The following is a 57,671-nucleotide window of genomic DNA, read 5'->3' as shown; positions in this document are numbered from 1 at the left end:
CTGATGCTGAGAAAGCGGCTCTGGCCGGGCGAGGAGGAGAGCGTATAGGCGCGCAGCGTCTCCTCGCTGTTGCGGATGCTGACCAGCGCAAACTGGCCCGCCTGATAAGGGTAGAAAACGTCGCATATCAGGTTCAGCGTCCAGACGTCGGCGGTTTCGCGCTGGATGGAATGTACCTGCATGCGGTTCGGGCAAAGCGGAGTGGGTTGAGTCATCGGGGCACCTCAAAAAGCAAAGGGGCCGGCGCAGGCGGCCCCATAACGTAATGGCATCAGGCGAGCAGCGCGTTGATATCCTGCTCGACGGTGGTGATCGGACGCAGGCCGAATTTCTCGTTGAGGATCGCCATCAGGTTGTCGGTCAGGAAGCCCGGCGCGGTCGGGCCGGTGACGATGTTTTTCACCCCCAGCGACAGCAGCGTCAGCAGAATGACGATCGCCTTCTGTTCAAACCACGACAGCACCAGGCTGAGCGGCAGTTCGTTGACGCTGCAGCCGAGCGTGTCCGCCAGCTTGACCGCCAGCATGATGGCGGAATAGGCGTCGTTGCACTGGCCGACGTCCAGCAGGCGCGGCAGCCCTTCCAGCGTGCCGAAGTCCAGCTTGTTGAAACGGTACTTGCCGCAGGCCAGCGTCATGATCAGGCAGTCTTGCGGCACGCTGCGGGCGAAGTCGGTGAAGTAGCTGCGCTCGTCGCGGCTGCCGTCGCAGCCGCCGACCAGGAAGACGTGGCGCAGTTTTTTCTGCGACACCAGATCGATCACCGTGTCGGCGGCGTTCAGCAGCGTCTGGCGGCCGAAGCCGACGGTGATCAGGTGCTCGATCTCGGTGTAAGGGAAGCCGTTCATGCCCTGCGCCTGGCTGATCACGGCGCCGAAGTCGTCGCCCTCCAGATGGTTGACGCCCGGCCAGCCGACGATGCTGCGGGTCCAGATGCGATCGCCGTAGTGGCCGACGTTCGGATCGATGATGCAGTTGGAGGTCATCACGATCGGGCCGGGGAATTTGGCGAACTCCGTCTGCTGGTTCTGCCAGCCGCTGCCGTAGTTGCCCACCAGATGCTTGAATTTTTTCAGTTCCGGATAGCCGTGCGCCGGCAGCATTTCACCGTGGGTGTAGACGTTGACGTTTTGCCCTTCGGTTTGTTCGAGCAGCATGCGCAGATCTTTCAGATCGTGGCCGGAGATCAGAATGGCTTTCCCGGCCACCGGGCGCACGTTGACCGCGCTGGGCTGCGGATCGCCGTAGGCCTGGGTTTCGCCGCGATCGAGGATCGCCATCACGTTGAAGTTCATCTTGCCGATGCCCATGGCGTTGTTCAGCAGGGTGTCGACGTCGCGCGGCCGGGTGCCGAGCCAGGCCATAAAGGCGTGGTAGTCGGCATAGAGCTGCTCGTCGAACTGGCCGAGCACGTGCGCGTGTTCCATATAGGCCGCGGCGCCTTTCAGGCCGTACAGGCACAGCATGCGCAAACCGTGGACGTCGTCGCCGACCTCGGCCTTGTCGCCGTTGAGGGCAAACTGCGCCGCCTGTTGCAGCAGCGCAGGCATATCGTCACCGGCCAGCTGCAGCGCCGCCATCGGGTGATCGACGCGCACGCCGGCATCCAGCAGCCGGCAACGGGCAGCCAGCGAATCGCGCAGCAGCAGAGTTTCACGCGCGTAGCCGATGATGCGCTGGGAGTCGAAGTTGACGTTGGTCAGGGTGGAGAAGAAGGCGCGCGGGGCGAAGCTGTCGATCTCGTGATCGACGATGCCCAGCGAACGCGCCTGCAGCGCCCAGGCGGAGAGGCCCTGTAGCGCCGCCACCAGCAGATCCTGCAGATCGGAGGTTTCCGCCGTCTTGCCGCACATGCCCTGAGCATACGCGCAGCCGTTGCCTGCCGGGGTACGGATGGTTTGTTCACATTGCACACAGAACATAGTCGCTTCCTTTTATTTTTAAAGTTGCATTTGTAATGCTTGTTTAAAAGCATAGATCGGCGATCGGGGTTGCAAAAGGCTTTTGTGCGACTACTGCGGGCAAGTTTGATTTAGCGCAATTTTGCCGTGCGGATGGGAATTATTACGCTTTGGGGGCCGGGCGGCCCCCAGGGGAGAGGATCAGGAGAACAGGGCGATCAGCACCGGCGCCAGCAGGCTCAGCAGGAAGCCGTGCACGATGGCGGGGGGCACCATGTCCAGCCCGCCGCTGCGCTGCAGCACCGGCAGGGTGAAGTCCATCGAGGTGGCGCCGCACAGGCCGAGGGCGGTGGAGCGGCTGCGGCGCACCAGCGTCGGGATCAGCATGATTGCCACCAGCTCGCGCGCCAGATCGTTGAAGAACGCGGCGCTGCCCATTACCGGGCCGTAGGCGTCGGTGATCAGAATGCCCGACAGCGAATACCAGCCGAAGCCGGAGGCCATCGCCAGCCCGGCCTTGACCGGCAGCCCCAGCAATTGCGCCGCCAGCGCGCCGCCGGCCAGAGACGCGACGGTCACCACCAACGCCACCAGCGTGCCGCGGCGGTTGAGCACAATCTGGCGCAGCGTCATGCCGCTGTTGCGCAGCTGAATACCGACCAGCAACAGCAGGAAGATCAGCGCATATTCGCTGCCTTTATGGGCGAACTGCAGCCATTGCCACTGCGTCAGGCCGAGCAGGAAGCCGCCGAGCACCACGCCGCACAGCTTGAGCGACTCCAGCGCCATGTGCACGCGCGAAGGCAGCTTTTCCTGTTTATGGCTGCTGCGCCACGGCATGCGCCGCTCCAGCAGCGCCAGCAACAGCAGATTGGCGCAGAGAATGCAGAAGAAGAACACCGCGCTGTATTGGAAGATCAGCACCAGGTTGCTGCTGAGATCTTCCATGAACGCCAGGCTGATACCCATGAAAAACAGGATCACGTACACCATCCAGCTCAGCAGCCGGTTGATCAGCACCAGCAGCGGGCGATGGCGTAAGGGAATGAGGTAACCGACAATCAGCGGTAACAGAATAATCAACAGTCCTGAGTACATGGTGCAGCTTGTGTCCTTGAGTTTTGGCGCGCGCCGAACGGCGGCGAGGAGCACACGCTAACCAAAAGCCCGGCCGGAGTAAAGCGGCAGATTTGACGTTGGCCGCTTGACCTGCAAGGGGTTTTTTGACCATGCTCTGTGAAGGTCTCCTCATTGAAGAGGCGACGGCGCGCACGGGAGGCGGCGGATGTTCTTGGAGCGTATCGAAATTGTAGGTTTTCGCGGCATTAATCGGCTGTCCCTGATGCTGGACGACAACACGCTGTTGCTCGGCGAAAACGCCTGGGGTAAATCCAGCCTGCTGGATGCGCTGACGCTGCTGCTGGCGCCGGAGCAGAAGCTGTATCGGTTTGAGGCGCACGACTTCCATTTCCCGCCCGGAGAAGAGGCGGCCAAAGAGCGCCACCTGCAGGTGGTGTTCACCTTCTGCGAAAAAGACATCGGCCATGCGCACCTGCCGCGCTATCGCCACCTGACGCCGCTGTGGGTCAAGGGCGAGGATGGCCTGAGCCGCATTCATTACCGCTGCGAAGGCGAGCTGGCCGACGACGGCACGGTGTGCACCTGGCGCGGTTTTCTCGACGCCGACGGCAACGCCTTTCAACTGCACCATATCGAACAGCTGGCCCACGCCATCATCCGCATTCATCCGGTATTGCGCCTGCGCGACGCGCGCTTTATTCGTCGCCTGCGCCCCAGCAGCCTCGGCGATGAACGCAAACCCGATACCCAGGCGCTGGCGCAGCAGTTGGATCAGCTGACGCGCGAGCTGGTGCGCAATCCGCAGAAGCTGACCAACGGCGAACTGCGTCAGGGGCTGGCGGCCATGCAGCAACTGCTGGAGCACTACTTCGCTGAGCAAAGTTCGCAGGTGACGCGGCCGCGCCGCCGCGGCGGCGAACCGGAGCAGGATGCCTGGCGTGCGTTGGACGGCATCAACCGCATGGTGGCCGAACCGAACAGCCGCAGCATGCGCCTGATCCTGCTGGGGATGTTTTCCACCCTGCTGCAGGCCAAGGGCGACGTTAAGCTGGATGCGCATGCACGGCCGCTGCTGCTGGTGGAAGACCCGGAAACTCGTCTGCACCCGATTATGCTGTCGGTGGCCTGGGGGCTGCTCAATCAGCTGCCGCTGCAGCGCATCACCACCACCAACTCCAGCGAACTGGTGTCGCTGGTGCCGGTGGAGCACGTCTGCCGGCTGGTGCGCGAGTCGGGGCGGGTCGCGACCTACCGTCTCGGGCCGCGCGGGCTGAGCGCCGAAGACGGGCGGCGCATCGCGTTTCACATCCGTTTCAACCGGCCGTCGTCGCTGTTCGCCCGCTGCTGGCTGCTGGTGGAGGGCGAGACCGAAGTGTGGCTGCTGAACGAGCTGGCGCGGCAGTGCGGCTACCATTTCGAGGCGGAAGGGGTGCGGGTCATCGAGTTCGCCCAGTGCGGCCTGAAGCCGCTGCTGCGCTTCGCCCGCCGCATGGGCATCGAGTGGCATGCGCTGGTGGACGGCGATGAGGCGGGCAAAAAGTACGCCAATACCGTGCGCAGCCTGCTGGACAATCATGAAGACAACGAACGCGATCGGCTGACCGCGCTGCCGGCGCCGGATATGGAACACTTCATGTTCCGCGAAGGGTTCGGCCCGGTCTATCACCGGATGGCGTCGGTGCCGATCAACGCGCAAATGCCGGTGCGTAAGGTGATCCTGAAAGCGGTCCACCACTCGTCGAAGCCGGATCTGGCGATCGAGGTCGCGATGCAGGCCGGCGAATGGGGCACGGACTCGGTGCCGCCGCTGCTGAAGAAAATGTTCTCACGGGTGATCTGGCTGGCGCGCGGCCGGGCGGACTGACGACGGCCCACCGGGCGTTATCGGGCGCAGAAATGCGCCGCCAATCCCTGTTCCAGCTCGTCCAGCAGCTGATAGCGGCGGCGATACTCGGCGCGCTTCTTGCTGGCAACCTCTTCGAGCGGCTTGCGGGCGATGCGCTCGGGCAGCAGGAAATAGCCGCTGTCGAGCGGTTTGGCGCCCATCGACAGCCAGAACTGATCGTAATCGGCGTGCAGTTGGTCCTTCTTCTTACTCTGGTAACGCCAGTTTTGATAGATATGGGTGGCGTTGCCGACCGCCACGATCTGGCGGATGCCGAGGTGCCGCGCCAGCGTGCAGATGCCTTCCAGCACCAGCCGTTTGGGGAACAGGCCGTGGCACTCTTTGGTGGTGTGCTGGATCTCGGCGTGCGGCACCTCATGGTTTGCGCCCTGCAGGCCGCCGATGAACAGCGTCGGCTGCTGCTGATAATGCATCAGCGCAAAGGTGATCTCCGCCAGCATCACGCCGTTGGCGTTGCGCAGCAGCAGCGTGGCTTCCCCTTCCTTATTCAGCTTGTCGATCGCCGCCAGTTCCAGCGCGATCGGCGCTCCGTTTTTGCCCATCGCGCGGGCCAGCACGAAAGGCTGCGGGCCGAGGTGGCCGAGGCGCATCTTCAGCGGCATGCGCTGTGCGATAAGATCGTAATGATCGCGCAGGGCGAACAGGCATTCGATCTTGCTCATGTTGGCCGCCAGGTACGGGCGATGCAGTTTGCACGGCAGGTTCGGCTGCGCGCTCAGGATCTCCTCCAGCAGCGGGTTGCTGGCCAGGGTGCTGAGCAGGCCGCTGGTGGTGCGCCAGTTGAGCAGCGAACGGCCGAGAAACTTCAGGCGAAACGCGGGCTTTTTCCAGGCGTTGCTTGGCGCCTTTTCGCCATTGATCAGCGCCGTCATCAGTTGCCAGCCGTTAAGCGGCCGGGCGGAGGCGAGTGGGTAGCTGAGCTGTGACATGATGAAATCCTTGGCTGTATTGAATGGCGCTATTTCATCAAGGCTTCACTAAACGGGAGTTCAATGCTGAACTGTAACCAGGCGTGTCTCCACATTGTGTTGAGCTAAGGTTTAGTTATTCCCTACGGTGCGTGCTAATTTAGCTCCGCCGCCGCAATGGGCGGTTGATATTCACAAGCACAGGCAGGTCAATTTTGACAGGGTTTACAGGACATAAACGCCGCTGGATACTCGTTCTGGCGGTCATTGCGGCGCTTGCCGCGGCGGCCGTTTGGCACTTTCGCCATCCGGCGCCAACCGATTTCAAAACGGTGAAAGCCAGCAAACGCGATCTGCAGCAGAACGTGTTGGCGACCGGCCAGCTGGACGCGGTGCGCAAGGTTGACGTCGGCGCGCAGGTCAGCGGGCAGTTGGAAAAGCTGTATGTCGAGATCGGCGACAAGGTGAAGAAAGGCCAGTTGCTGGGCGTTATCGATCCGCAACAGGCGCAGAACAGCATCCGCGAAGGCGAGGCGACGCTGCGTGAACTGCATGCGCAACTGCTGCAGGCGCAGGCCGAACAGCAGCTGGCGGCGGTCACGCTGCAGCGCAACCAGGCGTTGGCCAAGCTGCAGGCGGTGTCGCGCCAGGATCTGGATCAGGCGGCGACGCAGCTGGCGGTGAAGAAAGCGCAGGTGGGCACCATCAATGCGCAGATCGCGCGGAACCAGGCCAGCCTGGATACCGCCAAGATCAACCTGGCCTATACCCGCATCGAGGCGCCGATGGATGGCGACGTGGTGCAGATCACCACGCTGCAGGGCCAGACGGTGATCGCGGCGCAGCAGGCGCCGAACATTCTGACGCTGGCGGATCTCGGCACCATGCTGGTGAAGGCGCAGGTGTCGGAGGCCGACGTCATCAACCTTAAGCCGGGTCAGAAGGCCTGGTTCACGGTGCTGGGCGATCCGACCCGGCGCTTCGACGGCGTGCTGAAAGACATTCAGCCGACGCCGGAAAAGGTCAACAACGCCATCTTCTATTATGCGCGTTTCGAAGTGCCCAACCCGGAAAGGCTGCTGCGCTTGCAAATGACGGCGCAGGTGCATATTCAGTTGGCCGGCGTCGAGCAGGCGCTGGTGATCCCGCTGGCGGCGCTGGGCGATCAGATCGCCGACAATCGCTACCACGTCTCGGTGCTGAAGCAGGGCAAGGAAGAGAAGCGCGAGGTGGCCATCGGCCTGCGCAACAATATCGACGTGCAGATCCTCAGCGGCCTCGAGGCGGGCGATGAGGTGATCGTCAGCCGCGGCGGCGTGGAGGCCGGCTGATGGCGGCGCTGTTGCAGCTGAGCGGCATCCGCCGCAGCTACCGTTCCGGCGAGCAGACGGTGGAGGTGATGAAGGGGATCAGCCTGAGCATCGACGCCGGTGAAATGGTGGCGATCATGGGGGCCTCCGGCTCCGGCAAATCGACGCTGATGAACATTCTCGGCTGTCTGGACAAGCCGAGCGCCGGCGTGTATCGGGTGGCAGGGCAGGATGTGGCGACGCTGAGCGACGATGCGCTGGCGCAGCTGCGGCGCGAGCATTTCGGCTTTATCTTTCAGCGCTATCATCTGCTGCCGCACCTGAGCGCGGCGCACAACGTCGAAGTGCCGGCGGTGTACGCGGGGCTGGGCAAAGCGGCGCGGCGCGAGCGGGCGGAGGCGCTGTTGCGGCGTCTGGGGCTGGGGGAGCGCGTCAACTACCGGCCGAGCCAGCTTTCCGGCGGCCAGCAGCAGCGCGTCAGCATCGCCCGCGCGCTGATGAACGGCGGGCAGGTGATCCTGGCGGATGAACCGACCGGCGCGCTCGACAGCCACTCCGGCGAAGAGGTGATGGCGATCCTCAAACAGCTGTGCGCCCAGGGCCACACGGTGATCCTGGTGACCCACGATCCGGCGGTAGCGCGCCAGGCGGAGCGGATCATCGAGATCCGCGACGGCGAGATTATCGCCGATTCGCGTCCGGCACCGCAGGAGAATGCGCAGGCCAAGCCGTTGGCGCTGGCCGCGGCGGCGGCTTCCTGGCGGCAGGTGGGCGGCCGTTTCCGCGAGGCGCTGGTGATGGCCTGGCGTGCGATGGCGGCCAACAAGATGCGCACCGCGCTGACCATGCTCGGCATCATTATCGGCATCGCCTCGGTGGTGTCGATCCTGGTGATCGGCGACGCCGCCAAGCAGATGGTGCTGGCGGACATTAAATCTATCGGCACCAACACCGTCGATATCTATCCCGGCAAGGACTTCGGCGATGACGATCCGACCTACCGGCAATCGTTGAAATACGGCGATCTCGATGCGCTGCGCGAACAGCCGTACATCAGCGCGCTGTCGCCGAGCATCAGCAGCAGCATGCGGCTGCGCTTGGGCAACGTCGACGCGGCGGCCAACGTCAACGGCGTCAGCGAGCAGTTCTTCCGCGTGTACGGCATGAGCTTTACCCAGGGCGTCGGCATCGACTCGATGCAGGTGCAGTCGCAGGCGCAGACGGTGGTGATCGACGCCAATACCCAGCGGCGGCTGTTCCCGCACCAGAAGAACGTGGTGGGCGAGGTGATCCTGGTAGGCAACATGCCGGCGACGGTGGTCGGCGTGGCCAAGGAGAAGCAGTCGATGTTCGGCAGCAGCAAGACGCTGAACGTGTGGGTGCCTTACAGCACCATGGCCAACCGATTGATGGGCAACAATTATTTTGACTCGATCACCGTGCGCATCCGCGACGGCTACGACAGCAAGGAAGCGGAACAGCAGCTGTCGCGCCTGTTGACGCTGCGCCACGGCAAGAAGGACTTCTTCACCTATAACATGGACAGCCTGGTGCAAACCGCCGAGAAAACCACCCGCACGCTGCAGCTGTTCCTGACGCTGGTGGCGGTGATTTCGCTGGTGGTCGGCGGCATCGGCGTGATGAACATCATGCTGGTGTCGGTGACCGAACGCACGCGCGAGATCGGCATCCGCATGGCGGTGGGTGCCCGTTCCGGCGACGTGTTGCAGCAGTTCCTGATCGAGGCGGTTCTGGTCTGCCTGGTGGGGGGCGCGCTGGGGATTACGCTGTCGTTCGCCATCGGCCTGGCGGTGCAGCTGGTATTGCCGGGCTGGCAGATCAGCTTCCCGCCGGCGGCGTTGCTGAGTGCGTTCCTCTGTTCCACCGGCATCGGCGTGGTGTTCGGCTATCTGCCGGCGCGCAATGCCGCGCGGCTGAATCCGATCGATGCGCTGGCGCGCGAGTAGGTAACAGGCATAAAAAATGCCAGTCACACGGCGGCTGGCATTTTTATCGCAGTCACGCTCAGTGCAGCGCGACTTTGCCGGAAGCGTTTAGGACAGCGCCTCGCTTTCCACCGGCACAATAAGACTGGCATGGTTCCCTTTCGGCCCTTGATGCACGTCGAAGCTGACCTGCTGGCCCGCCTTCAACGTTCTGTAACCATCCATCTTGATGGTGGAATAATGCGCGAAAATATCTTCGCCGCCGCCGGCTGGGCAGATGAAGCCAAAACCTTTGGCGTTGTTAAACCATTTAACAGTACCCGTCTCCATGCTTTTACATCCCTCGCAACGCTATTTTAAGTGAGATGAATAACTGATTTCGCACCCGCCGTGGGCGGGTAGCAGGGTGGACAAGGGGTGGTTAAAAGACCACCAGCCACGAATTTACACTCTAGAGCAAATGATCGGGGCGTCAAGGGATCGGCTTTTGTCGGCGGGGAGCAGTTCACCAAAGTTTGAAGCAGGTAACGCTATTGCCACGATTCAGTCACAATTGGCCCGTTTTTTTGCGCACGTTACAGTGCGGCGGGACGAAGCCGAAGATGATAAAATAGTAACTATCCCCACTTTGAATAACCGAAACCTGCCCCCATATCTGAGGGCAGAGCAGAGAAGATGAGCAGCGATGGGCAATAACAACGACTGGCTAAACTTTGAACACTTGGCCGAAGAAAAACAAATCGATGCGGTAAAACCGCCGTCTATGTATAAAGTTATACTTAACAACGACGATTACACACCGATGGAATTTGTGATTGACGTTCTGCAAAAGTTCTTTTCTTATGATATTGAACGCGCAACGCAACTGATGCTCACGGTCCACTATCAAGGCAAGGCGATCTGTGGTGTTTTTACCGCCGAGGTGGCGGAAACCAAAGTCGTCCATGTGAACCGGTACGCAAGGGAGAACGAGCATCCGTTGCTTTGTACGCTGGAAAAAGCCTGAATAAGGCAATCTATTGGGGAGGTGCTTATGCTCAATCAAGAACTGGAACTCAGTCTCAACATGGCTTTCGCCAGGGCGCGTGAGCACAGACACGAGTTTATGACCGTGGAGCACCTGTTGCTGGCGTTGCTGAGCAACCCTGCCGCGCGAGAAGCGCTTGAGGCATGTACGGTGGATCTGGCCGCGTTGCGCCAGGAGCTGGAAGCCTTCATCGAACAAACCACACCGACGCTGCCCGCCGGCGAAGAAGAGCGCGACACTCAGCCGACGCTCAGCTTCCAGCGCGTGCTGCAGCGCGCGGTCTTCCATGTGCAATCTTCCGGCCGCAGCGAAGTGTCCGGCGCCAACGTGTTGGTGGCCATCTTCAGCGAGCAGGAGTCGCAGGCGGCCTATCTGCTGCGCAAACACGACGTCAGCCGTCTCGACGTGGTGAACTTCATTTCACATGGCACGCGTAAAGACGAGCCGGGCCAAGCGCCGAATGCGGAAAACCCGGTGAACGAAGAGCAGTCCGGAGGGGAAGACCGTATGGAAAACTTCACCACCAACCTCAATCAGTTGGCCCGTGTGGGCGGCATCGATCCGTTGATCGGCCGCGATCGTGAGCTGGAGCGCGCGATTCAGGTGCTGTGCCGCCGTCGTAAAAACAACCCGCTGCTGGTCGGCGAATCCGGCGTCGGCAAGACCGCCATCGCCGAGGGCCTGGCCTGGCGTATCGTGCAGGGCGACGTGCCGGAAGTGATGGCGGAGTGCACGCTGTATTCGCTGGACATCGGTTCACTGCTGGCCGGCACCAAATACCGCGGCGACTTCGAGAAGCGCTTCAAGGCGCTGCTCAAGCAGCTGGAGCAGGATCAGAACAGCATTCTGTTCATCGATGAAATTCACACCATCATCGGCGCCGGCGCGGCTTCCGGTGGGCAGGTGGATGCCGCCAACCTGATCAAACCGCTGCTGTCGAGCGGCAAGATCCGGGTGATCGGCTCGACCACCTACCAGGAGTTCAGCAACATCTTCGAAAAGGATCGTGCCCTGGCGCGCCGTTTCCAGAAGATTGACATCACCGAACCGACGGCGGAAGAGACCGTTCAGATCATCAACGGCCTGAAGACCAAGTATGAAGCGCACCACGACGTGCGTTATACCGCCAAGGCGATCCGCGCCGCGGTGGAGCTGTCGGTGAAATACATCAACGATCGTCATCTGCCGGACAAGGCGATCGACGTGATCGACGAGGCGGGCGCCCGCAGCCGGTTGATGCCGGCCAGCAAGCGCAAGAAAACCGTCAACGTGGCCGATATCGAATCCGTGGTGGCGCGCATCGCTCGCATCCCGGAGAAAACCGTGTCGGCCAGCGATCGCGACGTGCTGAGAAACCTGGGCGATCGCCTGAAGATGCTGGTGTTCGGCCAGGATCAGGCGATCGAAGCGCTGACCGAAGCGATCAAGATGAGCCGCGCCGGCCTGGGCCACGAGCGCAAGCCGGTCGGTTCCTTCCTGTTCGCCGGGCCGACCGGGGTCGGGAAAACCGAGGTCACCGTACAGTTGGCCAAGGCGATGGATATCGAGCTGCTGCGTTTCGACATGTCCGAGTACATGGAGCGGCATACCGTCAGCCGTCTGATTGGCGCGCCTCCGGGCTATGTTGGTTACGATCAGGGCGGGCTGCTGACCGATGCGGTGATCAAGCATCCGCATGCGGTGGTGCTGCTCGATGAGATCGAGAAGGCGCACCCGGACGTGTTCAACCTGCTGCTGCAGGTGATGGACAACGGCACGCTGACCGACAACAACGGCCGCAAGGCGGACTTCCGCAACGTGATCCTGGTGATGACCACCAACGCCGGGGTGCGGGAAACCGAACGCAAATCGATCGGCCTGGTGCAGCAGGACAACAGCACCGACGCGATGGAAGAGATCAAGAAGGTGTTTACGCCGGAGTTCCGCAACCGTCTGGACAACATCATCTGGTTCAACCATCTGTCTACCGAGGTGATCCAGCAGGTGGTCGACAAGTTTATCGTCGAACTGCAGGCGCAGCTGGATGCGAAGGGCGTCTCGCTGGAAGTGAGCGACGAAGCGCGCGACTGGCTGTCGGTGAAGGGCTACGACCGCGCGATGGGCGCTCGTCCGATGGCGCGCGTCATGCAGGAAAATCTGAAGAAACCGTTGGCCAACGAACTGCTGTTCGGCTCGCTGGTGGACGGCGGCTCCGTGAAGGTCGAGCTGGACAAGGACAAGAAACAGCTGACCTACCACTTCCTCAGCGCCGCCAAGCGCAAGGCGGACGAGGGCGCGGTGCACTAAGGCCGCCTTCAGGCAAAGAAAAAGCGATGCTTCGGCATCGCTTTTTTTATGGGTGAGATTCACCGTACAACAGAAACGAGTGAGCCCTCTCAGTTTACCTGCGCACCTGCAACCCGTTGTGTAACGTCGCTGCGGGGGTAAACGGAAAGGGCTCCCGAGGGATTACATCCTCGATGCCGCCAACGTGTGGCGCGCGGTGAGCCGATTAACGGCTACGGAAGACAATGCGGCCTTTGCTCAGGTCGTACGGGGTCAGCTCTACAGTGACTTTGTCGCCCGTCAGGATGCGGATATAGTTTTTACGCATTTTACCGGAGATGTGTGCGGTTACCACGTGCCCGTTTTCCAATTCAACGCGGAACATGGTGTTCGGCAGCGTATCAAGAACGGTGCCCTGCATTTCAATATTGTCTTCTTTGGCCATCGAATCCTCTAGGTCTAACTACCTTAGTTTTTAACCGGCAAGATAATGCCGAAAAACCCCCATTATGTAAAGATGTGTCGGTGAACATTGCACCGTTTCCACCAATTAGTTTACTGGAGAGGGCGGTTCAGCCGGCTGTGGGGATATGACTTGCGGCTCCCAGCACGCCGGCACCAAAGGCCGCCGTTGAAGGGTGCTGAGCTGCTGCAAAAATTGACGGCGCGGAATTTCACGCGCGCCAAGGCGGGCAGTGTGAGCGTTCAGCACCTGGCAGTCAATCAATTCCCCGCCATAAGCGGCAAAATGGCGGCAAAAGGCCATCAATGCGCATTTTGAGGCGTTGGTGACGCGGCTGAACATCGATTCGCCGCAGAACAACGCGCCCTGCGCCACGCCATACATGCCGCCGACCAGTTGATTATCCTGCCATACCTCCACCGAGTGCGCGTAGCCGAGGCGGTGCAGATGCTGATAGGCGCGCTGCACCTCCGGGCCGATCCAGGTGCCTTCATCCGGCCGGTGGGCGCAGGCGGCGATCACCGCGGCGAAGTCGTGATTGAGCGTGATGCGAAACGGATCGTGGCGCAAAAAGCGTTTCAGGCTGCGGTTGAGATGAAACTCTGTCGGGAACAGCACCGCACGCGGATCGGGCGACCACCACAGGATGGCTTCCCCCGGCGAATACCAGGGGAAGATGCCGCGCTCGTAGGCCGCCAGCAGCCGCGGCGCCGTCAGGTCGCCGCCGATAGCCAGCAGGCCGTTAGGGTCGCGCAGGGCGCTTTCAGGCGAGGGGAACGCCAGCGACTGTGGGGAAAGCTTCACGATGCGCATACGGGGTCTCTGCGTCCTCTACGGGCCGATTACGGCGCCAGGTTGCTGATACGGTTGCGAAAGCGGGCATAGCGGCCCTGCCGGCGCATCAGGGTGGCGTGATCGCCCTGTTCGACAATCCGGCCGTCGTCCATTACGCAAATGCGGTCGAGATGCTCCAGGCCGTACAGACGGTGCGTCACCAGGATCAGCGTCTTACCCTGACAATGCCGGCGCAGCAGCGCCAGGATCTGCTGCTCGGTTTCGGCGTCCAGCCCTTCGGTCGGTTCGTCGAGCAGCAGCAGCGGGGCCGGGTGCAGCAGCGCGCGGGCGATGCCCAGGCGGCGCTGTTCGCCGCCGGACAGCTGCCGGCCGCCTTCGCCCAGCCAGGCGTTCAGCCCGCCGTCGCTGTCCAGCAATTTATCCAGCCCCACCTGTCGCAGCACCTCGCTCAGGCGAGCGTCGTCGGCATCCGGCGCGGCCAGCCGCAGGTTTTCCCGCAGCGTATCGCTGAAGATATGCACCCGCTGGCTGACGACCGTGCTCATCCGACGCAGCGTGGCTTCATCATAATCCTCCAGCGGTTCGCCGTTGAGCAGAATTTTTCCGCCGTCGGTGCGCCAGGCGCGGGTCAGCAACTGCAGCAGGGTGGACTTGCCGCAGCCGGTGCGGCCGAGCAAAGCGATGTGTTCGCCGGCCGCGACCTCGAGCGTGACGTCGCGCAGCACCGGCTGCGGTTGGTCGGGGTAGGTGAAGCTCAGCTGTTGCAGGCTAAGCTGAGCCCGATCGGCGGCGGCCGGGCCGGCGGCCGGGAAGGTGACCTCCGGCTGACGATCGATGATCTGCTTGACCCGCGTGGCGGAGGCAATGACCTGGCCGAGGTGCTGGAAGGCGCCGGCGACCGGCATCAGCGCTTCGAACGACGCCAGCGCGGCGAAGACAAACAGCGCGATCAGCGCGCCGGGCTGGGTATCGCCGCCGATGCCGGCGGCGGTCAGCCACAGCAGCAGCGTTACCGTCAGCCCGCTGGCGAGGATCATCAGCGCCTGCGCCTTGCCGCTCAGCGAGGCCTGCTGCCACTGGCGGCGTTGCCACCGCTGTTCGGTGGCGTTCAGCGTCTGGCGGAAGTCGTTGACGGCGCCGAACACCACCAGCTCCGCCTGCCCCTGCAGCCAGGCGGTCATGTCGGTGCGGTATTGGCCGCGCAGCGCGGTAAGCTGGCCGCCGATCGGCTTGCCGGCGCAATAAAACACCGGCGGCACCAGCAGCAACAACAGCAACAGGATGCCGCCCAGCGTCAGGGCGAGCGCAGGATCCAGCCAGCTCAGGCCGTAGGTGACCACCAGGATCACCACCGCTGCGCTGATCAGCGGCGAGATCACCCGCAGATAAAGATGATCCAGCGTGTCCACGTCCGCCACCAGGCGGTTGAGCAGCTCGGCCTGGCGGAAACGGGCGATGCCGCCCGGCGTCAGCGGCAGGATCTTGCTGAAGGTGAACACCCGCAGATGCGACAGCACGCGGAAGGTGGCGTCGTGGCTGACCACGCGCTCGGCATAGCGCCCGGCGGTGCGGAAGATCGCCGCGCCGCGCACGCCGGCGGCCGGCAGCATGTAGTTAAAGGTCAGCAGGCCCGCCAGTCCGGCCAGCGACGAGGCGGCCAGGAACCAGCCGGAGAGCGCCAGCAGGCCGATGCTGGCCAGCAGAGTGACGATCGCCAAGAGGATGCCGAGGCTAATCAGCAGGCTATGGCGGCGGTACAACGCCAAAAACGGCAGCAAAACGCGCATGATTAAAGCTCCCCGCGGCGATGGGCGATCAGAGTGGCGAACAGGCCCGGCTGGGCGCTGAGGGTGGCGTAATCGCCCTGTTGCACGATGCGCCCGTTATCCATCACCCAAATCTGATCGTAGTCTTCGGTGTCTTCCAACTGGTGCGTCACCAGCAGGGTGGTTTGCTGATGCGAAGCGGCGTTCAACGCCTGCATCACCCGCTGCTCGCTGTGGGCATCGAGGCTGGCGGCCGGTTCATCCAGCAGCAGCAGGCGGCGCGGGCCGATCAGTGCCCGGGCGACCGCCACGCGCTGCGCCTGGCCGACCGACAGGCGGGCGGCGTTGTCGCCCACTTCGGTGTCGAGCCCCTGCGGCAGATAAGGGAGCAATTCGCTGACGTAGGCGTGTTCCACCGCCTGCTGCAGCTGCGCTTCGTCGGCCAGCGGGCAGCCCAGCAGGATATTGGCGCGCAGGGTTTGCGCCGGCAGGTGCGGGTTCTGACCGACCCAGCTCAGCTGCTGGCGCCAGTTTTCTGCGGACAGGTCACGCAGCTCGACGCCGTTGACGGTCAGCGATCCGCGATAGGGCAGGAAGCCGAGCAGCAGATTGAGCAGTGAACTTTTGCCGGCGCCGCTCAGCCCGACCAGCGCCACGCGCTGCTGTGGTTGCAGGGTGAAGTTCAGCGGCCCGGCCAGCAGCACGCCGTTCGGCGACAGGATTTCCAACGCGTTCGCCTGCAGCGTCAGCGGTTGATCGGCGGGCAGTTGCCGCGTGCCGTTGCCCATCTGCTCGCCTTCGGCGCTGAGGAAGGTTTCCAGCGCTTCCGCCGCGCCGACCGCCTGCGCCTTGGCATGGTAGAAGGTGCCGAGATCGCGCAGCGGTTGGAAAAACTCCGGCGCCAGAATCAACACCAGAAAACCGGAAAACAGCGTTACGCCGAGGCCGTAGCTGCCGAAGTTGAGTTCGCCGAGGTAGGAAAAGCCGAAGTACACCGCCACCACGGCGATGGAGATCGAAGCGAAGAACTCCAGCACGCCGGAAGAGAGGAAGGCCATGCGCAGCACTTCCATGGTGCGGCTGCGGAAGTCTTCGGAAGATTTGGCGATCTGCGCGGTTTCGGCCTGCGCGCGGCCGAACAGCCGCAGGGTGTCCAGGCCGCGCAGGCGGTCGAGGAAGTTGCCGCTCAATCGCGCCAGCGCCACGAAGTTGCGGCGGTTGGCGTCGGCGGCCCCCATGCCGACCAGCACCATGAACAGCGGGATCAGCGGCGCGGTCGCCAGCAGAATGATGCCTGCGGCCCAATTGATCGGGAAGACGGCGATCAGGATCAGCAGCGGGATGAAGACCGCCAGATACATCTGCGGCAGATAGCGCGAGTAATAGTCCTGCATATCCTCGATCTGCTCGACGATGATGCTGGCCCAACTGCCCGCCGGTTTGCCCTGGATCCAGGCCGGCCCGAGCTGCTGCAGCTTATCCAGCACCTGTTGGCGCATGCGCTGGCGGATCACCTGGCCACACCGGAAACCGACCCGTTCCCGCAGCCAGCTTAACAGCGCCCGCAGCGCGAACGCGGCGGCCAGCCAGATAAACGAAGGGATCAGCTGTTCGCGTGGGGTATGCTCGATGATCAGGGCGTGCAGCAGGCTGGCCAACAGCCACGCCTGCGCCACGATCAGCAGGCCGCTGAACAGCCCCAACAACATAGAAAGGCGCAACCAACGCTGCGCTAACGAACTCTGGGTTTTAAGCCAACGGGTTAACTGTTGCTGTCTGGTTTTTTTCATCAGATATGCGTCTGCGTCGCCGGCGCCCGTTTGTTACGGGCTGGGTTAACGTACTGTTAAATAATAGTGTTTGGCGCAATCGGCGACAAACAAGCGAGGCCCCATGTTACCTCGTCACCCGGCAGACTGAAAATAATAAAGCGGCCAAATGTGGCTATAACAGACGCGAGAAGGGGAGTGCGGAGGGGGGAAACAAAAAAAGCGGCTCGAGAGCCGCTTTTTGCTTATGAAGAGAACGTTTTAGCAGACTTCTGCGCCGGCGATGCCGTCCAGGTAACGCTCCGCGTCCAGCGCCGCCATACAGCCGGTGCCGGCGGAGGTGATCGCCTGGCGGTAGATGTGATCCATCACGTCGCCCGCGGCGAACACGCCGGGGATAGTGGTTTGGGTCGCATTGCCGTGAATGCCGGACTGCACCTTGATGTAGCCGTTTTCCAGCTCCAGCTGGCCGCCGAAGATGCCGGTGTTCGGGCTGTGGCCGATGGCGATGAACACGCCGGCCAGTTCCAGCTCGCGGGTTTCGTTTTCCGCTTTGGTGCTGCGGATACGCACGCCGGTCACGCCCATTTCATCGCCCAGCACTTCGTCCAGCGTATGGTCGGTGTGCAGCACGATGTTGCCGCTTTTCACTTTTTCCATCAGCCGGTCGATCAGGATCTTCTCCGAGCGGAAGCTGTCGCGGCGGTGGATCAGGTGAACCTCGGCGGCGATGTTGGACAGGTACAGCGCTTCTTCAACGGCGGTGTTGCCGCCGCCGACCACTGCGACTTTCTGGTTGCGGTAGAAGAAGCCGTCGCAGGTCGCACAGGCGGAAACGCCTTTGCCCTTGAAGGCCTCTTCGGAAGGCAGGCCAAGATAGCGGGCGGAGGCGCCGGTCGCGATGATCAGCGCGTCGCAGCTGTATTCGCCGCTGTCGCCGAACAGGCGGAACGGACGCTGCTGCAGATCGACGCTGTTGATGTGATCGAAGACGATTTCGGTCTGGAACTTCTCCGCATGCTCGCGCATGCGCTCCATCAGCGCCGGACCGGTCAGGCCTTCGGCGTCGCCCGGCCAGTTTTCCACTTCAGTGGTGGTGGTCAGCTGGCCGCCTTGTTCCATACCGGTGATCAGCACCGGGCTCAGGTTGGCGCGCGCCGCGTAAACGGCGGCAGTGTAACCGGCCGGGCCGGAGCCCAGAATCAGTAATTTGCTATGTTTAGCCGTGCCCATGAATAACCTCTTTATTCCACAATGGCGGACAATGAAGCCGATTGTAGGGAAAATGACGCAGTAAAAAAAGCGCCGGGCGACGTTGTTAACGATTTGTATGATAGTTGTCGCCTATTAATGCACCCGCTGTCGGCAAATCGTACGCCGAACGCAGAAATTTACCTTATCAAAGTCGCATTAGGCCGCTGAATCGCCAAGCGCGCAAAAACGGCGCATTCTGCGACTTAGGCCGCTCCCTGCCGGGGTTTATCTGCCAGCGATTCATAACCAAAAATGGGATGCAGACTTTTCGTGACGGTACGTTGTTCTGATTTTGCTTCTTTTACTTTGACAATCCGCTGCGCATTTGCGAAAACATCATAGGAAGAAGAAATTATCCCCGTAACACCAGCAAATCGTACGTATTTGCGCCGCGAGGCGGCAATGCGCGGTGGATGTGCGGAGCAGGGCGCGCAAGCGTTTGCTGATTTTTTCTCGACCTTAACGTCGTTACCGGCGCCGCGCGGGGTTGGACAGACAGGCTGCGCGGCGTGGAATGATGGTAGTGAAGAAGCATATGACAGGCATCGGGTCTTCGCTTGGAACGAACCCTTACACATTGACGTTGGCTAGGGTGTGGCAAGTGCACGGAAGAAAATAAGAGAGACAATAATAATGGCAGACAACAAGAAACGCCCGGGTAAAGATCTTGACCGTATCGACCGCAACATCCTGAATGAGCTGCAGAAGGATGGGCGTATTTCGAACGTCGAGCTTTCGAAGCGCGTGGGGTTATCCCCGACACCATGTTTAGAACGCGTGCGCCGTCTCGAGCGCCAGGGTTTCATTCATGGCTATACCGCATTGCTTAACCCGCATTATCTGGATGCGTCCCTGCTGGTTTTCGTGGAGATCACGCTGAACCGCGGCGCGCCGGATGTGTTTGAGCAATTCAACTCGGCAGTGCAGAAGCTTGAAGAGATTCAGGAGTGTCATCTGGTTTCCGGTGATTTCGACTACCTGTTGAAAACCCGCGTACCGGACATGTCGGCTTACCGTAAACTGCTGGGCGAAACCTTGCTGCGTTTGCCGGGGGTCAACGACACCCGTACCTACGTAGTGATGGAAGAAGTGAAACAGAGTAACCGTCTGGTTATCAAAACACGGTAAGGTGCAGGTGCAAAACCTGATTAAATTGGTTACACTCCTGTTTATTCATACAGTTTCGGCGCCGGGGAAGCTTCTCGGCGCTGTTGCTATGTCAGCTAACAGGAACCTGGAGAGCCTTTCTTGAGCCAGGAATATACAGAAGATAAAGAAGTTACCCTGAAAAGACTCAGCAGTGGCCGGCGTTTGCTGGAGGCTGTGCTTATCGTGGTAGCGATTTTTGCCGTTTACCTCATGGCTGCGCTGGTCAGTTTCAACCCGTCTGACCCAAGCTGGTCGCAGACCGCGTGGCATGAGCCGATTCACAACTTGGGCGGCGGTGTTGGGGCCTGGTTGGCCGACACGCTGTTCTTCACCTTCGGGGTGCTCGCCTACGCGATACCGCCGATCATGCTGGTTCTGTGCTGGGCGGCCTATCGCCAACGGGCCAACAGAGACTACGTCGACTATTTCGCGCTCTCCCTGCGCCTGATCGGCACCCTGGCGTTAGTGCTCACCTCCTGTGGGCTGGCGGCGCTGAACGTTGACGATCTCTATTACTTCGCTTCCGGCGGCGTGATCGGCAGCCTGCTGAGCAACGCCATGTTGCCATGGTTCAACGGCATCGGCGCCACGCTGGCGCTGCTGTGCGTGTGGGCGGCGGGGCTGACGCTGTTTACCGGCTGGTCCTGGCTGGTGATCGCCGAGAAGATCGGCGGGGCGGTGCTGGGCGTCGCGACCTTCATGACCAACCGTTCGCGTCGCGAAGCGCGTTATTTCGAGGATGACGAGCGTTACGTTGACGACGAGCCTGAGCAGGCAGGGAAGGGCGCCGCCGCAGCGGTTGCCGCGACCGCCGCCGGAGCCGCGGCCGCCGATGACGACGTGTTGTTCTCTGCGCCTTCGGTCACTGAAAGCGCCAAAGAGGCGGCGGAAGACGCCGCCGATCCGTTGCTCAGCGGCCTGCGAGCCGATGATGGTGAGGTTGAAGCCGACGCCGCGCCAATCGCGCCGGTGGTTTCGCCTGCACCGGCGGTGAAGGCAGCGATCCACGAGCCCGTTGCAGCGCCGATCGCCGCTCAGGCGCCGTCGGTAACGGTGGCGCCGGCCGCGCCGGCCTCGGTCAATCAGCACCCGGTGAGCGCCCCGGCGCAAGACGCCACGCCGCCGCTGTACTCCTTCGAAATTCCGGAAGAAACGCCTGCACCGAAGGCGACGCGTCCTGTCGATCCTTATCAGGATGACGATGAGCCGCGTCTCGGCAATTGGCAAGAGCCGGCTGCGCCGCAGCCGCCGGCGCGTTCTCCCTTTGATTTTACCGCCGCGCAGCGCGACAGCGCCGACGTCAGCGGAGCGGGTGGTTTCAGCGCTACCGGTGCCAAGCCACACCTGGATACGGCAGCCGCTGCCGCAGCGGGCGCCGCAGCGGCGACCTTTATGCCGGCCTTCACGGCCACCAGCGACGGCAATCCGCAGGTTAAGCAGGGCATCGGCCCTGAGCTGCCGCGGCCGAACCCGGTGCGCATCCCGACCCGTCGCGAGCTGGCTTCTTACGGCATCAAGCTGCCTTCGCAGCGTGCGGCCGAGCAGGAACAGCGCCAGGCGGATCCTCAGCAGCCGACGGCGGTGAGCCCGCAGGAAGAAGAGGCGCTGCAGGAAGCCGCGCTGCGTCAGGCGTTTGCCGAGCAGCAAAGCCAACGCTACGGCGAAAGCTACGCGCCGGAGCAACAAGATGACGAGAGCGCCCTGCAGGAAGCCGAGCTGAGCAAGGCGTTTGCCGAGCAGCAGAACCAACGCTACGGCGAAGGCTATCAACAGGACGACGAAGAGGCGCTGCAAGAGGCCGCGCTGCGCCAGGCGTTCGCCGAGCAGCAGCAGGAGCGCTACGGCCAGCAAGCGCCTGCTCCGCAAGCGCCGGCCGCCAGCCCGGTGGATACCCGCAATGCTTTCAGCTTCTCGCCGATGGCGGATCTGGTGGATGATGGCCCGAGCGAGCCGATGTTCACGCTGTCTCCGCAGCTTGAAGAGCGCATTGAACAGCAAAGCGAGCAACAGGACGACGTGCCGTTCGGCCAGTTTGAGCCTGCGGCGCCGGTTGCCCAACCTCAGCAACCGCACTCGCAGCCTCAGCAATACCAGCAGCCGCAGCAACAACAGTATCAACAGCCGTCGCAGCAGCAGTATCAACAGCCGTCGCAGCCATATCAGCAGCCACAGCAACCGGTGCAGCAGCAGCCTCAGCAAACTCAGGCCGAGCAGCATCCGGCGATGGACAGCTTGATTCACCCGTTCCTGATGCGCAACGATCAGCCGCTGCAGAAGCCGACCACGCCGCTGCCGACGCTGGATCTGCTGACCGAGGCCCCGAAAGAGGTAGAACCGGTCGACTCCTTCGCGCTGGAACAGAAGGCGCGTCTGGTGGAGGCCAGCCTGGCCGATTACCGCGTGAAAGCCGACGTGGTAGACATCCTGCCGGGGCCGGTCATCACCCGCTTCGAGCTGGATCTGGCGCCGGGCGTTAAAGCGGCGCGCATTTCCAACCTGTCGCGCGATCTGGCACGCTCGCTGTCGACGTCGGCGGTGCGCGTGGTAGAAGTGATCCCCGGCAAGCCTTACGTCGGTCTGGAGCTGCCGAACGCCAAGCGGCAAACGGTGTACCTGCGCGAAGTGCTGGATTGCCCGGCCTTCCGTGACAACCCGTCGCCGCTGTCCATCGTATTGGGTAAGGACATCTCCGGCGAACCGGTGGTGGCCGATCTGGGCAAAATGCCGCACTTGCTGGTCGCCGGTACCACCGGTTCCGGTAAGTCGGTCGGGGTCAACGCCATGATCCTGAGCATCCTGTATAAAGCCACGCCGAAAGAAGTGCGCTTTATCATGATCGACCCGAAAATGCTGGAGCTGTCGGTTTACGAAGGCATTCCTCACCTGTTGACCGATGTGGTCACCGACATGAAAGACGCTGCCAACGCGCTGCGCTGGTGCGTGGGGGAAATGGAACGCCGCTACAAGCTGATGTCTGCCCTGGGCGTGCGTAACCTGGCGGGCTACAACGAGCGCGTCGATCAGGCCGAGGCGATGGGGCGTCCGATCCCGGATCCGTTCTGGAAGCCGACCGACAGCATGGACATCACGCCGCCGGTGTTGGAGAAAGAGCCGTACATCGTGGTGATGGTCGACGAATTCGCCGATCTGATCATGACGGTCGGCAAGAAGGTCGAAGAGTTGATCGCTCGCCTGGCGCAGAAAGCGCGTGCGGCGGGTATCCATCTGGTGCTGGCGACCCAGCGTCCGTCGGTGGATGTGATCACGGGTCTTATCAAGGCCAACATCCCGACGCGTATCGCCTTTACCGTGTCGAGCAAAATCGACTCCCGCACCATCCTCGATCAGGGGGGCGCCGAGTCCTTGCTGGGTATGGGCGATATGCTCTATCTGGCACCGAACTCCTCGATTCCGGTGCGCGTGCATGGCGCATTCGTGCGCGATCAGGAAGTGCACGCGGTGGTCAAGGATTGGAAAGCGCGCGAGCGGCCCCAATATAAAGAGGGCATTCTCAGCGGCGGCGAAGACGGCGAGGGCGGTGCCGGCGGCGGTATGGACGGCGACGAAGAGCTGGATCCGCTGTTTGACCAGGCGGTGGATTTCGTGGTGGACAAACGCCGCGCCTCCATCTCCGGCGTGCAGCGCCAGTTCCGTATCGGCTATAACCGCGCGGCGCGCATCATCGAACAGATGGAAGCGCAGGGCATCGTCAGCGAGCAGGGGCACAACGGCAACCGCGAGGTGCTGGCGCCGCCGCGGCACGATTGATGGTCGTTTAGCCATTGCAATTCAATAAGAAAGGGCCGCTTAAGCGGCCCTTGTGCAAAGAAGCGTAAACCCGTTTCTTCTCGGAACATTGGCCTACCGGCCGATCGCCGGCTTCGGGTAAAGTAACCGGGTAAAGGGTTGATTTGACCCGCACGGCGTCGCCCTGCGGTTAACGCATTTCATAAGGTATCTGGAATAATGAAAAAACTGTTAGTTGCCTGCTGTCTGCTTTCGGGATTCGCTTCTACCTCCGTGCTGGCCGACGCCGCACAGGATCTGCAAAGTCGCCTGGCGAAGGTGAACAGTTTCCACGCCAGCTTCTCGCAAACCGTGACCAGCGCCGACGGTGCCGCGGTGCAACAGGGGGAAGGCGAGCTGTGGGTGAAGCGGCCGAACCTGTTCAACTGGCACATGACGTCACCCGATGAGAGCGTGCTGGTCTCCGATGGCCAAACCCTGTGGTTCTATAACCCATTCGTCGAGCAGGTGACGGCGACCTGGCTGAAGAACGCCACCGGCAATACGCCGTTTATGCTGATCACCCGCAATAATGCCAGCGACTGGAAACAGTACAACGTGAAGCAAAAGGGCGATGATTTCGAGCTGACGCCGAAGTCCGCCAGCGGCAACCTGAAGCAGTTCGCCATCAGCGTGACCAACAGCGGCACCATCCGCAGCTTCGCCGCGGTGGAGCAGGACGGTCAGCGCAGTTCCTACACGCTGAAAAGCCAGCAGAACGTCGCCGCCGATCCGGCCAAATTCAAATTTACCCCGCCGAAGGGGGTGACGCTGGACGACCAGCGCCAGTGAGGTGCAAGTGAGTAATAATCTGTCGCTCGATTTTTCCCAGAACGAGTTCCAGCCGTTGGCCGCGCGTATGCGGCCGACCACGCTGGCGCAGTATATCGGCCAGCAGCACCTGCTGGCCGCCGGCAAGCCGCTGCCGCGCGCCATTGAGGCCGGGCAACTGCACTCGATGATTTTATGGGGGCCGCCGGGCACCGGGAAGACGACGCTGGCAGAACTGATCGGCCGTTACGGCCAGGCGGATGTCGAACGGATCTCTGCCGTGACCTCCGGTATCAAGGAGATCCGCGAGGCGATCGAGCGGGCGCGGCAAAATCGCGACGCCGGCCGCCGCACCATCCTGTTCGTCGACGAAGTGCACCGCTTCAATAAGAGCCAGCAGGACGCTTTCCTGCCGCACATCGAAGACGGCACCATCACCTTTATCGGCGCCACCACCGAAAACCCGTCGTTCGAGCTGAACTCGGCGCTGTTGTCCCGCGCCCGCGTTTACCTGCTGAAGGCGCTGACCGCCGAAGATATCGGCCAGGTGCTGGATCAGGCGATGGGCGACAAGGCGCGCGGCTTTGGCGGCCAGAATATCGAGCTGCCGGCGGAAACGCGCCGCCTGCTGTCGGAGCTGGTGGGCGGCGACGCGCGCCGGGCGCTGAACAGCCTGGAAATGATGGCCGACATGGCGGAGTTGGACGCCAAAGGCGTGCGGGTGCTGACGCCGGAGCTGCTGAAAGAGGTGTCGGGCGAGCGCAGCGCGCGCTTCGACAATAAGGGCGACCGTTATTACGATCTGATTTCCGCGCTGCATAAATCGGTGCGCGGCTCGGCGCCGGACGCCGCGCTGTATTGGTATGCGCGCATCATTACCGCCGGCGGCGATCCGCTCTACGTGGCGCGCCGTCTGTTGGCGATTGCCTCTGAAGACGTGGGCAACGCCGATCCGCGCGGCATGCAGGTGGCGATCGCCGCCTGGGATTGCTTCACCCGCGTGGGGCCGGCGGAGGGCGAGCGCGCCATCGCGCAGGCGATCGTCTACCTGGCCTGCGCGCCGAAGAGCAATGCGGTCTACACCGCGTTCAAGGCCGCCATGCGCGACGCCAAAGAGCAGGCCGATTATGACGTGCCGGAGCACCTGCGCAACGCGCCGACCAAGCTGATGAAGGAAATGGGGCTGGGGGCGGAGTACCGCTACGCCCACGACGAACCCAACGCCTACGCCGCCGGCGAGAACTATTTCCCGCCCGAAATGGCCCATACGCGCTACTATCAACCGACCTCGCGCGGGCTGGAAGGAAAAATCGGCGAAAAGTTGGCATGGCTGGCTGAGCAGGATCAAAATAGCCCGACAAAACGCTACCGCTAGCGAGGCCGTTGCGGTAAGGTTAGCGGGTATCACTCTTCTTTTATGCGGCTATAAATCAGCCGCATAGAACAACAACACTTCTTTCAATAACAACAAGCACAGGATTAGCATGCTCGATCCCAATCTGCTGCGTAATGAGCTAGACGCAGTCGCCGTCAAACTGGCTCGCCGAGGCTTTAAACTCGATCTGGATCTGCTGCGTTCGCAGGAAGAACGTCGCAAAGTTCTGCAGGTAGAAACTGAAACGCTGCAAGCGGAACGCAACTCCCGATCGAAATCCATCGGCGCGGCCAAAGCGCGTGGGGAAGACATCGAGCCGCTGCGTCGCGAAGTGAACGAGCTGGGTGACAAGCTGGATGCTGCCAAGGCGGCGCTGGATGCGTTGCAGAGCGAGATCCGCGATTACGCCCTGACGCTGCCTAACCTGCCGGACGACGCCGTGCCGGATGGTAAAGACGACAGCGAAAACCTGGAAGTTGCCCGCTGGGGCGAACCGCGCCAGTACGACTTCGCGGTGCGCGATCACGTCGATCTGGGCGAAATGGCCGGCGGGCTGGATTTTGCCGCCGCGGTTAAGCTGACCGGTTCGCGCTTCGTGGTGATGAAAGGGCAAATCGCCCGCATGCACCGCGCGCTGTCCCAGTTCATGCTGGATCTGCACACCGAGCAGCACGGCTACCTGGAGGCCTACGTGCCTTACCTGGTTAACCACGCCACGCTGTACGGTACCGGCCAGCTGCCGAAGTTCGGCGAAGACCTGTTCCATACCCGTCCGCTGGAAGAAGAAGCCGACAGCAGCAACTACGCGCTGATCCCAACGGCGGAAGTGCCGCTGACCAACTTGGTGCGCGACGAGATCGTGGAAGAGGAAACTCTGCCGCTGAAGATGACCGCACACACGCCATGCTTCCGCGCGGAAGCCGGTTCTTACGGCCGCGACACCCGCGGTTTGATCCGCATGCACCAGTTCGACAAGGTCGAGATGGTGCAGATCGTTCGTCCGGAAGATTCGATGGATGCCCTGGAAGAGCTGACCGGCCACGCGGAAAAAGTGCTGCAGCTGCTGAACCTGCCTTACCGCAAGGTGCTGCTGTGCACCGGCGACATGGGCTTCGGCGCGTGCAAAACTTACGATCTGGAAGTGTGGCTGCCGGCGCAGGATACCTATCGCGAGATCTCGTCCTGCTCCAACATGTGGGACTTCCAGGCGCGTCGCATGCAGGCGCGCTGCCGCAGCAAAGCCGACAAGAAACCGCGTCTGGTTCACACCCTGAACGGCTCCGGCCTGGCGGTTGGCCGTACGCTGGTGGCGGTGCTGGAAAACTACCAGCAGGCCGACGGCCGCATTCAGGTGCCTGAAGTGCTGCGTCCTTATATGGGCGGCCTGGAATATATCGGCTAAACGGCAAACCACGAAAAAAGCGCCTGCGGGCGCTTTTTTTATGTCGAGAATTCAGCCCGTCGCCAGCGTATAAGCCTGTTGAAGGTAGTCCGCCAGATGTTTGCTTTTCACCTCGGCGGGCGAGTGGAGTTTGATGTGTCGCCGATACTGGCCGCTGCCTTCGAGCTGGTTATGGCTGTCTGCCAGCCGGTAGCCGTGGCCGAATTCCACCGTGACGTGGTGGCGGTAGGCGAAAACGCCGCAGAAAAATTGGCTATGCGCAAACATGATGCCGCCGTATTTTACCGATTCGGTGACGCCGTTGCCGCACGCTGCAGCTATCCGGCGCACCTGTTGTACGATCTCCAGCAGTTCGCCGTGCGTGCTGCCGATGTCCGCCAGCAGGGCCTCTACCGCCGCATCATTTGCCTGACTCATTTTGCCTCTTTGTCGTTAAATTCGCTCTGCGCTGAGCATAGCGCTTTTTCAGCCAGTTAGCCGGAAACAAATCGTGCGGTGGAACGATAAGAGGCGATTGACTTTTTTATCGCCAGTGGCATCATGCGCGCACTCTCATTGCGCGTTCGGTCACAATTTCACTATGTCCGCATACTCCCGCCCAGTGCTCTTATTGCTCTGCGGCCTCTTGCTGCTCACGGTATCCATTGCCGTTTTGAATACGTTAGTGCCCCTTTGGTTAACCCATGCTCAGCTGTCGACCTGGCAGGTGGGAATGGTCAGCTCTTCTTACTTCAGCGGCAACCTGTTGGGCACGCTGGTGGCGGGCAAACTGATCCAGCGCGTCGGTTTTACCCGCAGCTATCATCTCTCTTGTCTGGTGTTCGCCGCCGCGACTGCCGGCATGGTGCTGTCGATCGATTTTTGGAGCTGGCTGGGCTGGCGCTTCTTCGCCGGCGTCGGTTGCGCCTGGATCTGGGTGATCGTGGAGAGCGCGCTGTTGCGCAGCGGCAACCTGAGCAACCGCGGCCAGCTGCTGGCGGCCTATATGATCGTTTATTACCTTGGTACGGTGACCGGCCAATTGCTGTTGAGCATGACCTCGACCGAATTGTTGCACGTGGTGCCGTGGGTGACCGCCATTGTGATCAGCGCCATGCTGCCGATGCTGTTCGCGCGGGTCAACCGCCATGAAGACGAGCCGCAGCAGGCGGCGGTGTGGACCATGCTGAGACGCCGCAGCGCGCGCCTTGGCATCAACGGTTGCATCATTTCCGGCATTGTGCTCGGTTCGCTATACGGCCTGATGCCGTTGTACCTCTCCCATCAGGGCATGAGCGACGCCAACGTCGGTTACTGGATGGCGCTGCTGGTCAGCTCCGGCATCGTCGGCCAATGGCCGGTCGGGCGCCTGGCCGATCGTTACGGTCGCCTGCTGGTGCTGCGCATTCAGGTGTTCGTGGTGATCCTCGCCAGCGTGGCGATGCTCGGCAACTACGCCATGGCGCCTTCGCTGTTCATCCTCGGCTGCGCCGGCTTTACCCTGTACCCGGTGGCGATGTCCTGGGCCTGCGAGAAGGCGCTGCCGCACGAGTTGGTGGCGATGAACCAGGCGCTGTTGATGAGTTACACCATCGGCAGCCTGCTGGGGCCGTCGATGACGGCGTTGCTGATGCAAAACTATTCCGACCGCGTGCTGTTCGTGATGATCGCCGCCGTGGCGCTGGTTTACCTGCTGATGCTGCTGAAGAAACAGAAGCCGGATCACCATCACACGCCGTTCGCCGCCGCCTGAGCATGAAAAAACCGGCCATGAGCCGGTTTTTTCTTTTGGCGTGCGCCAATCAGTAAATCACTTTATGGCCGTAGCTTTCCAGGATGCCTTTGACGCGATCCATAGTCTCGGCTTTCGGCGGGTGCACGCCGTCCAGCTTGTACTCTTCCCCCATCGCTATCCATTTGTGCTTGCCCAGCTCGTGGTAGGGCAGCAGCTCGATTTTCTCGATGTTGGTCATGTCTTTAGTGAACTCGCCCAGCAGGTGCGCCGACTTATCGTCGTCTGACCAGCCCGGCACCACCACGTAGCGGATCCAGGTGCGCTGGTTGCGTTTCGCCAGGTAGCGGGCGAATTCCAGCGTGCGGTGATTGGAGACGCCGACCAGGTTCTGGTGGATCTCGTCGTTCATCTGTTTCAGATCCAGCATCACCAGATCGGTGGTGTCCAGCAGCTCGTCGATCACCGGATCGTAGCGGCGCACAAAGCCATTGGTGTCCAGGCAGGTATTGATGCTTTCGGCGTGGCAGGCGCGGAACCAGTCGCGCACGAATTCAGCCTGCAGGATCGCCTCGCCGCCGGACGCGGTCACGCCGCCGCCGGAGGCGTTCATGAAGTGGCGGTAGGCCACCGCGTCTTTCATCAGCTCTTCGACGGTCACTTCCTTGCCGCCGTGGGTGTCCCAGGTGTCGCGGTTATGGCAATAGAGGCAGCGCATCAGGCAGCCCTGGAAGAAGACGATAAAGCGGATCCCGGGCCCATCGACGGTGCCACAGGATTCGAAGGAGTGGATGCGACCAATTGCTGACATTGCGGGGTTTTCTCCAATATTGACTGTCAAACGCAGTCTAAAAATAGGCGCGTGGCCGCCGGCCAGGTATCTGCGATGCAGCAGCGGGTGGAACCGCCACCGGGGTAATGATGCCTGTCGACCGGTCAGTTGCCGGATAACTGTTTTGCCGGCTATCCATTCAGTATAGATGTCCGGCAAAACAGACTCGTACAGAGTCAGGGGAGAGCGGTGGGAGAAAAGGGCCGGCAAAACCGGCCCCTGCGTTGGTGCCGGGCGGTTTCCCGCCCGGCCGGCGTATTACATCGTTTGAGTGAAGGTACGAGTAATCACGTCCTGCTGTTGCTCTTTGGTCAGCGAGTTGAAGCGCACGGCGTAACCGGAAACGCGGATGGTCAGCTGAGGGTATTTCTCAGGGTTTTCCATCGCGTCCAGCAGCATTTCGCGGTTCATCACGTTGACGTTCAGGTGCTGGCCGCCTTCGATGGAGGCTTCATGGTGGAAGTAACCATCCATCAGGCCCGCCAGGTTGGCTTTACGCACGTCGTCGTCTTTACCCAGCGCGTTAGGCACGATGGAGAAGGTGTAGGAGATCCCGTCTTTCGCGTAGGCAAACGGCAGTTTGGCTACCGAGGTCAGGGAGGCTACTGCGCCTTTCTGGTCGCGGCCATGCATTGGGTTGGCGCCAGGGCCGAACGGTGCGCCTGCGCGGCGGCCATCCGGGGTGTTACCGGTTTTCTTACCGTACACCACGTTGGAGGTGATGGTCAGTACGGACTGGGTCGGTACCGCATTGCGGTAGGTGCGCAGTTTCTGAATTTTCTTCATGAAACGTTCCACCAGGTCGCAGGCGATATCATCGACGCGGGCGTCGTTGTTACCGAACTGCGGATACTCGCCTTCCACTTTGAAGTCGATGGCCAGGCCGTCTTCGTCGCGAATGGTGGTGACTTTCGCGTACTTGATGGCAGACAGGGAGTCGGCTGCAACGGACAGGCCGGCGATGCCGCAAGCCATGGTGCGATAAACGTCACGGTCATGCAGTGCCATCAGCGCAGCTTCGTAGCTGTACTTGTCGTGCATGTAGTGAATGATGTTCAGCGCGGTCACGTACTGCTTGGCTAGCCAATCCATAAAGTGGTCCATGCGGGCCATGACTTTGTCATAGTCCAGCACTTCGTCCATCATCGGCGCTTCTTTAGGGCCGACCTGCATTTTCAGTTTTTCGTCAACGCCGCCGTTGATGGCGTACAGCATGGTTTTCGCCAGGTTGGCGCGGGCGCCGAAGAACTGCATTTGTTTGCCGACGATCATCGGGCTGACGCAGCAAGCGATGGCGTAGTCATCGTTGTTGAAGTCAGGGCGCATCAGGTCGTCGTTTTCGTACTGAACGGAAGAGGTGTCGATGGACACTTTCGCCGCGAATTTCTTGAAGTTCAGCGGCAGCTTCTCAGACCACAGGATGGTCATGTTCGGCTCCGGAGACGGCCCCATGGTGTACAGGGTGTTCAGGAAGCGGAAGCTGTTTTTGGTGACCAGAGTACGGCCGTCGACGCCCATACCGGCCAGGGATTCCGTTGCCCAGATTGGGTCGCCGGAGAACAGCTCATCGTACTCAGGGGTACGCAGGAAGCGCACCATACGCAGTTTCATCACCAGGTGGTCGATCAGTTCCTGCGCTTGTTCTTCGGTCAGTTTGCCCGCCTTGATGTCGCGCTCGATGAACACGTCGAGGAAGGTGGACACGCGGCCGAAGGACATGGCGGCGCCGTTCTGGGATTTCACCGCGGCCAGGTAGCCGAAGTAGGTCCACTGCACCGCTTCTTGCGCGCTGGTGGCCGGGCCGGAGATGTCGTAGCCGTATTTGGCGGCCATCTCTTTGATCTGAGCCAGAGCGCGGTGCTGTTCAGCGATCTCTTCGCGCAGCTGGATGGTCATTTCCAGATCTTCGCCGTTTTCCAGTTTTTCCTGCAGCGATTTGAACTGGTTCAGCTTGTCGGCCATCAGGAAGTCGATACCGTACAGCGCCACGCGGCGGTAGTCGCCGATGATGCGGCCGCGGCCGTAGGCGTCCGGCAGGCCGGTCAGCACGCCGGATTTACGGCAGTTCAGGATGTCTTTGGTGTAAACGTCGAATACGCCCTGGTTGTGGGTTTTACGGTATTCGGTGAACACTTTTTTCAGCTGCGGATCCAGCTCGCGGCCGTACACTTTGCACGAACCTTCGACCATTTTGATGCCGCCGAACGGGATCAGCGCGCGTTTCAGAGGGGCGTCGGTCTGCAGACCCACGATGGTTTCCAGCTCTTTGGCGATGTAACCCGCGTCGTGAGAAACGATGGTTGAAGCAACGTTGGTGTCGAAATCAACCGGCGCGTGAGTGCGGTTTTCCAGTTTGATCCCTTCCATAACCTTGTCCCACAAGGTGGTGGTGGCCTGAGTTGCGCCAGCCAGGAAGGATTCGTCACCCTCATAAGGCGTGTAGTTTTTCTGGATGAAGTCACGAACGTTGACTTCATTCTGCCAGTCACCCTTGCTGAAACCTGCCCAAGCGTTGGCTAATTTCTCGTTAAGTTCGGTCATTGTACACCTACCTTTGATTGTGGATTTCTAACTCTGCGCGCGGTAACTCACAGCTTAGTGCTGTTCGCGGCCCCCGCGCAGATAAATTACCCAGTAAGTCAACCCAACCAGCAGGCCGCCGCCGATGATGTTGCCGATGGTGACCGGAATCAGGTTGTCGATGATGAAATTGCTTACTGTCAGATGAGCGAATTGCTCAGGTACCGCCCCTACGGCTTGCCAGAATTCCGGCGTGGCGAAGTGTTTGACCACGATGCCCATAGGGATCATAAACATGTTGGCGATGCTGTGCTCGAAGCCGCTGGCGACAAACATCCCGACCGGCAGCACCATGGCAAACATCTTGTCGGTCAGGGTGCGGCCGGAGTAGCTCATCCAGACCGCCAGGCAGACCATCAGGTTAGCCAGAATGCCGAGGCACACGGCTTCGATAAAGGTGTGATGCAGCTTGTGGTCTGCGGTTTGCAGGACATTCAGGCCCCACTGGCCGTTGGCGACCATATACTCGCCGGAGAACCAGATCAGCGCCACGAAGAACAGCGCGCCGACCAGGTTGCCGAGATAAACGTTCAGCCAGTTGGCGCCCAGTTGGCCCCAGCTGATGCGGCCGCTGGCCTTGGCGATGACGATAAGTACGGTAGAGGTGAACAGGTCGGCACCCGACACCACCACCAGCATTAACCCGAGAGAGAAGCAGATGCCGCCGACCAGTTTCGCCAGCCCGAAAGGCACGCCGGCGGTGCCGGTGGTCGCCGTGATGTAGAAGACGAAGGCGATGGAAATGAAGACACCGGCGGTGATCGCCAAATAAAACGTTTTCAGCGGATGTTTGGTGGCTTTATACACGCCGGCATCTTCAGCGATTTTCGCCGTTGCCGCAGGTAAAATCAGATCGAAGGGGCTGTCAGTTTTCAAACTAACTCTCGCTCTTAAGGGTTAAAACAACGCAATGAGATACTAGCAAAGCAGTATAGGGGAAAATTTGATTTGGATCATAAGGCGGGGAAGTAGAGCGGCAAAATGGCGTGTTTTTTGTGTGGTTTTTATTGTTAATTTATTGATTTTTAAGTGAAAACAATTTTTTAATGTTTGCAAATTTTTTTGAATGAGCAGGGTGGGCCGCAGGCGCTAAAGTTAAATTTTTAGGCGTTTTGTCGCCGCGCAGCGCTGAAAGTTTAATTATCGGTTAATTATTATTTCACCGTCCGGCAACAATTGACGGTTTATTTATTTTTATGGTCGTTTAACCGCCTATTTTCCGGCGAAAAAAATAAAACCGAATGCGTTGAAATAAACCGCAAAAATGAAAACGCCGCAACGGCGTGCGGCGTTTGGCAACAGGGGGTACTCCCAAAGTGGCAGTACCCCTGATGACGCTTAGGCTTTGGCCCAGTGGCGGCGTTTGGCCGCCTGCAGCTTCTCGTAGGCCGCCAGCAGCGCCTGATGGGCCGGCAGCGCCTTCAGATCGGCATCGACGGCGAACAGCCCGTTGAAGCGTTCTTCACCGCTGATGGCGGCGGAGGCGGCGTCGACCGCTTCCTGACCATACATCTTCACGAACGCAGTATAGTATTGCGCCGCTTCGCGTTCAGGCTCCTGCGCCAGCAGCAGCAGCGTTTGCAGGCAGCGGTAGTAGTTGCTGCGCGCCGGGCTCAGTACCGAGGCGTTGAAGTCCTGCGTCCATTCGGTCCAGATCAGCGCCTGATCCAGATCGCCGCCCGCCAGCGCCAGCATCGCCTTCAGCTCGCCCACGCGCAGGGTATGCCAGGCGTTGTCTTTGCCGCTGGCAATGCCCAACAGTTCGCGTACGCGGGTGAAATCGTCCAACCCTTCGTCGTCCAACTGCTCGATCAGCGCCAGGTATTCTTCCGGCTCCCACTCGCTGCCCGGCAGCGCCAGCAGCGTGTCGCGCAGGTGCGCGCCCATGCTGTTGTTGGCCAGCAGCAGGTCTTCCGCCGGATAAATGTCGGACATGCCCGGCACGATGATGCGGCAAGCGTAGACGCCCAGGTGCTCGTAGTCGGCGATGTACACTTCCGCGTCTTCCTTGTCGAAGATGCTCATCAGGGTGGCGAACTCTTCCTGCGTGCTGCCGCTGAAGTTCCAGTCAACGAACGGGTAATCCGCGTCCTGTTTGAACAGATCCCAGGAGATCAGGCCGCTGGAGTCGATGAAGTGCGTTTCCAGGTTGGTGTGTTCCGCCACTTCTTCGTCATCGAAGGTCGGCGCGGTGAACACGTCGAGATCTTTCAGGCTGCGGCCCTGCAGCAGTTCGGTCACCGTGCGCTCCAGCGCCACGCCGAAGTCCGGGTGCGCGCCGAACGAGGCGAAGCAGGTGCCGTTGGTCGGGTTGAACAGCACCACGCAGATCACCGGGTAGTTGCCGCCCAGCGAGGCATCATAGGAGAGGATCGGGAAACCTTCCTCTTCCAGTTTGGCGATGGCTTCCACCACGCCCGGGTAGCGGTTCAGCACGTCGTCCGGGATCGCCGGCAGGCTGATGGATTCGGCGATGATGCGGTTTTTCACATAGCGCTCGAACACTTCCGACAGGCCCTGCACGCGCGCTTCGTTGGCGGTGTTGCCGGCGGACATGCCGTTGGAAACATACAGGTTGCCGATGATGTTCATCGGGATGTACACGGTTTGCTGGTCGGACTGGCGGGTAAACGGCAGCGCGCACACGCCGCGATCGGCGTTGCCGGATTGCAGATCGACAAGATCGCTGGCGCTCAGCTCTTGCTGCGGATCGTAGAAGGCGTGCAGGCGTTCGTCGAGAATGCCGGCCGGCAGCGCGTCGTCTTCAGGGATCGGGAACCATTTCTCATTCGGGTAGTGCACGAAGTCGCCTTCGGCGATCTGCCGGCCCAGATAGAAATCGGCGAAGAAGTAGTTGGTGGACAGGCGCTCGAAATATTCACCCAGCGCGGAGGCCAGCGCGGCTTTTTTGCTGGCGCCTTTGCCGTTGGTGAAGCACAGCGGGCAATCGCGATCGCGAATGTGTACTGACCACACGTGAGGCACCGGGTTCAGCCAGGAGGCTTCTTCGATGTTGAAACCGAGATCGCTCAGTTTCTGCTGGAAACGGGCGATGGAGTCTTCCAGGGCGGCATCTTTACCGGGGATAAAAGTTTGCGTCATTGTCTTCATTTCATGTTTTCATGTTGACAGGTGTTTTTGTTTTACCTTTAATTTTCAAAATGTTGATTGAAAATTAGGCTGTATATTGTTCCGGTGTTTTTTGACGTTTTCTCATTCTTGCAGCAAAACGCGGGGTACGTGGTGGGGCCGAACTGAACACCAAAACAGCCTGCCATGAAGATGGCGTTACCCTGAGGGTTACCTCAACCTTGAGGGATATCTTCTCACACGTGAGAGAAAAAAGGGTAGGTTCAGTCGGTTCAGTCGGTTCAATATTTATATATAAATGATTTATATGGCTATCCTTCTGTTTTTTGAACCGACCTCACAGCAACGAGATGCAGAAACATCAAGCGAGAGGCTGCGCATCGTCTTGGTGGCGTGACACCATGAATCCATAGGTTAAAAGCTCTTGACATTCACCGGAAAAATGAGAATGATAATCAAACTCATTTGCCTAGGTTGTAAAACTGCCGCTCCCTCAGAACCATAAATATAGCTTTAGTCATGGGCGAATGGGAAATACAGATTAAATGATTTGCATTTTTAGTTTTCTCATTAATTATCATGGTTAGGGGAGATGACAGTTATAGAGGTATAAAATGAAATTTTCATTAGATAGTGCTTTTTATAAACGATGGTTAAGAAATTCGTTATATATTTTTTCAATATTCAGTGTTGTAAATTATATTAGTGAAGGTGTTCATGATGGAAGTTATTTCTTTATCGTGATTTTTGGCATTTGTTTTGTTGTGGGCTTTGTTTTTTCATTGTTTAACTTAAATTTACAGGAACGTAAAGATGAAAGAACTTAATTTGAGTGAAATTAATCGAGTTACAGGTGCGGGCGGTGAACAAATAGCTCAACTGGCCGGCACTGTCGCCGGTACTTGGCTCGGTGGCGGTAATCCCTATGCTGGGGCCCTCGGCGGGTATGCGGCCGGAGAAATTTACAATGGAATTCAGAACGGCTATCAAACGGCTCCAAATATAGATGTAGGTATCGGGTCTTACAATGCTAACTTTAATTCTGACTTAGGCGCTAGCGGTAGTTTTTCTGTTGCAGATGTGCAAGCCATGGGATGGTGTAATTTTAATATGACTTATTTCTCTAGCTCTAGCGGTTGTTAAATGTCAATCGTTAAGCAGGCATTTTTCAATGCCTGCAATTCGATTTTTCGATTGATAATATTTTTGTGTGTTCTGGTTGACTAACGTATAGCAATTAAATCAATCCACTCTACAATTTCTCATTCAGCGATTGAGGGTATAACTCAGTGTATACCTGCCAAAGCAGATTCAAGTTGCGATGGCCGGTGGCCTGGGCGACACCTTCTCAATGCTAAACCCCACCTCAAATAGCCTGCTGCCCGCATCACGGCGCAGATACGGGGTTTTGCGTCATTCCTAAAGCGGCGGCAAAGTCACAGTTTTTTTAAGGATAGGCGCCATAATTCAGCGAGTTATCTGTCACGGAGAAATCTAATGAAATCAGTGAAACTCAGCGCGTTAACCCTCTTGTTGACCGGCGTCAGCGCCTCGGCGCTGGCGCTGCCCAACATCACCCTGCTGGCGACCGGCGGCACTATCGCCGGCGGCGGTGAGTCGGCGACGAAATCCAACTATACCGCAGGCAAGCTGGGCGTCGAGGCGTTGGTCGATGCGGTGCCGGAGCTGAAGAACGTCGCCAACGTGCAGGGGGAGCAGGTGGTGAACATCGGTTCGCAGGACATGAACGATCAGGTCTGGCTGACGCTGGCGAAGAAAATTGACGCCGACTGCGGCAAGACCGACGGCTTCGTCATCACCCACGGCACCGATACGCTGGAGGAGACGGCCTATTTCCTCGATTTGACGGTGAAATGCGACAAGCCGGTGGTGCTGGTAGGGGCGATGCGGCCGGCGACGGCGATGAGCGCCGACGGCCCGTTCAATCTGTACAACGCGGTGGTGACGGCGGCGGATCCGCAATCGGCCAACCGCGGGGTGCTGGTGGCGATGAACGACACCGTGCTGGACGCGCGCGACGTCACCAAGATCAACACCACCGCCGTGCAGACCTTCCAGTCGCCGAACTACGGCCCGCTGGGGTATATCCACAACGGCAAGATCGATTACCAGCGCTCGCCGCAGCGTAAGCATACCCGGGATACGCCGTTCGACGTCAGCAAGCTGAACGAATTGCCGAAGGTCGGCATCATCTACAACTATGCCAACGCCTCCGATGCGCCGGCCAAGGCGCTGATCGCCGAAGGCTACCAGGGCATCGTCAGCGCCGGGGTCGGCAACGGCAACCTGTATAAAACCGTGTTCGACACCCTGGCGACGGCGGCGCACAATGGTGTGGCGGTGGTGCGCTCATCGCGCGTGCCGACCGGCGCCACCACCGAAGATGCGGAAGTGGACGACGCCAAGTACGGCTTTGTGGCCGCCGGCACGCTGAATCCGCAAAAAGCGCGCATACTGCTGCAGCTGGCGCTGACGCAAGCCAAAGACGCGAAGCAGATCCAGCAGATGTTCAATCAGTACTGATCGTTTTCTCTCCTGCGGGGGCCGGCCGGGCTCTCGCAGCCATCTTGGCTGAATACAGCATAAAACACCGCGTTAACCCGCTGAATTTCCCCATGTCACAGGGTTTTATCGTCCAAACAATCGCGACGGCCGCAGAGCCTGTCATCACCCGGCGCGGCCGTTTGCCGCCGACGGGCGAATAAGCGTTGCAGCCATGGGGCGTGAGTGATAAAACCGATGGGTTGGTTAACGCGAGCGTTAACTTCGGGCGTCTTTTCGACAGGTCGCTTTTCTGCGGCGAACAGTGAATGTGGTGAGGGGAAATGACTCAGGTTTATAATTTTAGCTCTGGCCCGGCGATGCTGCCGGTGGAAGTGTTGCGTCGTGCGGAACAGGAACTGTGCAACTGGCATGGGCTGGGCACGTCAGTGATGGAGATCAGTCACCGCAGCAAAGAATTCATCGCCGTTGCCGAGCAGGCGGAACAGGATCTGCGCGATCTGCTGAAAGTCCCCTCCAACTATAAAGTGCTGTTTTGCCACGGCGGCGCCCGCGCGCAGTTCGCGGCGCTGCCGCTGAACCTGCTGGGCGACAAGGCCACCGCCGACTATATCGACGGCGGCTATTGGGCGCACAGCGCCATCAAGGAAGCGGAAAAGTATTGCGCCCCGAACGTCATCGACGTGAAAACCCGCATCGACGGCCTGAGCGGCATCAAGCCGATGAAAGAGTGGCAGCTCAGCGACGACGCGGCTTACGTGCACTATTGCCCGAATGAGACCATCGACGGCGTGGCCATCGATGAAACGCCGGACTTCGGCGACAAGGTGGTGATCGGCGATTACTCCTCGACCATCCTGTCCCGCCCGCTCGACGTCAGCCGCTTCGGCGTGATTTACGCCGGCGCGCAGAAAAACATCGGCCCGGCTGGCCTGACGCTGGTGATCGTGCGCGACGATCTTTTGGGCAAGGCGCGCAAAGAAGTGCCGTCGATCCTCGATTACACCGTGCTGGCCGAGAACGACTCGATGTTCAACACCCCGCCGACCTTCGCCTGGTACCTCTCCGGGCTGGTGTTCAAATGGCTGAAAGAGCAGGGCGGCCTGGTGGAGATGCAAAAACGCAATCAGGCCAAGGCCGAGCTGCTGTACGCGACCATCGATAAATCCGACTTCTACCGCAGCCAGGTGGCGATCGCCAACCGTTCGTGGATGAACGTGCCGTTCCAACTGGCCGATGCGGCGCTGGACAAGGTGTTCCTCAGCGAAGCCGAGGCCATCGGCCTGCAGGCGCTGAAAGGCCACCGGGTAGTTGGCGGCATGCGCGCTTCTATTTACAATGCCATGCCGCTGGCCGGCGTGCAGGCGCTGACCGATTTCATGGCCGACTTCGAACGTCGTCACGGTTGATTCCGTCAGCCCGCCAGGCGCTGGCTGCCTCAGGCTGTTGTCCTTTTGCATTAAAGCGGCTCCGGCATTATTCCGGAGCCGTTTCGTTTATCAGAATTGGAGAGTTTTGTTCACATGGTGGATTCCCTGACGTTACAACCGGTCGCCCTGGTCAATGGCACCGTCAACTTACCCGGCTCGAAGAGCGTTTCTAACCGCGCTCTGCTGCTGGCGGCGCTGGCGAAAGGCACGACCCGGCTGACCAACCTGCTGGACAGCGACGACGTGCGTCATATGCTGAACGCGCTGCAGGCGTTGGGCGTGAACTACCAGCTTTCCGCCGATCGCACCCTGTGCGAAGTGACCGGCGTGGCCGGCCCGCTGGTGGCCGAACGGCCGCTGGAACTGTTCCTCGGCAATGCCGGGACGGCGATGCGCCCATTGGCGGCGGCGCTGTGCCTCGGCGAAGGCGACGTGGTGCTGACCGGCGAACCGCGCATGAAAGAGCGCCCGATCGGCCATCTGGTGGACGCGCTGCGCCAGGGCGGGGCGCAGATTGATTACCTCGAGCAGACCGATTACCCGCCGATCCGCCTGCGTGGCGGCTTCCAGGGTGGCGACGTCACCGTTGACGGCAGCGTCTCCAGCCAATTCCTGACCGCGTTGCTGATGACCGCGCCGCTGGCGCCGCAAGATACGCAGATCCACATCAAGGGCGAGCTGGTTTCCAAGCCGTACATCGACATCACGCTGCATCTGATGCGCACCTTCGGCGTATCGGTGAGCCACGACAACTACCGGGTGTTCCATATCCAGGGGCGCCAGACGTATATCGCGCCGGGCGATTACCTGGTTGAGGGTGACGCCTCTTCCGCCTCCTACTTCCTGGCGGCGGCGGCTATCAAGGGCGGCACCGTGCGCGTGACCGGCATCGGCCGCAAAAGCGTGCAGGGCGACACCAGGTTTGCCGACGTGCTGGAGAAAATGGGCGCGCGCATTACCTGGGGCGACGATTTCATCGAGTGCAGCCGCGGTGAACTGCGCGGCATCGACATGGACATGAACCACATTCCGGACGCGGCGATGACCATCGCCACCGCGGCGCTGTTCGCCGAGGGGCCGACCACCATCCGCAATATCTACAACTGGCGGGTGAAGGAGACCGACCGTTTGGCGGCGATGGCCACCGAGCTGCGTAAAGTGGGGGCGGAAGTGGACGAAGGGGAAAACTACATTCACGTCGTGCCGCCGGCCAAACTGCAGTTCGCCGAGATCGGCACCTACAACGATCACCGCATGGCGATGTGTTTCTCGCTGGTGGCGCTGTCGGATACGCCGGTTACCATTCTCGATCCGAAATGCACCGCGAAAACCTTCCCGGACTATTTCGAACAGTTGGCCCGCATCAGCCAGCCGGCGTAACCCGTCAAATCGTTTATTTTAAGGCCCCTTTGTGGGCCTTTATCGTTTTTAACCTTTGGCGGCCGGCATTTCTTCTATACTTTTTCGCGGTTGTGCGCTTATTTTCAACAACCGGACAGTTCCAGGGTAACAGATCGCCGTAGGGCAGCGTATAATACGCCACCGTATTTGCCCCTGATTGGGCAGGTGACAGAGCGCACGGGCTTCGAGTCGAAGCACGCCGTGTCTCTGTGAGGTTTTCTACCTGAAGGAGAGAGAAATGACGGCTACAGCCCCGGTGATAACCGTTGATGGACCAAGTGGCGCAGGCAAAGGCACGCTGTGTAAAGCGTTGGCCGAGTCTCTGGGTTGGCGTTTGCTGGACTCCGGCGCGATCTATCGCGTGCTGGCGCTGGCAGCGTTGCATCATCAGGTGGATATCACTTCTGAGGAAGCGCTGGTTCCGCTGGCCGCACATCTCGATGTTCGCTTCGTTGCCCAGGACGGCAAGCTGCAGGTGATTTTGGAAGGTGAGGACGTCAGCAACGAGATCCGCACCGAAACCGTCGGCAACACCGCGTCGCAAGCGGCGGCGTTTCCGCGCGTGCGCGAGGCGCTGCTGCGCCGCCAGCGCGCATTCCGCGAGGCGCCCGGCCTGATTGCCGATGGCCGCGACATGGGCACGGTGGTGTTCCCGGACGCGCCGGTCAAGATTTTCCTCGACGCCAGCTCGGAGGAGCGCGCGCACCGCCGCATGCTGCAGTTGCAGGAGAAGGGCTTTAATGTTAACTTTGAACGTCTTTTAGCCGAGATAAAGGAACGGGACGACCGTGACCGTAATCGGCCTATCGCGCCTCTGGTGCCCGCTTCTGACGCCCTCGTGCTGGATTCTACCAGCATGTCGATCGAAGAAGTGATCCGGCAGGCGTTGACGTATGCACAGAAAGTGTTGGCGTTGCCGCAGCAATAAGCGCGGCGGCGCTATTGGCTTTTTGTCATATTTGTCATAGCGGTATCGCAATATATCGGGTAAAATTTTACCCCTGTAACCTTAAACCCTGTCGGCATGGAGCCAATGGCGGGGTATGTGAAACAACCCCATTCGGCGGGACGCTAAATGGACGTTAAACTAAAGAACCCTGAAGATTAACAACATGACTGAATCTTTCGCTCAACTCTTTGAAGAATCCTTAAAAGAAATCGAAACCCGCCCGGGTTCCATCGTTCGTGGCGTCGTTGTTGCTATCGACAAAGATATCGTACTGGTTGACGCCGGTCTGAAATCTGAGTCTGCCATCCCGGCTGAGCAATTCAAAAACGCCCAGGGCGAGCTGGAAATCCAGGTTGGTGACGAAGTTGACGTTGCTCTGGATGCTGTTGAAGACGGCTTCGGTGAAACCCTGCTGTCCCGTGAGAAAGCTAAGCGTCACGAAGCTTGGATCACGCTGGAAAAAGCTTACGAAGAAGCTGAGACTGTAACCGGTGTTATCAACGGCAAAGTGAAGGGTGGCTTCACCGTCGAGCTGAACGGCATCCGCGCGTTCCTGCCAGGTTCCCTGGTTGACGTGCGTCCGGTACGTGACACTCTGCACCTGGAAGGCAAAGAGCTTGAGTTCAAAGTCATCAAGCTGGATCAGAAGCGCAACAACGTTGTCGTTTCTCGCCGTGCGGTTATCGAATCCGAGAACAGCGCTGAGCGCGATCAACTGCTGGAAAACCTGCAGGAAGGCATGGAAGTTAAAGGTATCGTTAAGAACCTCACTGACTACGGTGCATTCGTTGATCTGGGCGGCGTAGACGGCCTGCTGCACATCACTGACATGGCTTGGAAACGCGTTAAGCACCCAAGCGAAATCGTCAACGTTGGCGATGAAATCACTGTTAAAGTGCTGAAGTTCGACCGCGAGCGTACTCGTGTATCCCTGGGCCTGAAACAGCTGGGCGAAGATCCATGGGTTGCTATCGCGAAACGTTACCCAGAAGGCACCAAGCTGACTGGTCGTGTAACCAACCTGACTGATTACGGCTGCTTCGTAGAAATCGAAGAAGGCGTTGAAGGTCTGGTACACGTTTCTGAAATGGATTGGACCAACAAAAACATCCATCCGTCCAAAGTTGTTAACGTGGGCGACGTAGTGGAAGTGATGGTTCTGGACATCGATGAAGAACGTCGTCGTATCTCCCTGGGCCTGAAGCAGTGCAAATCCAACCCATGGCAGCAGTTCGCAGAAACCCACAACAAGGGCGACCGCGTTGAAGGTAAAATCAAGTCTATCACTGACTTCGGTATCTTCATCGGCCTGGACGGCGGCATCGACGGCCTGGTTCACCTGTCTGACATCTCCTGGAACGTTGCAGGCGAAGAAGCAGTTCGTGAATACAAGAAAGGCGACGAAATCGCAGCGGTTGTTCTGCAAGTTGACGCAGAGCGCGAGCGTATCTCCCTGGGCGTGAAGCAACTGGCTGAAGACCCGTTCAATAACTACCTGTCTATGAACAAGAAAGGTGCTATTGTTACTGGTAAAGTCACTGCAGTTGACGCCAAAGGTGCTACAGTTGAATTGGCAGGCGGCGTAGAAGGTTACCTGCGTGCATCTGAAGCCTCTCGCGACCGCATTGAAGATGCAACTCTGGTTCTGAACGTAGGTGACGAAGTTGAAGCCAAATTCACCGGCGTTGACCGTAAGAACCGCGTTGTAAGCCTGTCCGTACGTGCTAAGGACGAAGCTGACGAGAAAGACGCCATCGCAACTGTTAACAACAAACAGGAAGAAGGCAACTTCTCTAACGCAATGGCTGAAGCTTTCAAAGCGGCTAAAGGCGAGTAATGACGGGGGGCGGTCTCTGACCGCCCCGATACGGTAGTTTAGCTGCAAAGCTTGGAGGTACTATGACCAAGTCTGAACTTATTGAAAGACTTGCTGGCCAGCAATCTCATATTCCGGCGAAGGCCGTTGAGGATGCAGTGAAAGAGATGCTTGAGCACATGGCCGCAACGCTGGCCGAGGGCGAACGCATTGAGATCCGCGGATTCGGCAGTTTTTCTCTTCACTACCGTGCCCCGCGTGTAGGCCGCAACCCGAAAACCGGCGACAAAGTCGAGCTGGACGGCAAGTACGTTCCTCACTTCAAACCAGGCAAAGAGTTGCGTGACCGCGCCAATATCTATGGCTAGTCGCTGACTGCCCATAGCGTTGTTGCTTGTAAAGAATATAAAACGGTACCTTTAAGGCGCCGTTTTTTTTCGCCTGCAATTCCCCTAGCTCTGCTTGTGAATTGCGTACCGCGCCGCATTTGCGGTGTGGCTGCTGCATATGCCTCTCTTATCCTGCCGTGCTCGCCGCATCCTCACTAAAGCCCGCTGGCGGCGACATGTCGCTTGAATAATCCTGCTTGCTCTTCGTGACGCGTTTTTGCTCATGGTGAAGCCGATGGGAGAAGAGCGATCAAAATTTCGCTGGATCTGGCGATATTCGCCGTTATCTGCGGCATCCTGCCGCTGCTGCTTTTACCGCAGTTGCCAGAGCAATGGTTGCTGTGGCCGATGCTGCTGGTCGCCGGTTTACTGCTGCGCACCCGTTGGCCGTTCTGCCGTTATTTGGCCTGCCTGGGATTGGGATTCATATGGGCAGTTTTCAACGCCGGAAGCCTGCTCGGGCAAATGGATCGCTTAAGCCGCGTGCCGGAAGTGACGGCGGTGGTGCAGATAAGCAGCGTCGCACTGGAGCCTGCCGTCAGTAAGCAGACCCTGATGCGCATCGAGCGGGTCGACGGCCATTGGCTGGCGCCTGCGCTGGCGTTTACCACGACATGGGCTCCGAAAGAGCAACGGCTGTGTGCCGGGCAGCGTTGGCAATTGAAACTGCGCATGCGGCCGGTGCATGGCAAGCTCAATGAAGGAGGCTTCGACAGCCAACGTTGGGCGATCGCACAGCGCCAGCCGTTGACCGCTCAGGTCAGGCAGGCGCGCTTGCTGGAGGGGAATTGCGGCCTGCGCCAGCGCATTATCAGCCATGCTGAAGCCAACATTGGTGAATTGCGTTACAAGGCGGTGTTGCTGGCGTTGGCGTTTGGGGAAAGAACCGCGCTCGAACAGGCTTTGCGCACGCTGATGTTGAAAACCGGTATCGCTCATCTGATGGCCATATCGGGGTTACATGTTGCGATGGTCGCCATTTTGTTCTGGGCAGTGCTGCGCGCTCTGCAGTTTTTCCTCCCCGCCCATCTGATTGGTGATCGCTTTCCGTTGATCGCGGGCTGGGTGGCGACGCTGATCTATGTCTGGTTGGTGGGCGCCCAGCCGCCGGCGGTGCGTACCGCGTTGGCGATGACGCTGTGGATGCTGCTGCGTTTGCGCGGCGTGCATTGCTCTTCATGGCAAGTGTGGCTGTGGTGCATCGGGCTTATTTTGCTGTGCGATCCGTTGGCGGTCTTGTCAGACAGTTTCTGGTTGTCGGTACTGGCGGTGGGGTGCCTGATTTTTTGGTTCGAGTGGGCACCGCTCGGCGAGCGATTTCGTTCGGCGTGGTATTGGGCTCCGGTGCGCTGGCTGCATATTCAGCTAGGCATGACGTTGCTGCTGGTGCCGATGCAGGCCGCGCTGTTTCTGGGCCTGACGTTGACCTCGCTGCCGGCCAATCTCTGGGCGGTGCCCATCGTCTCATTGGTGACGGTGCCGTTGATTTTGCTGGCGTTGATTTGCGGCATCTTCCCCTCGCTAAGTTACGGGCTTTGGTGGTTGGCGGATTTCACGTTGGGATGGGTGTTTGTGCCGTTAAATTATCTGCAGCGCGGTTGGGTGGATTTGGGGGCCGCCTCGTTGCTTGCCAGCGCGTCGGGATGGCTTCTCGTTATCTGTTGGCGCTTTCATTGGTGGTGGCGCTATGCGCCTGGACTGGCAGCGATAGCCATATGCTGCGTGTTATGGCGAGGTAAAGCACCGGATTACCATTGGCGCGTCGACATGCTCGATGTCGGGCACGGCCTGGCAGTGGTGATCGAGCAAAACGGCAAGGGGATACTGTACGACACCGGCGATCGTTGGGCGACAGGCAGTGCCGCAGAACGGCATATATTGCCGATGCTGAACTGGCGGGGCATCGAGCTGGAGCAGATCATTATCAGCCATATTCATCTCGATCATATCGGCGGGCTCCCGACGATGCGGCGAGCGTTCCCGCAAGCTACCGTGCGCAGCCCGATACGCGGGGAAGGGCATTTACCCTGCATCGCCGGCGAGCGTTGGCGCTGGCAGTCGTTGCAATTCGAGGTGCTGTGGCCGCCGGAAATGCTCAAAAGGCCGGTTAATGACGACTCTTGCGTGATCCGTATCGACGACGGGAAATACAGTCTGCTGCTCACCGGCGATGCGGAAAAGAGGGCGGAGGCGCAGCTGCTCCGATTGCGGCGCGACCGCTTAACGGCCACGATATTGCAGGTGGGGCACCATGGCAGCAAAACTTCCTCAACACCGCCTTTTTTGCGCGCGGTTAATCCCGAAGCTGCGCTGGCGTCCGCATCTCGTTACGGTAAATGGCGTTTGCCGGCGCGTAAAGTGGTCGCCCGATATCGGGGAAATGGCATTACATGGCACGATACGACGCGCTCCGGCCAGTTGTCGGTGCTTTTTTTCGACAACGATTGGCAAATTAAAGGCTTTCGCGAACAATTAATGCCCCGTTGGTACCATCAGCGGTTTGGCGTAGAGGGCGATAATGAGTAAAATAGGCCGCTATTTCTTCCGATGCTGGTATTTGCATGATGAATGATAAAGATCTCTCGACCTGGCAGACGTTCCGTCGACTCTGGCCGATGATCACTCCTTTTAAGACCGGGCTGATTGTGGCCGCCATTGCGTTGATTATGAACGCAGCGGGGGACACGCTGATGCTGTCTCTGCTTAAACCGTTATTGGACGATGGGTTTGGAAAAACCGACAGCAGCGTGCTGGTGTGGATGCCGCTGGCGGTGATTGCGCTGATGCTGATGCGCGGCGTGACCAGCTTTGTTTCAAGCTACTGCATTTCCTGGGTTTCCGGCATGGTGGTGATGCAGATGCGCCGCCGCCTGTTTGGCCACATGATGAGAATGCCGGTGGCCTTCTTCGATCAGCAATCCACCGGGACGTTGCTGTCGCGCATTACCTATGATTCCGAGCAGGTGGCGTCTTCTTCTTCCAGCGCGCTGGTGACAGTGGTGCGCGAAGGGGCCTCGATCATTGGCCTGTTCATCATGATGTTCTACTACAGCTGGCAGCTGTCGGTGATCCTGATCGTGCTGGCGCCGATCGTCTCCATCGCCATTCGCCTGGTGTCCAAGCGTTTCCGCAACATCAGCAAGAACATGCAGAACACCATGGGGCAGGTGACCACCAGCGCCGAACAGATGCTGAAAGGCCATAAAGAAGTGCTGATCTTCGGTGGCCAGCAGGTGGAAACCGAGCGCTTTAACTCGGTGAGCAACCGCATGCGTCAACAGGGCATGAAACTGGTCTCCGCGTCTTCCATTTCCGATCCGATCATTCAGCTGATCGCTTCGCTGGCCCTGGCGTTCGTGCTGTTTGCCGCCAGCTTCCCGAGCGTGATGGAAACCCTGACCGCCGGCACCATTACCGTGGTGTTCTCGTCAATGATCGCGCTGATGCGTCCGCTGAAGTCGCTGACCAACGTCAATGCCCAGTTCCAGCGTGGGATGGCGGCCTGCCAGACGCTGTTCTCCATTTTGGATATGGAACAGGAAAAAGACACCGGCACCCGCGAAGTGAAGCGTGCGAAAGGCGACATCGAATTCCGCAACGTCACCTTCTACTATCCGGCTAAAGAAACGCCGGCGCTGCGTGATATCAACCTGAAAATCGCCGAAGGCAAGACTGTGGCGTTGGTGGGCCGCTCGGGTTCGGGTAAATCCACCATCGCCAACCTGCTGACGCGCTTCTACGATATTCAGGAAGGCGAAATCCTGATGGATGGCCACGATCTGCGTGAATATACCCTGGCCTCACTGCGTAATCAGGTGGCGCTGGTCTCGCAAAACGTGCACCTGTTCAACGATACCATCGCCAACAACATCGCCTATGCGCGCGAGAGCGAATACAGCCGCGAGCAGATTGAGAAAGCGGCCGAAATGGCGTACGCGATGGACTTCATCAACAAGATGGAGAACGGCCTGGATACGGTGATCGGTGAAAACGGCGTGATGCTGTCCGGCGGCCAACGTCAGCGCATCGCCATCGCGCGTGCTTTGCTGCGCGATTGCCCGATCCTGATCCTGGATGAGGCGACTTCTGCGCTGGATACCGAATCCGAGCGTGCCATTCAGGCCGCACTGGACGAGCTGCAGAAAGACCGTACTTCGCTGGTGATCGCACACCGTCTGTCGACGATTGAGAAGGCGGACGAGATCCTGGTGGTGGAGGACGGTCGCATCGTCGAACGCGGCGAGCACGCCGAGTTGCTTGAACGGCAGGGCGCCTATGCGCAACTGCACCGCATGCAGTTTGGTCAATAATGATTGAGCGCATTTGGTCCGGCGGTTCGCTGCTTTATCTGGCGCTGCTGCCGCTCTCCTGGCTGTATGGCCTGTTCAGCTGGCTGATCCGCCTCAGCTACCGCTGTGGCCTGCGCAAAAGCTGGCGCGCGCCGGTGCCGGTGGTGGTGGTGGGCAACCTCACCGCCGGCGGCAACGGCAAAACGCCGATGGTGATCTGGCTGGTGGAACACCTGCAGCAGCGGGGCTATCGCGTTGGCGTGGTGTCACGCGGTTACGGCGGTAAGTCGGCGGTCTATCCCCTGGTGCTCAATCAGAATACCTCGACCCGCGAGGCGGGCGATGAGCCGGTGCTGATTTATCAGCGGACCGGTGCGCCCGTGGCGATCGCGCCCAAGCGAGCAGAGGCGGTGCAGGCCTTGCTGCAACAACAACCGCTGGATGCGATCGTCACCGACGATGGTTTGCAGCACTATGCTTTACAGCGTGACTTCGAGCTGGTGGTCATCGACGGCGTGCGTCGCTTCGGCAACGGCTGGTGGTTGCCGGCCGGGCCGATGCGCGAGCGTGCTGCGCGGCTTGGCAGCGTCAATGCGCGCGTCGCCAATGGCGGCGTGGCGCAGGCCGGGGAAATTGCCATGCGCCTGCAGGCGCGTGATGCGGTGAACCTGCTGAGCGGTGAGCGTCGCCCGGCGGCCGAGCTGCCGTGCGTGGTAGCGATGGCGGGCATCGGCCATCCGCCGCGTTTCTTCGCGACGTTGGAAAAACTGAACGTCGAGGTGGTGCAAGAAGTGGCGTTTGCCGATCATCAGGAATATCAGCAGGCGCAGCTGGCGGCGCTGGTTGCTGCCGATCAAACGCTGTTGATGACGGAGAAGGACGCGGTGAAATGTCGCGCCTTTGCCCAGCCCAATTGGTGGTATTTGCCGGTTGATGCGGTGCTACCGTCCGCTCAGGCTGAGCAACTGCTGCAGGATATCGAATCTCTGCTGACCAAGTAACCTCAGGATGTCAGCGTGGCAAGCCCCAGGGCTTGCGCGCAGGCTTCCAGCGAACGCTGCTGGGTTTGCTGATACAGCGCCAGCTCGTCGATCACCTCACTGCCCAACGCTTGTTCAAACGCTGCCCGGCTGGAAGCGGCGTTGTACTGCGCGTGGCGGCTGTCCCCCAGATTCGACTGGAAAATCCCCGCGGCGCTGACCGGCAGAAAATCTTCATACACCAGCGGCTGGAAGCGAACGTGTTCTTTCTCGATCAGTTGCTCCAGAGTGCTGTGCTTATCCAGCGACTCTTTGGCCGCCAGGCCGCATTCGGTCGGGAAATAGCGGAACCAGGCCAGCTGTTGCTCGCGCAGCGTGGCGTAATCATCCGGAAACGCCCGGAAGTTTTCCTCCAGCAGTTGATAGTAGCGCTCGGCATTTTTCTCGCTCGGCGGCGCTTGCAGCGCATCGTTGGTGGCCTGCAGCAGACGGTCGTAGAGTTCTCGTCCTTTCGTCGTCAGCGCCACACCGCGCTGTTCGATCTCGCCGAAGCGCGCGGTATGGTGGCCGGCGACGGCGCGGCCGTCATGCTCAACGAAATCGACGCGTTCTTCCAACGCCTTGAAGCTGGTTTGGCGCAGCAGGATCGCGCGACGACGGCGCGGCGGGCCCTCGATGACCGCCTTGGGCGTAATGCCGCGGCCGGGCATCGCCTGCTGAACGCGATCGATATCCAGCGTGCGCGGTGTCAGATGGTTGATATGCGGCCCTTTAAACGCCACCACGTCGGCGATCAGGCGATGCTGATCGTGCAGCTGCCGGTATTCTTCGGCGCTGACCGTCGCCTGGTTGTGCCAGCGGAAGGTTTCCAGCGCTTGTTCGACAAATTCTTGCGCCTGCACTTCATTCAGCCCGCCTTGCGCTTCCTGCAGTGCGATCAGCTCCAGCGCGCGATCGGTAAAGATGCGGCGGCGCGCCAGCAAGCGCTCGGCCAGCGCACGCAGCGCGGGATCTTCTATCAGTTCCAGGCGCAGCAGGGAGGTGAACACGCGGAAAGGGCTGATCTGCAGCGCGTCTTCGTGTACGGCGCGAAAAGCGGTGGAGTGCACCGGAACGCCCGCCACCGACAGGTCATAGTAACCGACCGGCGCCATGCCCATCACCCGGAACAGGCGGCGCAGGGTGGCCAGCTCGTCCGCGGTGCCGACCCGGATGGCGCCGTGGCGCTCCATCGCCAGGCGTTCTATCTCGCCGGTAATTTGCAGTTGATGAGCCAGTGCGGCATCTTCGCGCAGAACCTGTCGGTTGGTTTCCGCCACCAGCTCCAGCAGATCGCCGTACAGCGGCACCTCCTTTTGATACATGTCCGACATCGCGTGAGAGAATCTGGCGCGGATTTCATTAGGTGAAACGAACTGCTGGGCGGTCATGCGCATAGCTCCTTGATTCAGCATAATCTGAAAAATCGTGTTTTTAGCGGCAAAAGTGCTGGCGAAAAAGCCGTCTGCCTTGTTTTCCCCTCAAGTTTAGCTATCTGGTTTGGGATTTGTTATAGACGTGGCAAGCATATTAGAGTTTTATGCGTCAGCTCTCATTTGCAGCGCACAGACGGGCAAAAGATGCCCTGGCGAGCGGAGAGACGCGGTGGTTCGGCCGCGGCGACCATTAAATTAAGTCATGCATATTCAGGGAGATAAAAATAAATTCGGCTTATTTATGAATTTAAGGCAATAAACCTCTTGTGCATTCACCAGTTTTATGAGTAAATGCAAGTCGGCCTGTAATCCAGACCTATTTATGTTCGAGTTTAGAGTTAAGCAGTTCCTCCAAAAACGTTATCATCCGATTCCGCTTCAAAGACGAACCTTCTAAGTACCTCCCATAAGTAATGTTTCTGAAACGGCCCCAATTGCCTCTTATGGCAGGTTTTGTAAATATATTTAAAGGTAAATGTAATGTCTAAGAAGACTGGTCAGGTTAAGTGGTTCAACGAAAGCAAAGGTTTTGGTTTCATTGAGCAGAACGACGGCGGCAAAGATGTATTCGTACACTTCTCCGCAATCATGACCGACGGTTTCAAGACCCTGGCTGAAGGCCAGCGCGTCGAGTACACCATCCAGGACAGCCCGCGCGGGCCGGCTGCCGCCAACGTAGTTGCTCTGTAAGAATACAGGGAACGCGTATAAGAGATCTTAATACAACCATGGTGATGCGTCAGCGCTGAGTCATGCGGAAGATATTAAGTTCAACAAGCCCGCCTTAGTGCGGGTTTTTTATTTTTTGCTCACGAGAGGTTTGTTACGAAAAACTTTAGGATGGGCTGGTAGCGTCCAGACAATATAAAAAATGACGTTGTCAAGGATGCTCAAGTAAAAGGATATAAGTTATGTTTAAAAATACTGTGTTAAAAATGGGCCGCGTGAAATGGTTTAATCAGGCCGAAGGCTATGGTTTTATTTCACCGGTAGATGGCAGCGACGAAATCTATGTCAATCGCAACGCTATCGCCAACACCAAAAATAAGTCGTTGAACGAAGGTCAGAACGTCGAGTTCTCGATCTATCGCAGCTCACATGGGCTGTCCGCGGCAGACGTTATCGCGTTCTGATCGCATCTACCTTCCTCGCCAGTGCCGGTGTCGCCACCCGCATGCACTGGCGAAGATAAATCCCTCGATATCCACTATTATCAGGCCATTGCCTACTTGCCACGGATATCAGGATGACCACCCCGATAATTTCCCTTACCGCCGCTCGCGCGCTGCACCTTGCCGCCCAGGGGCTGCTTTCTCCGCTTAAACGCCAGGCTCGGCCCGACGACGTCGTGAACGCGATCCAGCGCATGGGGCTGTTACAAATCGATACCATTAGCGTCGTCGCCCGCAGCCCGTATCTGGTGCTGTTCAGCCGTTTGGGGGCCTATCAACCGGAATGGCTGGAGCAGGCGCTCGCCGGCCGCAAGCTGTTCGAGTATTGGGCGCACGAAGCCTGTTTCCTGCCGATCGAGGATTTTGGTCTGCTGCGGCATCGCATGCTGGCGCCGCATGATATGGGCTGGAAATATTCCGCCGACTGGGTGCAGCAGCACCAGGCGGCGATGGACAACCTGCTGCGGCACATCGAACAACAGGGGCCGGTGCGCTCCGCCGATTTCAGCGCCGAGAAGAAAGGCAACAGCGGATGGTGGGACTGGAAACCGGAGAAACGGCATCTGGAGATCCTGTTTACCGCCGGCAAGCTGATGGTGGCCGAGCGTCGCAACTTCCACCGGGTTTACGATCTGACCGAAAGGCTGCTGCCGGCCTGGGACGATGCGCGTCATGCGCTGCCTGCGGAGCGGGCGCGCCGGCAAATGTTGCATCGCACCTGCCGCTATCTGGGCATTTTCCGCGCCGAATGGTTGGCGGATTACTATCGGCTGAAACGCGTGGCGCCAAAAACTTTGCTGGCAGAGCTGCAGGATCAGGGGGAGATTTCGCAGGTGCGGGTAGAGGGGCTGGAAGGGCAGTTCTATGTGCATGGCTCACTGATGGAACTGCTGCCGCTGGCGGAACAGGGCAAGCTGAAATCGACGGTCACCAGCCTGCTGTCGCCGTTTGATCCGGTGGTTTGGGATCGCCGCCGGGCGCTCGAGCTGTTCAACTTTGACTATCGGCTGGAGTGCTATACGCCGAAAGAAAAACGCCGCTATGGCTACTTCACCTTGCCGGTGCTGCATCGGGGTGAACTGGTGGGGCGCATTGACGCCAAGGCGCACCGCCGCCAGGGGGTGTTCGAGATCATCAGCTTTCATGCGGAGCCGCGGGTGCGCTTCGGCAAACGGCGGGCCCAGGATATTCGGCAGGCCATCGCGCGTATGGCCAAATGGCACGGCGCGCAACGCGTCGCGCTGGGCGACATTCCGGCGGCGTTGGCCGCTGAATGGGGTGCCGGCTGGGAAGTGGGATAACGAGCGACGCCGTCGGTGGGGTAAAACGAAGTTCAGCGCCGCTCGTTACAAAGGGGCTCAGTGGCTGAAGTTAGCGAACAGAGCGATGATTTTATGCAGACGTTTGATCACGTATCACGGCCTTTTTGTGATTTGTATCACAAAATTCTACGCCGGGATGCGCCGCAGTTCAAGCTGTTGCGCCGGCGCGCTGAGGAAATATCGCTGGGTTGGCGCCGCCGGTGATTAACCTGAGGCCGGGCGTTATGCTATCCTCACTGCCTTTCCCAGATGACCAATCCCCTAGCGGAGGATGCATGGACCACCGTTTACTCGAAATCGTTGCCTGCCCGGTATGCAACGGCAAACTCTATTTCAATAAAGAAAACCAGGAACTGGTGTGCAAAGCGGACGGGTTGGCTTACCCGCTGCGCGACGGCATTCCGGTGCTGTTGGAAAATGAAGCGCGTGCGCTGTCGCTGGATGAGAAGCACGCATGAGTTTTATCGCTATTATTCCCGCCCGCTACGCCTCAACCCGTTTGCCGGGCAAACCGCTGGCCGATATTCACGGCAAGCCGATGGTGGTGCACGTGATGGAGCGCGCCCGCGAGTCCGGCGCCAGCCGCGTCATCGTGGCGACCGATCACCCTGAAGTCGCCAAAGCGGTGGAAGCCGCCGGCGGCGAAGTGTGCATGACCAGCCCGGATCACCATTCCGGCACCGAGCGTCTGGCGGAAGTGATCGCGCACTACGGCTTTGCCGACGATCAGATCATCGTTAACGTGCAGGGCGACGAACCGCTGATCCCGCCGGTGATCGTGCGTCAGGTGGCTGAGAACCTGGCGGGCAGCCAGGCCGGCATGGCGACGCTGGCAGTGCCGATCGAGAGCGCCGAAGAGGCTTTCAACCCCAACGCGGTGAAGGTCGTGATGGACGCGCAGGGCTACGCGCTCTATTTCTCTCGCGCCACCATTCCGTGGGATCGCGAGCGTTTCGCCGCGTCGAAAGAGAGCATCGGCGACAGCCTGCTGCGTCATATCGGCATCTACGCCTATCGCGCCGGCTTCGTGCGCCGCTACGTCAGCTGGGCGCCGAGCCAACTGGAGCAGATCGAGCTGTTGGAACAGCTGCGGGTGCTGTGGTACGGTGAAAAAATCCACGTGGCGGTCGCGAAAGCGATCCCGAGCGTGGGGGTCGATACGCCGGAAGATCTCCAGCGCGTGCGCGACAGCATTCAACCCTGAGCCTGAGTTCGTCGGCGCGGCACGCAACGCGCCGACGATGTAATACCCTCCATTATTGATCCCCGTTTTGTTGATCTGCGTTGAAGAATTTTTCCGCTCACCGTTCGATGATGTTACGCATCCTCACTATTAGCCTGAGGTGAATGCCTTATGGAGCAGTTACGCGCCGAACTGAGCATTGTGCTGGGTGAGTCCATCAGCCGGCTGGAGCGGGTGAGCGAGCAGCCTTATGCGCATATGTATTCGCTGTACGATCGGCAGGGCAACGCGATCCCGCTGATGGCGAAAAGCTTTATCTGTCAGGGTATCGCCCAGCAGGAGGCGTACAAGCTGTCAATGCTGGCGCGCGACGGGGATATTCGCCTGCCTACGGTGTACGGCGTGGTGTGTACCCACCAGGCGCCGTACAAGGAAATCCTGCTGATCGAGCGCCTGCGCGGCGTGTCGGCTGAAGCGCCGACGCGTTCGCCGGATCGCTGGAATATGCTGATGGAGCAGATCGTTGACGGGATATTGGCCTGGCACCGCATCGACAGCCACGGCAGCGTCGGCAGCGTTGACAGCACGCAGGAGAACGACTGGTTTTGCTGGTATCAACAGCGGGTCGAAGTGCTGTGGGCGACGGTGGTCAATCTCACCACCCCGCAGCTGACCATGGCGGATCGCCGTTTGCTGTACCGCACGCGCGAAGCGCTGACCCATTTTTTCGTCGGCTTCGACGATCCTTGCGTTCTGGTGCACGGCAACCTGTCGCTGCGCAGCATGCTGAAAGATCCCAAAAGCGATCAACTGCTGGCGATGCTCAATCCCGGCGTGGTGCTGTGGGCGCCACGCGAATACGATCTTTTCCGCCTGTGCGAGGCGGGTATGCCCAGCCAACTGCTGTTCAGCTATCTGCGGCGGGCGCCGGTCGCCGACGCTTTTCTGGCGCGGCGCTGGCTGTACGTGGTGTGGGAAGCGGTGGGGCGTTTGATCCATACCGGCAAGCTGGAGCGGCGGCCGTTCGACTATGCGTCGCAACAGCTGCTGCCCTGGCTGGCCGGTTGAACGGGCCTTACTCGGCGCCGGCGCGGTCCGCGCCTTTCAGCCATTGCCACAGGCTGCCCAGCGTTTCATACCAGGCGCGCTCGGTATGGCCGAGGAACATTGACGACGGCGTGGCGCGATCCCAGATATTCAGCGGCGAGTTGATCGCCAACTGGTTGGCCGGCGCCGGGATCGGGTGCAGGCCCTTGGCCTTGAAGAAACGCATGGCGCGCGGCAGATGGTTGGCGGAGGTGACCAGAATGAAGGGTTGCTCGCCGACCAACTTGGCGACCTGAGCGGCCTCTTGCTCGGTATCGCGCGGTTCCCCCAGGATCACCATATCACTGCGCGGCACGCCCAGGCTTTCGGCCACCAGCGCCGCCGTGGCGGCGTTGCTTTGCATGCGTCCGGCGGACGCGCCGGTAAACACCATCCTGGCGCCGGGATGCGCAAGATAAAGCCGCACGCCTTCCGTCACGCGCGGCAGACTGTTGCCGAGCAAATTCGAGCTGGGCGCCCAATCGGGATTGTAGGTATAGCCCCCACCCAATACCACGATGTAGTTGACCGGATCGTTGCCGCGATAAGTCTGGTATTCGGCTTCGATCGGCCGCAGCAGCCGGTCGGCCACCGGTTGCAGGCTGAAAAGCAGTAAAAACAGCCAGCTCAGCGTGAAAATCGTCTTACCGCTTTTTTGCCAGCGGGTGAACCACAGCAGCAGCAGCGCCAGCCCCATCAGCAGCATCAGCAGCGGCAACGGCATCAGCATGGCGCCAAAGAACTTTTTCAGGTTGAACAGCATCGAAAATCAGATCCTTTTGGGTGAAAAAGCGGCATCCAGGCATAAACGGGCCGCAAGAAGATACATTCTAAGCCAGTCTGTGCCAAAATAGCAGGTTTGAATGGGCGTGCGCTTTGCCGCCGACAAGAATGAGATCAGCGGAGCCGTTGTCCATGCAGGATCGCAATTTTGACGATATTGCTGAAAAATTTGCGCGTAATATTTACGGCACCACGAAAGGAAAAATCCGCCAGGCGGTGGTTTGGCAGGATCTGACCGGGCTGCTGGCGCAGTTGCCGCAGCGGCCGCTGCGCATCCTCGACGCCGGGGGCGGTGAAGGCCATATGGCCTGCCAACTGGCAGAATTAGGACATCAGGTGTTGTTGTGCGATCTTTCTGGTGAGATGATCCAGCGCGCCGCGCAGCTGGCGGAGCAGAAAGGTGTGAGCCAGAACATGCAATTCGTACAAAGTTCTGCGCAGGATATCGCTCAACATTTGGAACAGCCGGTTGATCTGATATTGTTTCATGCAGTGCTTGAATGGATCGCCGAGCCCGAAGCGGCGCTGCAGGCGTTGTGCGACTGCCTGCTGCCGGGCGGTGCGCTGTCGCTGATGTTCTTCAACGCCAACGGCCTCTTGATGCGCAACGTGGTGTTGGGTAATTTCCAACTGGTGGATCCCGAGGTCAGGCGCCGCCGCAAGCGTTCGCTGTCGCCGCAATATCCGCACGATCCGCTATTGGTCTACGGTTGGCTGGAACAGCTGGGCATGCGCATCGGCGGCAAAACCGGCGTGCGGGTGTTCCACGACTATCTGCAGAGCAGACAGCTGCAAACACAAAAATTTGAAGAGTTACTGGCGCTTGAACAGCACTATTGCCGGCAGGAGCCGTACGTGAGTTTGGGGCGCTATATTCACGTCATGGCGCATAAACCAAACCTGAAGGACGAACTATGAGTGAATTTTCCCAGACAGTACCCGAACTGGTCGCCTGGGCACGGAAAAATGATTTCTCTATTTCGCTCCCTACGGAGCGTCTCGCATTTCTGCTCGCCATCGCCACCCTGAACGGCGAACGGCTGGACGGCGAGATGAGCGAAGGTGAGCTGGTTGATGCATTTCGCCATGTCAGCAAGGGTTTTGAACAGACGCATGAAACGGTGGCGATACGCGCCAACAATGCGATCAACGACATGGTGCGCCAGCGCCTGTTGAACCGCTTTACCAGCGAACTGGCGGACGGCAACGCGATTTACCGCCTCACGCCGCTGGGTATCGGTATTACCGATTACTATATTCGCCAACGCGAATTCTCCACGCTGCGTCTGTCGATGCAGCTGTCGATCGTGGCGCAGGAGCTCAAGCGCGCCGCCGATGCCGCCGACGAGGGCGGCGACGATTTCCATTGGCACCGCAACGTGTTCGCGCCGTTGAAATATTCGGTGGCGGAAATTTTCGACAGCATCGACATGACGCAACGCGTGATGGACGAGCAGCAGCAGAGCGTGAAAAACGACATCGCGGCGCTGTTGAGCAAAGACTGGCGGGCGGCGATTTCCAGCTGCGAGATGCTGCTGTCGGAAACCTCGGGTACCCTGCGCGAGCTGCAGGATACGCTGGATGCGGCGGGCGATAAGCTGCAGGCCAACCTGCTGCGCATCCAGGACGCGACCCTCGGCAACGTGGAGCTGGGCTTCGTCGACAAGCTGGTGTTCGATCTGCAAAGCAAGCTGGATCGCATCATCAGCTGGGGCCAGCAGGCGATCGACCTGTGGATCGGCTACGATCGCCACGTACATAAATTTATCCGTACCGCTATCGATATGG

General features: G+C 59.7%; 46 protein-coding genes and 1 pseudogene (2 of these 47 only partly in view). 29 read left to right on the top strand and 18 right to left on the bottom strand.

The window, feature by feature from the left end:
* The 3 genes from hcr to ACJ8HN_RS09475 all read right to left on the bottom strand — a co-directional run.
* Positions 1 to 215 carry the start of an NADH oxidoreductase gene (gene hcr / locus ACJ8HN_RS09485; protein WP_048321405.1) on the bottom strand. The gene continues 787 nt to the left of window position 1, outside the view, so only the first 215 of its 1,002 coding nucleotides appear in the window; the start codon lies at positions 213 to 215; its stop codon lies beyond the left edge, outside the window.
* A 56-nt stretch (positions 216 to 271) separates the two neighbouring features.
* Entirely contained in the window at positions 272 to 1,921 is a 1,650-nt protein-coding gene (gene hcp / locus ACJ8HN_RS09480) for a hydroxylamine reductase (RefSeq protein ID WP_442523309.1), read from the bottom strand.
* Between the two features lie 180 nt (positions 1,922 to 2,101).
* Positions 2,102 to 2,998 (bottom strand): lysine exporter LysO family protein, encoded by an 897-nt coding sequence (locus ACJ8HN_RS09475; RefSeq protein ID WP_004928363.1) that lies wholly within the window; start codon positions 2,996 to 2,998, stop codon positions 2,102 to 2,104.
* A 187-nt stretch (positions 2,999 to 3,185) separates the two neighbouring features.
* On the opposite strand from ACJ8HN_RS09475, the gene ACJ8HN_RS09470 reads away from it, so the two are divergent.
* Positions 3,186 to 4,844, top strand: coding sequence for an ATP-dependent endonuclease (locus tag ACJ8HN_RS09470; RefSeq protein ID WP_033637834.1), 1,659 nt, complete (start codon positions 3,186 to 3,188; stop codon positions 4,842 to 4,844).
* Positions 4,845 to 4,861: 17 nt separating this feature from the next.
* On the opposite strand, the gene ACJ8HN_RS09465 is transcribed toward ACJ8HN_RS09470, so the two are convergent.
* Positions 4,862 to 5,815, bottom strand: a complete 954-nt coding sequence (locus tag ACJ8HN_RS09465; RefSeq protein ID WP_442523308.1) for a VirK/YbjX family protein — start codon at positions 5,813 to 5,815, stop codon at positions 4,862 to 4,864.
* Positions 5,816 to 6,009: 194 nt separating this feature from the next.
* On the opposite strand from ACJ8HN_RS09465, the gene macA reads away from it, so the two are divergent.
* Together macA and macB are read left to right on the top strand one after the other, a co-directional pair.
* Positions 6,010 to 7,125: a macrolide transporter subunit MacA gene (gene macA / locus ACJ8HN_RS09460; protein WP_033637836.1), complete on the top strand. Its 1,116-nt coding sequence runs from the start codon at positions 6,010 to 6,012 to the stop codon at positions 7,123 to 7,125.
* Positions 7,125 to 9,071 (top strand): macrolide ABC transporter ATP-binding protein/permease MacB, encoded by a 1,947-nt coding sequence (gene macB, locus ACJ8HN_RS09455; RefSeq protein ID WP_442523307.1) that lies wholly within the window; start codon positions 7,125 to 7,127, stop codon positions 9,069 to 9,071. The genes macA and macB overlap by 1 nt, the downstream gene beginning before the upstream one ends.
* An 87-nt stretch (positions 9,072 to 9,158) precedes the next feature.
* Here the strand turns inward: macB and cspD are convergent, their stop codons facing one another.
* Positions 9,159 to 9,380 (bottom strand): cold shock-like protein CspD, encoded by a 222-nt coding sequence (gene cspD / locus ACJ8HN_RS09450; protein WP_004928349.1) that lies wholly within the window; start codon positions 9,378 to 9,380, stop codon positions 9,159 to 9,161.
* 355 nt (positions 9,381 to 9,735) lie between these two features.
* On the opposite strand from cspD, the gene clpS reads away from it, so the two are divergent.
* Together clpS and clpA are read left to right on the top strand one after the other, a co-directional pair.
* Positions 9,736 to 10,056, top strand: coding sequence for an ATP-dependent Clp protease adapter ClpS (clpS, locus tag ACJ8HN_RS09445; protein WP_004928347.1), 321 nt, complete (start codon positions 9,736 to 9,738; stop codon positions 10,054 to 10,056).
* A 27-nt stretch (positions 10,057 to 10,083) separates the two neighbouring features.
* Positions 10,084 to 12,363, top strand: a complete 2,280-nt coding sequence (clpA, locus tag ACJ8HN_RS09440; RefSeq protein WP_442523306.1) for an ATP-dependent Clp protease ATP-binding subunit ClpA — start codon at positions 10,084 to 10,086, stop codon at positions 12,361 to 12,363.
* A 205-nt stretch (positions 12,364 to 12,568) separates the two neighbouring features.
* Here the strand turns inward: clpA and infA are convergent, their stop codons facing one another.
* From infA to trxB, 5 genes are all read right to left on the bottom strand, one after another.
* Complete coding sequence (gene infA, locus ACJ8HN_RS09435; protein WP_002211347.1) at positions 12,569 to 12,787, bottom strand: translation initiation factor IF-1; 219 nt, start codon at positions 12,785 to 12,787, stop codon at positions 12,569 to 12,571.
* A 105-nt stretch (positions 12,788 to 12,892) separates the two neighbouring features.
* Complete coding sequence (gene aat / locus ACJ8HN_RS09430) at positions 12,893 to 13,618, bottom strand: leucyl/phenylalanyl-tRNA--protein transferase (protein ID WP_164098088.1); 726 nt, start codon at positions 13,616 to 13,618, stop codon at positions 12,893 to 12,895.
* 29 nt (positions 13,619 to 13,647) lie between these two features.
* Positions 13,648 to 15,387, bottom strand: coding sequence for a heme ABC transporter ATP-binding protein/permease CydC (cydC, locus tag ACJ8HN_RS09425; RefSeq protein WP_442523305.1), 1,740 nt, complete (start codon positions 15,385 to 15,387; stop codon positions 13,648 to 13,650).
* A 2-nt stretch (positions 15,388 to 15,389) separates the two neighbouring features.
* The gene (gene cydD, locus ACJ8HN_RS09420; protein ID WP_101428010.1) at positions 15,390 to 17,156 is read right to left on the bottom strand and encodes a heme ABC transporter permease/ATP-binding protein CydD; all 1,767 of its coding nucleotides are present in this window, start codon (positions 17,154 to 17,156) and stop codon (positions 15,390 to 15,392) included.
* Positions 17,157 to 17,396: 240 nt separating this feature from the next.
* Positions 17,397 to 18,368, bottom strand: coding sequence for a thioredoxin-disulfide reductase (gene trxB / locus ACJ8HN_RS09415; RefSeq protein WP_033637844.1), 972 nt, complete (start codon positions 18,366 to 18,368; stop codon positions 17,397 to 17,399).
* 654 nt (positions 18,369 to 19,022) lie between these two features.
* On the opposite strand from trxB, the gene lrp reads away from it, so the two are divergent.
* The 5 genes from lrp (at position 19,023) to serS (ending at position 26,872) form a co-directional block, all read left to right on the top strand.
* Positions 19,023 to 19,517 (top strand): leucine-responsive transcriptional regulator Lrp, encoded by a 495-nt coding sequence (gene lrp, locus ACJ8HN_RS09410; protein ID WP_004928318.1) that lies wholly within the window; start codon positions 19,023 to 19,025, stop codon positions 19,515 to 19,517.
* 120 nt (positions 19,518 to 19,637) lie between these two features.
* A complete protein-coding gene (locus ACJ8HN_RS09405; protein ID WP_442523304.1) occupies positions 19,638 to 23,306 on the top strand; it encodes a DNA translocase FtsK 4TM domain-containing protein in 3,669 nt (1,222 codons plus the stop codon).
* Between the two features lie 198 nt (positions 23,307 to 23,504).
* Complete coding sequence (lolA, locus tag ACJ8HN_RS09400) at positions 23,505 to 24,116, top strand: outer membrane lipoprotein chaperone LolA (RefSeq protein WP_019454555.1); 612 nt, start codon at positions 23,505 to 23,507, stop codon at positions 24,114 to 24,116.
* Positions 24,117 to 24,183: 67 nt separating this feature from the next.
* On the top strand, positions 24,184 to 25,470 hold the full coding sequence (locus ACJ8HN_RS09395; protein ID WP_048322053.1) for a replication-associated recombination protein A: 1,287 nt from the start codon (positions 24,184 to 24,186) through the stop codon (positions 25,468 to 25,470).
* A gap of 109 nt (positions 25,471 to 25,579) precedes the next feature.
* Positions 25,580 to 26,872: a serine--tRNA ligase gene (gene serS, locus ACJ8HN_RS09390; protein ID WP_033637847.1), complete on the top strand. Its 1,293-nt coding sequence runs from the start codon at positions 25,580 to 25,582 to the stop codon at positions 26,870 to 26,872.
* Positions 26,873 to 26,923: 51 nt separating this feature from the next.
* On the opposite strand, the gene ACJ8HN_RS09385 is transcribed toward serS, so the two are convergent.
* Entirely contained in the window at positions 26,924 to 27,289 is a 366-nt protein-coding gene (locus tag ACJ8HN_RS09385) for a DUF1801 domain-containing protein (RefSeq protein ID WP_442523303.1), read from the bottom strand.
* Between the two features lie 163 nt (positions 27,290 to 27,452).
* Here ACJ8HN_RS09385 and ACJ8HN_RS09380 point away from each other — a divergent pair, with 163 nt between their 5' ends.
* Complete coding sequence (locus ACJ8HN_RS09380; protein ID WP_033637849.1) at positions 27,453 to 28,604, top strand: MFS transporter; 1,152 nt, start codon at positions 27,453 to 27,455, stop codon at positions 28,602 to 28,604.
* 49 nt (positions 28,605 to 28,653) lie between these two features.
* On the opposite strand, the gene pflA is transcribed toward ACJ8HN_RS09380, so the two are convergent.
* From pflA to ycaO, 4 genes are all read right to left on the bottom strand, one after another.
* Positions 28,654 to 29,394 carry a pyruvate formate lyase 1-activating protein gene (gene pflA / locus ACJ8HN_RS09375; protein WP_442523302.1) on the bottom strand — a complete coding sequence of 247 codons (741 nt, stop codon included), beginning with the start codon at positions 29,392 to 29,394 and terminating at the stop codon, positions 28,654 to 28,656.
* Between the two features lie 279 nt (positions 29,395 to 29,673).
* A complete protein-coding gene (gene pflB / locus ACJ8HN_RS09370; RefSeq protein WP_442523301.1) occupies positions 29,674 to 31,956 on the bottom strand; it encodes a formate C-acetyltransferase in 2,283 nt (760 codons plus the stop codon).
* 54 nt (positions 31,957 to 32,010) lie between these two features.
* Positions 32,011 to 32,871, bottom strand: a complete 861-nt coding sequence (gene focA, locus ACJ8HN_RS09365) for a formate transporter FocA (protein WP_107227716.1) — start codon at positions 32,869 to 32,871, stop codon at positions 32,011 to 32,013.
* A gap of 462 nt (positions 32,872 to 33,333) precedes the next feature.
* A complete protein-coding gene (gene ycaO / locus ACJ8HN_RS09360; RefSeq protein ID WP_442523300.1) occupies positions 33,334 to 35,097 on the bottom strand; it encodes a 30S ribosomal protein S12 methylthiotransferase accessory factor YcaO in 1,764 nt (587 codons plus the stop codon).
* Between the two features lie 801 nt (positions 35,098 to 35,898).
* On the opposite strand from ycaO, the gene ACJ8HN_RS09355 reads away from it, so the two are divergent.
* Positions 35,899 to 36,228 (top strand): hypothetical protein, encoded by a 330-nt coding sequence (locus ACJ8HN_RS09355; protein WP_071883793.1) that lies wholly within the window; start codon positions 35,899 to 35,901, stop codon positions 36,226 to 36,228.
* Between the two features lie 109 nt (positions 36,229 to 36,337).
* Here ACJ8HN_RS09355 and ACJ8HN_RS09350 read toward each other — a convergent pair.
* Positions 36,338 to 36,483: pseudogene (locus ACJ8HN_RS09350) on the bottom strand (site-specific integrase); the annotation flags it as partial.
* A gap of 99 nt (positions 36,484 to 36,582) precedes the next feature.
* On the opposite strand from ACJ8HN_RS09350, the gene ansB reads away from it, so the two are divergent.
* The 9 genes from ansB to lpxK all read left to right on the top strand — a co-directional run bounded on the left by ansB (position 36,583) and on the right by lpxK (position 48,883).
* Positions 36,583 to 37,629 carry an L-asparaginase 2 gene (gene ansB, locus ACJ8HN_RS09345; protein ID WP_442523299.1) on the top strand — a complete coding sequence of 349 codons (1,047 nt, stop codon included), beginning with the start codon at positions 36,583 to 36,585 and terminating at the stop codon, positions 37,627 to 37,629.
* Between the two features lie 302 nt (positions 37,630 to 37,931).
* Positions 37,932 to 39,017 carry a 3-phosphoserine/phosphohydroxythreonine transaminase gene (gene serC, locus ACJ8HN_RS09340; protein WP_033637853.1) on the top strand — a complete coding sequence of 362 codons (1,086 nt, stop codon included), beginning with the start codon at positions 37,932 to 37,934 and terminating at the stop codon, positions 39,015 to 39,017.
* 114 nt (positions 39,018 to 39,131) lie between these two features.
* The gene (gene aroA / locus ACJ8HN_RS09335) at positions 39,132 to 40,418 is read left to right on the top strand and encodes a 3-phosphoshikimate 1-carboxyvinyltransferase (protein WP_442523298.1); all 1,287 of its coding nucleotides are present in this window, start codon (positions 39,132 to 39,134) and stop codon (positions 40,416 to 40,418) included.
* A 259-nt stretch (positions 40,419 to 40,677) separates the two neighbouring features.
* Entirely contained in the window at positions 40,678 to 41,367 is a 690-nt protein-coding gene (cmk, locus tag ACJ8HN_RS09330) for a (d)CMP kinase (RefSeq protein WP_004928270.1), read from the top strand.
* A 184-nt stretch (positions 41,368 to 41,551) separates the two neighbouring features.
* Complete coding sequence (gene rpsA, locus ACJ8HN_RS09325) at positions 41,552 to 43,225, top strand: 30S ribosomal protein S1 (RefSeq protein ID WP_004928267.1); 1,674 nt, start codon at positions 41,552 to 41,554, stop codon at positions 43,223 to 43,225.
* Positions 43,226 to 43,287: 62 nt separating this feature from the next.
* On the top strand, positions 43,288 to 43,572 hold the full coding sequence (gene ihfB / locus ACJ8HN_RS09320) for an integration host factor subunit beta (RefSeq protein ID WP_004928264.1): 285 nt from the start codon (positions 43,288 to 43,290) through the stop codon (positions 43,570 to 43,572).
* A 270-nt stretch (positions 43,573 to 43,842) separates the two neighbouring features.
* Positions 43,843 to 46,119, top strand: a complete 2,277-nt coding sequence (locus ACJ8HN_RS09315; protein ID WP_442523558.1) for a ComEC family protein — start codon at positions 43,843 to 43,845, stop codon at positions 46,117 to 46,119.
* 35 nt (positions 46,120 to 46,154) lie between these two features.
* Positions 46,155 to 47,903 (top strand): lipid A ABC transporter ATP-binding protein/permease MsbA, encoded by a 1,749-nt coding sequence (msbA, locus tag ACJ8HN_RS09310; RefSeq protein WP_021504329.1) that lies wholly within the window; start codon positions 46,155 to 46,157, stop codon positions 47,901 to 47,903.
* Entirely contained in the window at positions 47,903 to 48,883 is a 981-nt protein-coding gene (gene lpxK, locus ACJ8HN_RS09305) for a tetraacyldisaccharide 4'-kinase (RefSeq protein ID WP_060419720.1), read from the top strand. Before msbA ends, lpxK begins: the two co-directional genes overlap by 1 nt.
* A 2-nt stretch (positions 48,884 to 48,885) precedes the next feature.
* Here the strand turns inward: lpxK and hglS are convergent, their stop codons facing one another.
* Complete coding sequence (gene hglS, locus ACJ8HN_RS09300) at positions 48,886 to 50,292, bottom strand: 2-oxoadipate dioxygenase/decarboxylase HglS (protein WP_039566697.1); 1,407 nt, start codon at positions 50,290 to 50,292, stop codon at positions 48,886 to 48,888.
* 525 nt (positions 50,293 to 50,817) lie between these two features.
* On the opposite strand from hglS, the gene cspE reads away from it, so the two are divergent.
* The 6 genes from cspE (at position 50,818) to ACJ8HN_RS09270 (ending at position 55,082) form a co-directional block, all read left to right on the top strand.
* Positions 50,818 to 51,027 (top strand): transcription antiterminator/RNA stability regulator CspE, encoded by a 210-nt coding sequence (gene cspE / locus ACJ8HN_RS09295; RefSeq protein WP_019454537.1) that lies wholly within the window; start codon positions 50,818 to 50,820, stop codon positions 51,025 to 51,027.
* A 221-nt stretch (positions 51,028 to 51,248) separates the two neighbouring features.
* On the top strand, positions 51,249 to 51,470 hold the full coding sequence (locus ACJ8HN_RS09290) for a cold-shock protein (protein WP_004928241.1): 222 nt from the start codon (positions 51,249 to 51,251) through the stop codon (positions 51,468 to 51,470).
* A 113-nt stretch (positions 51,471 to 51,583) separates the two neighbouring features.
* A complete protein-coding gene (locus ACJ8HN_RS09285) occupies positions 51,584 to 52,810 on the top strand; it encodes a winged helix-turn-helix domain-containing protein (RefSeq protein ID WP_103773261.1) in 1,227 nt (408 codons plus the stop codon).
* A 296-nt stretch (positions 52,811 to 53,106) separates the two neighbouring features.
* Complete coding sequence (locus tag ACJ8HN_RS09280) at positions 53,107 to 53,289, top strand: Trm112 family protein (RefSeq protein ID WP_004928237.1); 183 nt, start codon at positions 53,107 to 53,109, stop codon at positions 53,287 to 53,289.
* Positions 53,286 to 54,035, top strand: a complete 750-nt coding sequence (kdsB, locus tag ACJ8HN_RS09275; RefSeq protein WP_004928235.1) for a 3-deoxy-manno-octulosonate cytidylyltransferase — start codon at positions 53,286 to 53,288, stop codon at positions 54,033 to 54,035. Before ACJ8HN_RS09280 ends, kdsB begins: the two co-directional genes overlap by 4 nt.
* Positions 54,036 to 54,185: 150 nt before the next feature.
* Positions 54,186 to 55,082 carry a YcbJ family phosphotransferase gene (locus ACJ8HN_RS09270; RefSeq protein ID WP_033654240.1) on the top strand — a complete coding sequence of 299 codons (897 nt, stop codon included), beginning with the start codon at positions 54,186 to 54,188 and terminating at the stop codon, positions 55,080 to 55,082.
* A gap of 7 nt (positions 55,083 to 55,089) precedes the next feature.
* On the opposite strand, the gene elyC is transcribed toward ACJ8HN_RS09270, so the two are convergent.
* A complete protein-coding gene (elyC, locus tag ACJ8HN_RS09265; RefSeq protein ID WP_442523297.1) occupies positions 55,090 to 55,863 on the bottom strand; it encodes an envelope biogenesis factor ElyC in 774 nt (257 codons plus the stop codon).
* A gap of 152 nt (positions 55,864 to 56,015) precedes the next feature.
* Between elyC and cmoM the strand changes: the two genes are divergently transcribed.
* Together cmoM and mukF are read left to right on the top strand one after the other, a co-directional pair.
* Positions 56,016 to 56,801 carry a tRNA uridine 5-oxyacetic acid(34) methyltransferase CmoM gene (gene cmoM, locus ACJ8HN_RS09260; RefSeq protein WP_442523296.1) on the top strand — a complete coding sequence of 262 codons (786 nt, stop codon included), beginning with the start codon at positions 56,016 to 56,018 and terminating at the stop codon, positions 56,799 to 56,801.
* Positions 56,798 to 57,671: the 5' portion of a chromosome partition protein MukF gene (gene mukF / locus ACJ8HN_RS09255; RefSeq protein ID WP_442523295.1), read on the top strand. It continues 449 nt past the right edge of the window; 874 of the gene's 1,323 nt are visible here — the first part of the coding sequence; the start codon lies at positions 56,798 to 56,800; its stop codon lies off the right edge, out of view. Before cmoM ends, mukF begins: the two co-directional genes overlap by 4 nt.

This window comes from Serratia sp. CY29653 (assembly GCF_052169255.1).
Classification (GTDB): Bacteria; Pseudomonadota; Gammaproteobacteria; order Enterobacterales; family Enterobacteriaceae; genus Serratia; species Serratia sarumanii.
The sequence above is the reverse complement of the archived record's forward strand: the minus strand, read 5'-3'. Positions and strand labels throughout refer to the sequence as shown.

Excerpts from the sequence above, each read along its gene's own strand:
- cmk (WP_004928270.1), top strand. The coding sequence starts at position 40,678 with ATGACGGCTACAGCCCCGGTGATAACCGTTGATGGACCAAGTGGCGCA.
- ACJ8HN_RS09355 (WP_071883793.1), top strand. The coding sequence starts at position 35,899 with ATGAAAGAACTTAATTTGAGTGAAATTAATCGAGTTACAGGTGCGGGC.
- ihfB (WP_004928264.1), top strand. The coding sequence starts at position 43,288 with ATGACCAAGTCTGAACTTATTGAAAGACTTGCTGGCCAGCAATCTCAT.
- ACJ8HN_RS09380 (WP_033637849.1), top strand. The coding sequence starts at position 27,453 with ATGTCCGCATACTCCCGCCCAGTGCTCTTATTGCTCTGCGGCCTCTTG.
- ACJ8HN_RS09385 (WP_442523303.1), bottom strand. The coding sequence starts at position 27,289 with ATGAGTCAGGCAAATGATGCGGCGGTAGAGGCCCTGCTGGCGGACATC.
- ansB (WP_442523299.1), top strand. The coding sequence starts at position 36,583 with ATGAAATCAGTGAAACTCAGCGCGTTAACCCTCTTGTTGACCGGCGTC.
- macB (WP_442523307.1), top strand. The coding sequence starts at position 7,125 with ATGGCGGCGCTGTTGCAGCTGAGCGGCATCCGCCGCAGCTACCGTTCC.
- serC (WP_033637853.1), top strand. The coding sequence starts at position 37,932 with ATGACTCAGGTTTATAATTTTAGCTCTGGCCCGGCGATGCTGCCGGTG.
- cydD (WP_101428010.1), bottom strand. The coding sequence starts at position 17,156 with ATGAAAAAAACCAGACAGCAACAGTTAACCCGTTGGCTTAAAACCCAG.
- ACJ8HN_RS09395 (WP_048322053.1), top strand. The coding sequence starts at position 24,184 with ATGCGGCCGACCACGCTGGCGCAGTATATCGGCCAGCAGCACCTGCTG.
- hglS (WP_039566697.1), bottom strand. The coding sequence starts at position 50,292 with ATGACCGCCCAGCAGTTCGTTTCACCTAATGAAATCCGCGCCAGATTC.
- ACJ8HN_RS09285 (WP_103773261.1), top strand. The coding sequence starts at position 51,584 with ATGACCACCCCGATAATTTCCCTTACCGCCGCTCGCGCGCTGCACCTT.
- pflA (WP_442523302.1), bottom strand. The coding sequence starts at position 29,394 with ATGTCAGCAATTGGTCGCATCCACTCCTTCGAATCCTGTGGCACCGTC.
- ACJ8HN_RS09270 (WP_033654240.1), top strand. The coding sequence starts at position 54,186 with ATGGAGCAGTTACGCGCCGAACTGAGCATTGTGCTGGGTGAGTCCATC.
- ACJ8HN_RS09465 (WP_442523308.1), bottom strand. The coding sequence starts at position 5,815 with ATGTCACAGCTCAGCTACCCACTCGCCTCCGCCCGGCCGCTTAACGGC.
- clpS (WP_004928347.1), top strand. The coding sequence starts at position 9,736 with ATGGGCAATAACAACGACTGGCTAAACTTTGAACACTTGGCCGAAGAA.
- ACJ8HN_RS09470 (WP_033637834.1), top strand. The coding sequence starts at position 3,186 with ATGTTCTTGGAGCGTATCGAAATTGTAGGTTTTCGCGGCATTAATCGG.
- ACJ8HN_RS09475 (WP_004928363.1), bottom strand. The coding sequence starts at position 2,998 with ATGTACTCAGGACTGTTGATTATTCTGTTACCGCTGATTGTCGGTTAC.
- ycaO (WP_442523300.1), bottom strand. The coding sequence starts at position 35,097 with ATGACGCAAACTTTTATCCCCGGTAAAGATGCCGCCCTGGAAGACTCC.
- cspD (WP_004928349.1), bottom strand. The coding sequence starts at position 9,380 with ATGGAGACGGGTACTGTTAAATGGTTTAACAACGCCAAAGGTTTTGGC.
- msbA (WP_021504329.1), top strand. The coding sequence starts at position 46,155 with ATGATGAATGATAAAGATCTCTCGACCTGGCAGACGTTCCGTCGACTC.
- lpxK (WP_060419720.1), top strand. The coding sequence starts at position 47,903 with ATGATTGAGCGCATTTGGTCCGGCGGTTCGCTGCTTTATCTGGCGCTG.
- elyC (WP_442523297.1), bottom strand. The coding sequence starts at position 55,863 with ATGCTGTTCAACCTGAAAAAGTTCTTTGGCGCCATGCTGATGCCGTTG.
- cspE (WP_019454537.1), top strand. The coding sequence starts at position 50,818 with ATGTCTAAGAAGACTGGTCAGGTTAAGTGGTTCAACGAAAGCAAAGGT.
- infA (WP_002211347.1), bottom strand. The coding sequence starts at position 12,787 with ATGGCCAAAGAAGACAATATTGAAATGCAGGGCACCGTTCTTGATACG.
- pflB (WP_442523301.1), bottom strand. The coding sequence starts at position 31,956 with ATGACCGAACTTAACGAGAAATTAGCCAACGCTTGGGCAGGTTTCAGC.
- cmoM (WP_442523296.1), top strand. The coding sequence starts at position 56,016 with ATGCAGGATCGCAATTTTGACGATATTGCTGAAAAATTTGCGCGTAAT.
- hcp (WP_442523309.1), bottom strand. The coding sequence starts at position 1,921 with ATGTTCTGTGTGCAATGTGAACAAACCATCCGTACCCCGGCAGGCAAC.
- ACJ8HN_RS09290 (WP_004928241.1), top strand. The coding sequence starts at position 51,249 with ATGTTTAAAAATACTGTGTTAAAAATGGGCCGCGTGAAATGGTTTAAT.
- lolA (WP_019454555.1), top strand. The coding sequence starts at position 23,505 with ATGAAAAAACTGTTAGTTGCCTGCTGTCTGCTTTCGGGATTCGCTTCT.
- aat (WP_164098088.1), bottom strand. The coding sequence starts at position 13,618 with ATGCGCATCGTGAAGCTTTCCCCACAGTCGCTGGCGTTCCCCTCGCCT.
- serS (WP_033637847.1), top strand. The coding sequence starts at position 25,580 with ATGCTCGATCCCAATCTGCTGCGTAATGAGCTAGACGCAGTCGCCGTC.
- ACJ8HN_RS09280 (WP_004928237.1), top strand. The coding sequence starts at position 53,107 with ATGGACCACCGTTTACTCGAAATCGTTGCCTGCCCGGTATGCAACGGC.
- clpA (WP_442523306.1), top strand. The coding sequence starts at position 10,084 with ATGCTCAATCAAGAACTGGAACTCAGTCTCAACATGGCTTTCGCCAGG.
- trxB (WP_033637844.1), bottom strand. The coding sequence starts at position 18,368 with ATGGGCACGGCTAAACATAGCAAATTACTGATTCTGGGCTCCGGCCCG.
- kdsB (WP_004928235.1), top strand. The coding sequence starts at position 53,286 with ATGAGTTTTATCGCTATTATTCCCGCCCGCTACGCCTCAACCCGTTTG.
- rpsA (WP_004928267.1), top strand. The coding sequence starts at position 41,552 with ATGACTGAATCTTTCGCTCAACTCTTTGAAGAATCCTTAAAAGAAATC.
- cydC (WP_442523305.1), bottom strand. The coding sequence starts at position 15,387 with ATGCGCGTTTTGCTGCCGTTTTTGGCGTTGTACCGCCGCCATAGCCTG.
- aroA (WP_442523298.1), top strand. The coding sequence starts at position 39,132 with ATGGTGGATTCCCTGACGTTACAACCGGTCGCCCTGGTCAATGGCACC.
- lrp (WP_004928318.1), top strand. The coding sequence starts at position 19,023 with ATGGCAGACAACAAGAAACGCCCGGGTAAAGATCTTGACCGTATCGAC.